Raw genomic sequence first — 57671 nt, forward strand, 5'->3', positions numbered from 1 at the left:
CACCTGCGCCGGGCAATTATCAAAACGTTACTGATGGGTGACGATCCGGGGTCGGTCGATCTCTATTCCGATGTTGATGATATTACGATATCAAAAGAACCTTTCCTTTATGGTCAGGTAGTAGACAACACCGGGCAGCCAATTCGTTGGGAAGGTCGCGCGAGCAATTTCGCGGATTATCTGCTGAAAAACCGCCTCAAAAGCCGCAGCAACGGGCTGCGTATTATCTACAGCGTAACCATTAATATGGTGCCGAACCACCTTGATAAACGTGCGCATAAATATCTCGGTATGGTTCGCCAGGCGTCACGAAAATATGGTGTCGATGAGTCATTAATTCTGGCGATTATGCAAACCGAATCCTCATTTAACCCGTATGCGGTCAGCCGTTCCGATGCGCTGGGATTAATGCAGGTAGTACAGCACACCGCCGGGAAAGACGTGTTCCGCTCACAGGGGAAATCCGGCATACCTGGCCGCAGTTTCTTGTTCGATCCTGCCAGCAACATTGATACCGGCACCGCATATCTGGCGATGCTGAATAATGTTTATCTCGGCGGCATTGATAACCCAACGTCGCGCCGTTATGCCGTCATCACCGCCTATAACGGCGGCGCAGGCAGCGTGTTACGTGTTTTCTCGAATGATAAAATTCAGGCAGCTAATATTATTAACACCATGACGCCAGGTGATGTTTATCAGACTTTGACGACCCGCCATCCTTCTGCGGAATCTCGCCGCTATCTCTATAAAGTGAACATGGCGCAGAAATCTTACCGCCGTCGATAATTTCACCTTTGCCTCTAACATTACTTCGAGGCAAAGTGTTACACACTTCACAATTTCGCCTTGCAAATTGATATTATTTGCAATTATTTGCTACGGATAACAAAAAAACAGTCAGCGAAGTTGATAGAATCGCATCATCTTGCACGGTCAAATGTGCTTTTTAAAACACTCATCCGCATCACGATGTGAGGAAATTAACATGAATCTTAAGCTGCAGCTGAAAATCCTCTCTTTTCTGCAGTTCTGCCTGTGGGGAAGTTGGCTAACGACCCTCGGCTCATATATGTTCGTTACCCTGAAGTTCGACGGTGCTTCTATTGGCGCAGTTTATAGTTCACTGGGTATCGCCGCGGTCTTTATGCCTGCTTTGCTGGGGATTGTGGCCGACAAATGGTTAAGTGCGAAATGGGTATATGCCATTTGTCACACCATCGGCGCAATTACTCTCTTCATGGCGGCGCAAGTTACCACGCCGGAGGCGATGTTCCTCGTTATCCTGATTAACTCGTTTGCCTATATGCCAACACTTGGGTTAATCAACACCATCTCTTACTATCGCCTGCAAAACGCGGGGCTGGATATCGTTACTGATTTCCCGCCAATCCGTATCTGGGGCACCATCGGTTTTATTATGGCGATGTGGGTGGTGAGCCTGTCAGGCTTCGAACTAAGCCACATGCAACTGTATATTGGCGCAGCCCTTTCCGCCGTTCTGGTGCTGTTTACCTTTACGCTGCCGTATATTCCGGTTGCTAAACAGCAAGCGAATCAGAGCTGGACGACTTTGCTGGGGCTTGATGCATTCGCGCTGTTTAAAAACAAGCGTATGGCGATTTTCTTCATCTTCTCGATGCTGCTGGGCGCGGAACTGCAGATTACCAACATGTTCGGTAATACCTTCCTGCACAGCTTCGACAAAGATCCGATGTTCGCCAGCAGCTTTATCGTGCAACATGCGTCAATCATCATGTCGATTTCGCAAATCTCTGAAACGCTGTTCATTCTGACTATCCCGTTCTTCTTAAGCCGCTACGGTATTAAGAACGTAATGATGATCAGTATTGTGGCGTGGATACTGCGTTTTGCGCTGTTTGCCTACGGCGACCCGACTCCGTTCGGTACTGTACTGCTGGTGCTGTCAATGATTGTCTACGGCTGCGCATTCGACTTCTTCAACATCTCTGGTTCGGTGTTTGTGGAAAAAGAAGTTAGCCCGGCAATTCGCGCCAGTGCGCAGGGGATGTTCCTGATGATGACCAACGGCTTCGGCTGTATCCTCGGCGGTATTGTGAGCGGTAAAGTGGTTGAGATGTATACCCAAAACGGCATTACCGACTGGCAGACCGTATGGCTGATTTTCGCAGGTTACTCCGTGGTTCTGGCCTTCGCGTTCATGGCGATGTTCAAATACAAACACGTTCGTGTCCCGGCGGGCACACAGACGGTTAACCACTAATTACGCCAAGAAAAACGGGCTACCATCTGGTAGCCCGTTTTTTTGTTCTCACTTCAACACATAACCGTATAAACGTTTCATGCCGTCGGCATCGGTTTCGCTATAGACACCTTGTAGCTCCGGCGAAAACCCCGGCAACAAATTCACGCCTTCTTCCAGTGCGAGAAAATAACGCTGTACCGCGCCTCCCCATACCTCCCCCGGCACCACGCAAAGCACGCCAGGTGGATACGGCAGCGCGCCTTCCGCCGCAATCCGCCCTTCGGCATCACGAATACGCACTAACTCCACTTCACCACGAATATAGGCGCTATGCGCATCCTGGGGATTCATCACTACAGGCGGGAAACTCTGTTGGCGGAACATCGCTTTTTGCAGGTCTTTGACGTCGAAACTGACATACAGATCGTGCATCTCCTGACACAACTGGCGCAGGGTATAGTCGCGATAGCGCACCGGATATTTGTTATAAACGCTCGGCAACACCTCAGCCAGTGGCGAGTCATCCTCAATATGCTGTTCAAACTGTGCCAACATTGCGACCAGTTGTGCCAGCTTCTCGTGGCTCTCCGCCGGGGTTAATAAGAACAGAATAGAGTTGAGATCGCACTTTTCCGGCACAATGCCATTCTCACGCAGATAGTGCGCCAGAATCGTCGCAGGAATACCAAAGTCGCTATATTCACCGGTTTCGGCATCGATACCGGGCGTGGTCAGTAGCAGCTTGCACGGATCAACAAAATACTGATCTGCGGCATATCCCTCAAAGCCGTGCCAATTCGCCCCCGGTTCAAAACTGAAGAAGCGACGGTCGCTGGCCAATACTGACGTCGGATAATCCTGCCACAATTTGCCACCAACAACGGGCGGGATAAACGGGCGAAACAGCTTACAGCGTGCAAGAATCGCCTTGCGCGCTTCAATGCCCAACTCAACACACTCCGCCCACAGTCGACGACCGCTCTCCCCTTCATGGATTTTGGCGTTAACGTCCAGCGCAGCAAACAGCGGATAGAACGGACTGGTGGAGGCGTGGAGCATAAAGGCATTATTCAACCGCTTATGCGGGCAAAAGCGCGCCTGCCCGCGAATATGGTTATCTTTTTTGTGGATCTGCGAAGTCTGCGAGAATCCCGCCTGCTGTTTGTGCACCGACTGGGTAACAAAGATCCCCGGATCGTTTTCGTTAAGTTCTAACAGTAACGGCGAGCTATCTGCCATCATCGGAATAAACTGCTCGTAACCGACCCACGCGGAATCAAACAGAATGTAATCGCACAAATGCCCAATGGTCTCGATCACCTGGCGAGCGTTATAGATAGTACCGTCATAAGTTCCTAACTGAATAATTGCCAGGCGAAACGGGCGCGGTAGTTCGGCTTTTTCTGGTGCCACTTCACGAATTTGCTGGCGCAAATAGTCTTCATTAAAACAATGCGCATCAATACCGCCGATAAAACCGAACGGGTTACGCGCGGCTTCCAGATACACCGGCGTCGCCCCAGCCTGAATCAATGCACCGTGATGATTCGACTTATGATTGTTACGATCGAACAGTACCAGATCGCCACGCGTTAACAGCGCATTGGTAACCACTTTGTTTGCTGCCGAAGTGCCGTTAAGCACAAAATAGGTTTTATCAGCATGAAACACTTTGGCCGCAAACTTCTGCGCATCCTTCGCTGAGCCTTCATGAATAAGCAGATCGCCCAGTTTCACATCGGCGTTGCACATATCGGCACGAAAAACGTTCTCACCGAAGAAATTGTAAAAATGACGCCCCGCAGGATGCTTTTTAAAGAACGCGCCATGTTGATGACCCGGGCAAGCAAAAGTGCTGTTGCCCATCTCAACATATTGCGTCAGCGTGTCATAAAACGGCGGCAACACGTTCTCTTCGTACTGGCAGGCTGCAGATTCCAGCTCCAGCCACTGCTGCTCGTTGCCATTGATTACCGCCGCGACGCCCGCAGGCAATTCAACAATCTGTTCGGAATACAAAAACACCGGTAGATGAAAACCAGTGCGTTTAAGTAACGCAAGAATGCCACTGCGGCTATCCGCAGCGGTAATGACGACTGCCGCGACGTCCGTAAAATCAGTATCTTCCAGCGCCACCACGCGACGATGGGTAGAAATTCGGGAAACCAGTTCACTACTGGCGGCAATACTCATTGATTTCATAAATGTAAAACCCGTTTCGGGGAGGTAAAAATACCGGGCAAGGTGTAAAAACCTGCCGCATGAGATGTGGGTCAAACTGGTCACCAGCTCCGACCGCCAGACATCAGTAAAAGCAGAATGGCTCTGATTTTACTGTTGTCCTACAGTGAGCGTGCGTTAACTTCACCGCATGAGCAGTAATATGGAAAGGGAAGCGTTTCGCGCAAAACGGCGATAAACAAGAGAATGTAAGGAGGTGGCGTGCATCGGGCAAACTCCGTACAACAAGGAGAAAATTCGCGCAATCATGGCACCTTTCACCAGAGCGTGCAAGCCAGGACTTTGCGGTCAGACAAGCAATCGGCGGGACAAAAAGTTCATAATAAAAACATCAAACAACACAATTAACAGGAACTCTTGTGGTCATCGGCCCTTTTATCAACGCTAGTGCAGTATTACTGGGTGGCGTCCTCGGCGCACTGCTTAGTCAACGCTTACCGGAACGGATCCGTGTCTCTATGACATCCATTTTTGGTCTGGCATCGTTGGGAATTGGTATTTTACTGGTGGTGAAATGCGCCAACCTTCCGGCGATGGTTTTAGCGACGCTACTCGGTGCATTAATTGGTGAAATTTGTTTGTTGGAAAAAGGTGTTAATACCGCAGTCGCTAAAGCGCAAAATTTGTTTCGTCACTCGCGTAAAAAGCCAGCGCATGAATCTTTTATTCAGAATTTTGTCGCGATTATTGTCCTGTTTTGTGCCAGCGGCACCGGGATCTTCGGCGCGATGAATGAAGGGATGACCGGCGATCCGAGCATTTTAATCGCCAAGTCATTTCTGGATTTCTTTACCGCGATGATCTTCGCCTGTTCACTTGGCATTGCGGTATCGGTGATTAGTATTCCATTGCTGATCATCCAGTTAACGCTGGCCTGGGCTGCTGCGCTGATATTACCGCTGACAACACCATCGATGATGGCAGACTTCAGCGCCGTAGGTGGTTTGCTGCTGCTAGCAACCGGCTTACGCATCTGCGGCATTAAACTATTTCCGGTGGTCAACATGCTTCCAGCACTACTTCTGGCAATGCCTCTTTCCGCCGCCTGGAGCACCTGGTTTGTCTGATGATGCGTGTAGTAACGGCAAAGTGATGATAGATTGTGCAGTCTGCTATAAATTGAAGAAATTTAATTGACGAGACGAGGCGAATCAGGTTTAATGCGCCCCGTTGCCCGGATAGCTCAGTCGGTAGAGCAGGGGATTGAAAATCCCCGTGTCCTTGGTTCGATTCCGAGTCCGGGCACCACTATTCATAAGGCCTCGCTGAAAAGCGGGGCTTTTTCTTTTTCTGGCTACGGTAAATTTCTGGCCGTTGCTACACGTAATTTGCGTGCTGTATTTCTCGCCATTTTCGACGATGTTTGTTGCTTTATACACACCAATACATGCAGGCGCTCACAGTGATATTCTGTTAATTATCACTCCCTGACGTTCCCCCTGATTGTGCGGCAATCGGCTCGCCACCAGCGGCATTCTCATTTTTTACAGACGTCAACATTTTCCTTATTAATCCATTAAATCGTCGTGACCGTTACGGCTGTTTAGGTGCCAAAGCTGAAAGTTCTGCTTTGAGTTCTGCACTTAATGCCGGGTCCAGCAAAATGTTTTCCAGTTCTTTACGGAACGTCTGGTTATCCAGAAGGTTCGCTTTTAAATCACGAAGTAAATTACGCATGGAAAGCATGGCTTTTAGCTGAGGTATTTGTCGGGATACCTGTTCAGGGGAGAAATCCTTTATGCTCTGAAATGTCAACCTGATGCTGTCTTCGCTACCGTCATCAGCAAGTGTGTTATTAACGATAAGATTTACTTTTGGGGAATAGTCTGAAAGGACTGCATCAAAATTATTTTTGTTAAGATTAACTTTTTTACGCTCAGATAATGGCGCGGATTCCTGACCATTACTAAAATCACCCGCAACCAGTAACTTCAGGGGTAATTCTGTTTTTTACTCGCCCCCCTGTATGCAGTTCTAATTTCAGATTAATACGGGCCTTTGGTATCTCCCGCTGGAAACTGTCACTCATAATCCCCTCACGTAATTCAGTTAAAGTCAAATTAATCATAATACTTATTTAACCGGATACTAAGGCAATGGCGAAATCAAAAAAACAATACAGATCAATACATTGAGAATAAAAACAATGGGAATGTTGCCAGACAATAAAAATAAGCACAGCGATATCAAGCAATTAAAAACGTCTTTATAAATATTCCTAATTGTATTTTTATTATGTGCTTTTATTTTTTCATTACCCGCACAACCTGTTAACAGACAGGCGGTACATCGTGCGAAACGTTGACTTACCTGGCTTCATACTACTGGCAAAGTTATTCTGATAGCCCCGCTTACTTTGCCTTACTGATTCATAAGCATTCACCGCCATCCTTATCCAACACTCAGACCATCCCAGTTTCTACAGGCCTCACCATTGGCGGAAGAGATTTTATTTTAGGTAAGCGCAAATTTGCATTACAGCATATTCAGGCCTACACCCGAATAGCCTGATTAACCATAAAATATTGACGCAGCGCAGCATATTGACTATTCCTTGAACTTATATTCATACATTGTAATAGCACAGTAAATGTAGGATCTTATGCATAACGGAGTATTTATGACTTTTAAGCGTTTGGTTGTTATTACCGCTATATCCTGTATGTATACCGGATTTGCATTTGCAACGAATGTCTCGTTGAATCCTGCCCAGGTAGAACATCTGAATAACGTCATTCATCGTGAGGTAAAAGGGAAGAATGACCGTAATTTTGCCTATACAAACTGGACTGAAGCTCAACGCGTAGCCGAATTTATTTGCCGACCGCTGGCACTGAAAGAACTACAGAAGCAGTACACCGACGTAGATAAGGTTATTCTCGATCAGGGAAAACATAATATGCAGCGCCTGGTCTCACCTGCGCTCCTGACGGGCAATGGTCAGTACCGTCGGGGGATTAACTGGACGACTTTTCACTACGCATGTGAACTGTCAGTGAAAACCGGAGAGGCTATAGGGTTCAGATTGTTGAACAACAAAACCCTGACCATGGCTCCGGGACCCGTTATTCGTCCCGGGAGGCTAAGCCAGTGAAAAATATTCTTACCGCATTTCTCATCATCACTCTCCCGGCGTTCTCTGCCACGGCGGCCAGTTTTGATTGTCGGCAGTCCCACAGTGCGGATGAAAAAGCAATTTGTTCATCACATAGCCTGAATGATTTGGACGTGGAGTTGAGTGTTAAATATCAATTCCTTCATGGACTTTACGCGATGGGAGCCGCCGGGGAACTGCATGACTCACAGGTACTGTGGCTGGCTGAACGACGCCGGTGTGGTAGCGATACAACCTGCCTGAGAAAAGCATACAAACAGCGATTAAAAACTTTAAACCATCTTTATGACGCGATTAATAAACCACTCTGAATCTGAAGTGGACTGTTGGTTGCCGGAGGTGCCTTTCTGCGAGGCACCTCCTTACCCGCGAGTATGGCCAAAAGGGCCTGATGCTTGTCTCTCCATCAGCCCTTTCACTGAGCAAAATGTACGCTACAAAAATGAAGGATGGCCGGACGGAAGTGCTCTCTGGCATATGTGCAACCGATTCATTACGTGATAATCCCAATAATTATTTTTTATTTGGTAATAGTTTCCTTGAAAATATATGTACCAATAAATGCAATCTGGTCTGTTTTAATTCCACAGCCACCTGCAGAAATAATCAACCAGAAAACAATCTTGATATTTAATAGTCACGAATAAAACTTTATCACTCCCTTCTGCTTTATATGGAAATTGTCAATTGGTTAACTATACATAGCTTAAATAGTTGAATGCGGAATATCACCACCATTACCGAGGTGTTTTATTTATAAATAACAGTGTTATGCATCTCTTTTTTTACAAGGAAACAATCAACCTATGAATTGTTTTTTGATTCAATAGTTAAGCGCGAAACATTTTAATCATTGATAAAAATCCTAAACTCCTTGTTCATAATGTAGGGCTGTGTTAAATAGGTGGGCAAAATTTGGTTCCCCCTTCTCGCCTGTAATATTGCAGTATCTTCGCACTTCCATGAGACATTGCGACTTAATAAGAGGGTGATAAGTCCTGGATAAGAGCATGGACTAACCATATTTTTATATTTATTAAATAATTTGTTATAACCCATTGATTTAATATCAATAATTTATTATGGGTTCGGGTTTGTTGTGACTGTGGCACTATTTCCGTGCAAAGGAGCTGATATGTCTGAAAGACATTTACCTGATGACCAGAGCAGTACTATCGATCCATATTTAATTACCTCTGTTCGCCAGACTCTGGCAGAACAAGGCGCAGCATTACAAAACTTGTCTAAGCAACTGGATCCCGTACAGTACCAACGAGTCCTTAATTTGATAATGAACTGTAAAGGACACGTTATTCTTTCGGGAATGGGTAAATCAGGGCATGTTGGTCGTAAAATGTCAGCGACACTGGCCTCTACTGGTACGCCGAGTTTCTTTATTCATCCGGCAGAGGCTTTCCATGGCGATCTCGGTATGATTACGCCTTATGATCTCCTGATCCTTATTTCCGCCAGCGGTGAAACTGATGAAATTCTGAAGCTAGTCCCTTCACTGAAGAATTTCGGCAACCGAATTATCGCCATTACTAATAATGGAAATTCCACGCTGGCGAAAAATGCTGATGCCGTGCTAGAACTTCACATGGAGAATGAAACCTGCCCGAATAACCTTGCACCAACAACGTCCACCACGCTGACCATGGCGATCGGAGACGCGCTGGCTATTGCCATGATCCACCAGCGTAAATTTATGCCGAATGACTTCGCGCGTTATCACCCGGGCGGTTCATTAGGTCGTCGCCTGCTGACCCGTGTTGCTGATGTTATGCAGCATGATGTTCCTGCGGTGCACCTGGATGCGTCGTTTAAAACCGTGATTCAACGTATCACCAGCGGTTGCCAGGGTATGGTGATGGTAGAAGACGCAGAAGGCGGGCTGGCGGGTATTATCACCGACGGTGACCTGCGTCGCTTTATGGAAAAAGAGGATTCTCTGACATCCGCCACGGCTGCGCAGATGATGACGCGTGAACCACTGACTCTACCGGAAGAAACCATGATCATCGAAGCGGAAGAAAAGATGCAAAAGCATCGAGTCTCAACGTTATTGGTGACCAACAAGGCGAACAAAGTCACTGGTCTTGTACGAATTTTCGACTAATGAAGCAACGGGAGGCGAGAGGCCAGCCCCCTCGCCTCCACTGAAACTCTGATAATCGTTACATGTTGATAAAATTGAAGTCTGCCGTATCCTGGATGCGTGCTCGTCTGTCTGCCATCTCACTGACAGATATCCAAAAACACCTGGCGAAAATCATCATTCTGGCACCGATGGCTGTGCTACTGATCTATCTGGCTATCTTCAGCCAGCCTCGTTATATGAGCGAGTCGAAAGTCGCCATTAAACGCTCGGATGATTTAAATAGCGGCAGCCTGAATTTTGGTCTGCTTCTGGGTGCCTCTAACCCCAGTTCCGCGGAAGATGCGTTGTATCTGAAAGAGTATATCAACTCGCCGGATATGCTGGCGGCGCTGGATAAGCAACTGAATTTTCGTGAAGCATTTAGCCACAGCGGGCTCGATTTTCTTAATCATCTTAGCAAGGATGAAACCGCAGAAGGCTTCCTGAAGTACTACAAGGACCGTATCAACGTTTCGTATGACGATAAAACCGGATTGCTGAATATTCAGACACAGGGCTTTAGCCCGGAGTTTGCGCTTAAATTTAACCAGACCGTGTTGAAAGAGTCAGAACGCTTTATCAATGAGATGTCGCATCGCATTGCGCGTGATCAACTTGCCTTTGCAGAAAGCGAGATGGAAAAAGCGCGCCAGCGTCTGGATGCCAGCAAAGCGGAACTGCTCTCTTATCAGGACAGCAATAACGTCCTGGATCCACAAGCCCAGGCTCAGGCGGCGAGCACGTTAGTAAATACGCTGATGGCTCAGAAGATCCAGATGGAAGCAGATCTGCGTAACTTGCTGACATATCTGCGTGAAGACGCCCCCCAAGTGGTGAGCGCGCGTAACGCGATTCAGTCATTGCAGGCACAAATCGATGAAGAAAAAAGCAAAATCACAGCGCCACAGGGTGACAAGCTAAACCGTATGGCGGTGGATTTTGAAGAAATCAAATCAAAAGTAGAGTTCAACACCGAGCTGTACAAACTGACCCTGACCTCCATTGAAAAGACCCGTGTAGAAGCGGCTCGTAAGCTCAAGGTGCTGTCTGTGATCAGTTCGCCACAGTTGCCGCAGGAATCGTCTTTTCCAAACATCCCTTATTTGATCGCCTGTTGGTTACTGGTGTGCTGCCTGCTGTTCGGCACCCTGAAACTGTTGCTGGCTGTTATTGAAGATCACCGAGATTAACGCTGTCGCTGAATGAGTTTGTGATGAAATTATTTAAATCAATTTTACTGATTGCCGCCTGTCACGCGGCGCAGGCCAGCGCGGCCATTGATATTAACGCTGACTCAAACCTTACGGGGGCAGCACCACTGCCCGGTATTCTGAGTGGGCAGCAATCGGATACACAAAACATGAGCGGCTTCGACAACACCCCACCGCCAGCACAGCCGGTGGTGATGAGTCGTATGTTTGGTGCTCAACTTTTCAACGGCACCAGCGCGGATAGCGGTGCAACGGTAGGATTCAATCCTGACTATATCCTTAATCCGGGCGATAGCGTTCAGGTTCGTTTATGGGGTGCGTTCACCTTTGATGGTGCGTTACAGATTGATCCCAAAGGCAATATTTTCCTGCCGAACGTTGGTCCGGTGAAAGTTGCTGGGGTTAGCAATAGCCAGTTGAACGCCCTGGTTACATCAAAAGTAAAGGAAGTGTACCAGTCCAACGTCAACGTCTACGCCTCCTTATTACAGGCGCAGCCAGTAAAAGTGTACGTTACCGGCTTTGTACGTAATCCTGGTCTGTACGGCGGCGTGACGTCCGACTCTTTACTGAATTATCTGATCAAGGCTGGCGGCGTAGATCCGGAACGCGGGAGCTACGTTGATATTGTGGTCAAGCGCGGCAACCGCGTGCGCTCCAACGTCAACCTGTATGACTTCCTGCTAAACGGAAAACTGGGGCTTTCGCAGTTCGCCGATGGTGACACCATCATCGTTGGGCCTCGTCAACATACGTTCAGCGTTCAGGGCGATGTCTTTAACAGCTACGACTTTGAGTTCCGCGAAAGCAGCATTCCTGTAACAGAAGCGTTGAGCTGGGCACGCCCTAAGCCTGGCGCAACTCACATTACGATTATGCGTAAACAGGGGCTGCAAAAACGTAGCGAATACTATCCGATCAGTTCTGCGCCAGGCCGTATGTTGCAGAACGGCGATACCTTAATCGTGAGCACTGACCGCTATGCCGGCACCATTCAGGTACGAGTTGAAGGCGCGCATTCCGGCGAACATGCCATGGTGCTGCCTTATGGTTCCACCATGCGTGCGGTTCTGGAAAAAATCCGTCCGAACAGCATGTCGCAGATGAACGCGGTTCAGCTTTATCGCCCATCAGTAGCTCAGCGTCAGAAAGAGATGCTGAATCTCTCGCTGCAAAAACTGGAGGAAGCGTCACTTTCTGCCCAGTCCTCCACCAAAGAAGAAGCCAGCCTGCGTATGCAGGAAGCGCAACTGATCAGCCGCTTTGTGGCAAAAGCACGTACTGTGGTCCCGAAAGGCGAAGTGATCCTCAACGAGTCCAATATTGATTCTGTTCTGCTTGAAGATGGCGACGTCATCAATATTCCAGAGAAAACGTCGCTGGTTATGGTTCATGGCGAGGTGCTGTTCCCGAACGCGGTGAGCTGGCAGAAGGGGATGACCACCGAGGATTACATCGAGAAATGTGGTGGCCTGACGCAGAAATCGGGTAACGCCAGAATTATCGTCATTCGTCAGAACGGCGCTGCCGTCAACGCGGAAGATGTGGATTCACTCAAGCCGGGCGATGAGATTATGGTTCTGCCGAAATATGAATCGAAAAACATTGAAGTTACTCGCGGTATTTCCACCATCCTTTACCAGTTGGCGGTGGGTGCAAAAGTGATTCTGTCTTTGTAAGGAGTTGAAATGAGCAAAGCAGTTATTGTCATTCCGGCTCGTTATGGTTCATCGCGCCTGCCGGGTAAGCCGCTACTCGATATTGTCGGCAAACCGATGATCCAGCATGTTTACGAGCGTGCGTTACAGGTGGCGGGCGTTGCAGAAGTTTGGGTGGCAACAGACGACCCGCGCGTTGAACAGGCCGTGCAGGCGTTCGGCGGGAAAGCCATCATGACGCGCAACGATCATGAATCCGGCACCGATCGGCTGGTCGAGGTGATGCATACGGTGGAAGCAGATATCTACATTAACTTGCAGGGCGATGAACCAATGATTCGTCCGCGGGATGTAGAAACACTGTTACAAGGAATGCGTGACGATCCCGCGTTGCCGGTGGCAACACTATGCCACGCGATTTCTGCCGAAGAAGCGACGGAGCCAAGCACAGTAAAAGTGGTTGTGAATACCCGCCAGGATGCGCTTTATTTCAGCCGCTCACCGATCCCGTATCCGCGTAATGCTGAAAAAGCGCGTTACCTGAAACACGTCGGTATTTACGCTTATCGTCGCGATGTGCTGCAAAACTACAGCCAGTTGCCGGAGTCCATGCTGGAGCAGGCGGAATCACTGGAGCAGCTACGGTTGATGAACGCAGGGATCAACATTCGCACGTTTGAAGTTGCCGCAACAGGTCCGGGCGTCGACACCCCTGCATGTCTTGAAAAAGTGCGCACCCTGATGGCACAGGAACTGGCTGAAAACGCATGATTGGCATTTTCTCGTCTGGCATCTGGCGTATTCCACATCTGGAGAAATTTCTGGCGCAACCGTGCCAGAAACTTTCTCTGCTGCGCCCTGTTCCACAAGAAGTTGATGCTATCGCCGTGTGGGGACATCGCCCCAGCGCGGCGAAACCAGTCGCCATCGCCAAAGCAGCGGGAAAACCGGTCATCCGTCTGGAAGATGGATTTGTGCGTTCGCTGGATCTTGGCGTCAATGGCGCACCGCCGCTTTCTTTGGTGGTAGATGATTGCGGCATTTACTACGATGCCAGCAAGCCTTCGGCGCTGGAGAAACTGGTACAGGATAAAGCCGGAAATGCGGCATTGGCTGATCAGGCCAGAGAAGCGATGCACACCATCGTGACCGATGATTTGTCGAAATATAATCTGGCGCCTGCGTTTGTGGCTGATGAGTCAGAACATTCAGACATCGTTCTGGTTGTCGATCAGACATTTAATGATATGTCAGTGACGTATGGTAATGCGGGTCAGAATGAATTTGCCGCCATGCTGGAGGCCGCGATTGCGGAAAATCCTCAAGCGACAATTTGGGTGAAGGTGCACCCAGATGTACTGGAAGGAAAGAAAACAGGTTATTTCGCTGATCTGCGCGCCACGCAACGAGTACGTTTAATTGCCGAGAATGTCAGCCCGCAGTCGCTGTTGCGACACGTTTCCCGAGTTTACGTCGTGACCTCCCAGTACGGCTTTGAAGCCTTGCTGGCAGGAAAACCGGTGACATGCTTCGGCCAGCCCTGGTATGCAGGCTGGGGCTTAACGGACGATCGTCATCCGCAGTCGGCGTTGTTATCTGCCCGACGCGGTTCAGCCACACTGGAAGAACTTTTTGCCGCTGCATACCTGCGTTACTGTCGCTATATCGATCCGCAAACGGGAGCAGTAAGCGATCTGTTTACCGTGCTGCAATGGCTGCAATTACAACGCCGACATCTGCAACAGCGTAATGGCTATTTATGGGCGCCAGGCTTAACGCTGTGGAAGTCAGCGATCCTGAAACCTTTCTTGCGTACCGCGACAAACCGGCTGAGTTTTTCACGTCGCAGCCCTACGGCGACCGCTTGCGTGGTATGGGGTGTAAAGGGAGAGCAGCAATGGCGAGCCGAAGCGCAGCGAAAATCACTGCCGTTATGGCGAATGGAAGATGGTTTTCTGCGTTCATCCGGACTTGGCTCTGACCTGCTGCCACCGCTATCGCTGGTGCTGGATAAACGCGGGATCTACTATGACACCACGCGCCCCAGCGACCTGGAAGTGCTGCTGAATCATAGCCAGCTAACGCTGGCGCAGCAGATGCGAGCTGAAAAATTACGCCAGCGACTGGTTGAAAGCAAACTGAGCAAGTACAACCTGGGAGCCGATTTCTCTCTACCAGACGAAGCTAAAGGTAAAAAAGTTATCCTGGTGCCGGGTCAAGTAGAGGACGATGCCTCTATTAAAACAGGCACTGTCTCGATTAAGAGCAACCTTGAGCTATTACGCACAGTACGCGAGCGTAATCCGCACGCCTACATTATTTATAAACCGCACCCGGATGTACTGGTGGGGAATCGCAAGGGCGATATTCCGGCAGAACTGGCTGCTGAACTAGCTGATTATCAGGCACTTGACGCAGATATTATTCAATGCATTCAGCGCGCAGATGAAGTGCACACCATGACGTCGCTGTCGGGATTTGAAGCGTTATTACATGGTAAGCACGTACATTGTTACGGCCTGCCCTTCTATGCCGGTTGGGGTTTAACCGTCGATGAACATCACTGCCCGCGCCGCGAGCGCAGATTAACGATAGCAGACTTGATCTATCAGGCGCTGATTGTTTATCCAACCTATATCCACCCAACACAGCTACAACCTATTACGGTTGAAGAAGCGGCGGAATATTTGATCCAGACGCCGCGCAAGCCGATGTTTATTACCCGAAAAAAAGCGGGGCGAGTAATACGCTATTACCGCAAATTAATTATGTTCTGCAAGGTCAGATTTGGCTAAACAATTTCATAGTTGACTATTACGCAAATCATTTATGCAAGGTAATGCACTAACCGTTTTATTATCCGGTAAAAAATATCTGCTATTGCAGGGACCGATGGGACCTTTTTTCAATGACGTCGCCGAATGGTTAGAGTCATTAGGCCGTAACGCTGTGAATGTTGTCTTCAACGGTGGGGATCGTTTTTACTGCCGCCATCGACAATACCTGGCTTACTACCAAACGCCGAAAGAGTTTCCCGGTTGGCTGCGAGATCTTCACCGACAATATGACTTTGATACCATTCTCTGTTTTGGTGACTGCCGCCCATTGCACAAAGAAGCAAAACGGTGGGCAAAATCGAAAGGGATCCGCTTTCTGGCATTTGAAGAAGGATACTTACGCCCGCAATTTATTACCGTTGAAGAAGGCGGAGTAAACGCATATTCATCGCTACCGCGCGATCCAGATTTTTATCGTAAGTTACCAGATATGCCTGCGCCGCACGTTGAGAACTTAAAACCTTCAACGATGAAACGTATAGGCCATGCGATGTGGTATTACCTGATGGGCTGGCACTACCGCCATGAGTTCCCTCGTTACCGCCACCACAAATCGTTTTCCCCCTGGTATGAGGCTCGTTGCTGGGTTCGTGCGTACTGGCGCAAACAACTTTACAAGGTAACACAGCGTAAGGTATTGCCGAGGTTAATGAACGAGCTGGATCAACGTTATTATCTTGCCGTTTTGCAGGTATATAACGATAGCCAGATTCGTAACCACAGCAATTATAACGATGTGCGTGACTATATTAATGAAGTCATGTACTCATTTTCGCGTAAAGCGCCGAAAGAAAGTTATTTGGTGATCAAACATCATCCGATGGATCGTGGCCACAGACTCTATCGACCATTAATTAAACGGTTGAGTAAGGAATATGGCTTAGGTGAGCGCGTCATTTATGTGCACGATCTCCCGATGCCGGAACTATTACGGCACGCAAAAGCTGTGGTGACGATTAATAGTACAGCAGGGATCTCTGCGCTGATTCATAACAAACCACTCAAAGTGATGGGCAATGCCCTGTACGACATCAAAGGATTAACGTATCAAGGGCATTTGCACCAGTTCTGGCAGGCTGATTTTAAACCGGATATGAAACTGTTTAAGAAGTTTCGGGGGTATTTATTGGTGAAGACGCAGGTTAATGGGGTTTATTATGGGGATAGATTTTTTATTACAAAGAAGGATTTTATAAAAGAAAAACATTATATGTATTAGCTCAGACCTGAGCTGACAGTTACCGGTTATTTATACAGGTATCTGCCAGATTACATCTGGCTTAAATTTTTCTCGGCCCAGATGCGCTTTCCATCAAGTAACGTTTCCATTGGCGTCCGCCCATTGCACATTTTTCCCTGATGGGTTCGCTCATTATTATAGTGAGCCAGCCATTCATCAAGATCCGACTGTAATGTATCAAGATCGCCGTACAGTTTTTTACGGAACGTTACCTGATAAAATTCGTTCAGGATTGTTTTATGGAACCGCTCGCAGATGCCGTTGGTCTGCGGGGACATCGCCTTTGTTTTCGTGTGTTCTATATCGTTTATTGCCAGATAAAGCTGATAATCATGCTGCTCTACTTTGCCACAGTACTCCGTGCCTCTGTCGGTCAGTATTCTCAGCATCGGCAGGCCCTGAGACGCATAAAACGGCAGTACACGATCATTCAGTAAGTCAGCCGCGGTAATCGGTGTTTTGGTGACGTAAAGCTTACAGTGAGCCACTTTCGAGTACATATCAACGAACGTCTGCTGATAAATACGCCCGACACCTTTCAGGTTGCCTACATAGAACGTGTCCTGCGAACCCAGATATCCCGGATGAGCCGTTTCGATTTCGCCACAGGCCTCGTCATCACTGGCTTTACGCTCCAGTGCTGCGATCTGGCTGTCAGTTAGCTCAATGCCATCACGGGCTACTTTTTCTTCCAGTGCTTTCAGACGTTTTTTGAAATTCTCAAGGTTATGGCGTAACCAGACAGAACGGACACCACTGCCGGAGATAAAAACGCCCTGTTTACGCAGCTCGTTGCTGGTCCGGTGCTGACCGTGTGCCGGGAAAGCGACGGCGTAATCAACAACAGCCTGTTCAGTTGCCTCATCGGTACGGTTCTTAAGGTTAGGAGCGCGGCGACTACGATTAATCAGCGCATCCACACCGCCTTCATCGGCCAGTTCGCGGTAACGATAAAACGTATCACGCGAAACGCCCATGATTTTACAGGCTTTTGATACGTTGCTGAGTTCTTCAGCCAGATTGAGCAAACCGGCTTTGTGTTTGATAACGGGATTGGTAGTATGAAGCATGAGAGTTACCTCGTGTTTTGTATAAGGATTCGACACCCATATCAAAACCGGTAACTCTCAACCTTTCAAGGCTCAGTGTCAGATCAAGTCGCGACTAATACACATTATAAAATAACCATGTGAGATAAAAAGGATTTTTGTTTTATAATTTTTTAAACATATCCAGTTGGATTCTTTTGTTGCCAGTTCCATGTATCAAAAACCATTTTTTGAATGTCATATTTTGCTTTCCACCCAAGATCTCTTTCCGCTGCCTTTGGGTTAGACCAACATTCCCCAATATCACCACATCTTCTTTCTGAATAATTACAAGCTATTTTAATACCAGAAACTTGTTCAAACGTATTGACTAATTCTAAAACAGAATACCCCTTGCCTGTACCTAGATTATAAATTCGAAAAGATGGAGTTGACCATTTTTTTCGCAATGCACATAAGTGTCCTTCCGCCAAATCCATTACATGAATATAATCTCTAATACCAGTACCATCAGGTGTATTGTAATCAGAACCATATATATTTAGCTGTTTATATTTTCCAATAGCAACACCAGAAATATATGGCATAATATTACTTGGGACTCCATTTGGATTTTCACCTATTTCTCCTGAGGGATGTGCTCCGACAGGATTGAAATACCTTAGGCAAGTAACATTAAAGTCATGAGAAGACTTCACCAAGTCTCTCAATATATTCTCCACTACTAATTTCGAATATCCGTAAGGATTTGTAGGTTTCTCTGTCTTACAGTCTTCAGTTAAAGGGATTATCTCTGGTTGACCATAAACTGTAGCAGAAGAGCTAAAAATAATATTGGTAACTTTATGTTTAACCATTTCACTTACCAAAGTTAAACTTCCTACAACATTATTTTTATAATATTTTATAGGATCGTTAATTGATTCACTAACAGATTTTAAACCGGCAAAATGAATCACATCGGTTATATTATTTTCACCAAAAATTCTATTTAAAAGTTCTGAATTTGAAATATCACCTGTATATTGTTTTATTTTTTTATTTGTCAGCCTTTCAACCCTTTTCAAAGATTCATTAGTTGAATTGCTAAGGTTATCTAATGTTATTACATCATAACCATTTTCTAACAATAATAAAGTTGTGTGAGAACCTATATATCCAGCGCCGCCTGTAACTAATACTGACATATTAATCCTTAAATTATGTTTCTCAAAACTTCTCGTGAGTAATTTAAATAACACTTATCAGTAAAATGATAAATATCCGAATGAGTTACTAAATCATGTATCGATATATCTCTTCTTGGTAATACATATAAATTTTTATGATTATTTTTAAGTTTGCAAATCTGCAAGTGTTGTGATGAACTTCTTTCTGTTAGATTTTTGTTGTTTTTTAAATTGATCGGGAATGGTATAAACACAATTTTACACAATGGGTTTTTACGTGTTAAAAAGTCAAACACATTATCATAACTGTTATATAATTTATCATCATCTATAAACTTATTTACAAATTGAAATTCAACAGCCTTATTTGTAAGGTAATTCTCATTTATAAACATAGGAGTGCCAAACTCTCTATGTTTATAAATCTTAAATAATAATTCAGCAAAATTATCAAATATAAAAAGATCTATTTTTCCAAAATTTATTGCGTCAAAGAAATTTATAAGCGGAAGTTTATCTTCTTTCTTCGGTAATGCTTTACCTAAACCTACATCATTTAACTGATTATCGATCGTGTTTACATAGCTATATTGTTTACTTAGCTCGAACTTTAGATCTGTTTTTTTTAACTCTGGATACTTTTTATTTATGTAAATATCACAGAATTGATCTATACGATTATGTTGAACACTGCTTAACCTATACCATTCTGAATATATTTTTGATAAATTTGTAGCTACATTTGCGGAGAGACAACTACCGAAAGAACATACAATTTTCATTATTTTGCAATATTCCTATTATTATCTTTAATATTTTTTATCAAATCTACAAAAAATAATTTTGGATTTCTTATTAATTTATTAGTTTTTCTCTTTATTGCTCCTCTATTATTTTTTACCTCATTATTTTTTGGCATCAATACTCTATTACCAAAGTTAGTTGATTCTTTTTGTGATTTTTGTTTATTAATCAAATGAGTGAAATCACAAATATAGTTTTCAGTTAAAGGTAATGATGCTGCCATAGAAGGAGTATTTCCAGCCCTAATATCTATTAAATTAATTTGCCTTTCCATAAGTGCGTTAACAATAGCATCTCTTTTCTGTCTACTTCCTTTCATTATATTGGTCCATACTGTATCTATAGAATCAGTAGAACAATCAATTGCCACGCCTTTATTATCCAAAATAGAACGACCAAATGAATAAATATTAACATTGAACTTGAGAGATTGTAATAATACAGTGGAGTTAATCCCAATTACTGAATGCGCATTTTTTAAAAGAGTATCGGTATCAATATCGGTAACGAGTTTCACATTTTGTGATTCAAATATTTTATATCTTTCAATATTTTTGTCTAATGGGTGTGGTTTTATTATTATATTAGTTTTGTTACCAATATTAGAAATGACATGATTAATGAAATTGATGTTATTTTTAAACCTTGGGGAATTAACAATAAGATTTGTATCATTTTCCAATTGAGTAATAATTAATGCGTAATCACCCTTGATTTGTAAAGTACTTTCATCTCCATCAAAATTTCTTTTGCATAGCTGCTCTGCTGTTAAACTTGCAATATATGATTGCCCATTAGTACCCCATTTATCGAAGTATACATGATCCTTTTGAGGAAACCACCCTAACTCTGAATATACAATTGGTATTTTCAGTTCCTTCACTTGTTCTAAAACTTTTCGGTAAATTGGATGCGATCCATTGTGAAAAAGAATAAAGTTAGGCCGATAATTTACTATTTGTTTTAATAGTCGATCATGATCTTTTATCCAATCAAACTGGCAAAACCAATTTTTATTTATTTGATATGGAGTGTGTTTAAAGACCGTATGATAACCTAATTTTTGACGGCATACATATCTGTATTCATACCCAAGTTTATCAATAACTGGCGCCCATATTTCTTCAATGTGTTCATTAGAAAAAGCTATTCCAAAAACACGAAGCTTTTTTATAGGCTTAGTATAAACCGCAACTGTTTCGTTGCTATATTTATGATATTTTTTGTTATTCAGCCCTCTATAAACTGAAGGTATTTCATTATTTATCTCATTGATGGTATTTTGTATACCATTTGAAAAATCTGTGTTTATATTAGCTATAGCTTCTTGAAAAAACTTTATTTTAGGAGGTGTTGAAATCAACTCATTTACTTTATAAGCGAAATCGTCATAATCTCCAAATTTTGCGCATTTTAATATATTTGGCTTAGCTATTTCAGCATTACCACCAACATCCCATGCGACTACAGGTACATGACATGCTAACGATTCAAGGATCACCATACTACAGTTTTCGAATTGGCTAGGCATAATTAAACACTTTGCTTTTTTTACTAATTCAAATCGTTTATCTCCAATAACCTCGCCTTTCTTCTCAACGGAGCATTTTACACTAGGGTCCAATTTAAATAAATTTGATTTTGGCCCAATAAGTAATACTTTGAAATTAGCTGGCAGTCTCTCAAGAATTTTATTAATATCTTTAGTACCTTTTAATTCTTGAAAGCGCCCCATAAATACAATGTCATATTCTTTATCATATGATTGATTGTGATTGGGTTTTTAAAATAACTTACATTATCTATTTTAATTTCGCTACTTAATTCTTCAGCCAATGCATATGACGGAGATGATACTATTTTTGCTTTATTGATTACTCTCAACTCATTGGAAAACTCTTGTTGATTTGGTTTTTGACCATCATATTTCTGAGCAATTGCAAGTGGACAATGCAATCGAATATGCACATTGTACCTTGAAGACAATAGTAATGTTGAAGCTTTAGCTTCAGGTGCTTCAATTATAACGTCATCATATCCAAAATTCTTAGTGACATAATCATACACCTCTTCACGAAATGCAATAGCATTCAAGTTTCTTTTATTTTCAAACGTTATTATTTCTACCCCAACCAACGCATTTTCAAGATTTTTTATATAGTTGGCAATTCCATGAGATGCATTATGATAAGGATTTATTATAAGATATTTCATATTATCCTCTCTATTTCTTTAAATTTTCTTCAGTTATATATGATGATATAGCTGTATCCAAGCAATCAAAGTAACTTACATATTTCCTATCTGATATGTAAATCGCCACATCACAAAACTCTTTCAATGAATTCAAACTATGTGACACCATTAAAAAACTAGATTCTTTATGCCTTTCTTTAAACAATTGAGCGCACTTCTCTTTAAACCTTGCATCACCGACTGCGGTTACTTCATCGACGATATAATAATCAAACTTAAATGCCATGCTTAAACCAAAGCCTAAACGCGACCGCATACCCGATGAATAAGTTTTGATCGGCATATCGAAGTACTTACCGAGTTCAGCAAATTCTTCGACAAACTCTATTTTCTCTTTCAGTTCTTCTTGCTTCGCGTATAACCGCGCAACAAATTTTACGTTCTCGCGTCCAGTTAAACTTCCCTGAAATCCACCGGCGAGGCCGACTGGCCATGATATTGTTTTATTGGTGATGATCTTTCCACTGTCGGGGCGGTCAATACCACCAATCATTCTTAGCAACGTTGATTTACCCGCACCGTTGCGACCAATAAAGGCAACGCTTTTTCCTGAAGGGATTTCGAGGTTTAAATCCTTAAACACATAGTGTCGCCCCGTTGGGGTACGATATGACTTTGTCAAATTCTCAATCTTAATCATGATGTCAGCATTGCCTCCTCACGAGTTCGGTATAAAGCCAGACCAATGAACAGAGTTATCAATGTGAACATTGCCAGGTAGTTCAGACTTACGCCTTCGCTGATATAGCCAGGCATAACAGCCTCGCGGCTTAGCTCCACCACATGTACTAATGGATTCCAGAGTAGATATGACCAGTATTGCTTCGGAATCGAGTGTAGAGGGAACATGATGCAGGAGATGAAATACAGCGGCTTAAGCAGTATCGGCAGGACCTTTTGCATTTCAGGGAAGGTTTTACCAACGACCATGAATATTAAGCCAACGCCACATGAAAGAATGATTAACAAACTCCAGGTAAGCACAAGTTGTAAAAAGTTTGTTATTTCGAAATATTCGCCTGCCATCCAGACGATAAGCATGAGCAATATATAAACAGCAACGTAAATCAGTGTCTCAAGCAGTGCGCGCGCAATGATCGTATCGATGGGTTTTACTGGTCGATAATTAAACAGCCCCAGGTTCGCTTCAATAGCACCTACAGAACGATTGCTGATACTGCTAAAGATAAAAAAGGGAATCAGGCCATTAAGTAAAAACACCGGGAACGAGATGTCTGGCATCGTGCGGTGCATAATGTAACCAAAAATGCCCAACAGTATCAGCAAATGCGCAGAGGGTTCGAGAATCGCCCACAGATATCCCAGACGAAACTTACCAAAGCGTGTTCGTATTTCTCGTAGAAATAATGCCTCTACGGTGACTTTCTGGACTTCAAATCCACTTCTTGCCATTTGATGATATGATCCTAATCTCTTCAGGTACGCTACCGCCCCTGGCTTAACAGCTACCAATACACTGGAGATAATACTTGTTTGTAACTGGATAAAATTCATTCAGACCAATCAGGTACTTTGTAGCACCCGCGACCAATTTCGCCGGAAATTATTTCGGCAGGGATAAATTGGTTTATTTCTGTCTCTTTTCTCTATCCTATTCTTCAGGCATGAATGTATTCGGTCTTCCTGGAATGTCAGGAAAACAAGCCATTTCAGAATGTAGAGTTAATTCCCATGAAAATTCCCCATCGTTATTTCTACCTCTTTGTGACTACTCTTTATGGCTAAAAAAACACAAAGCTTCATGCATCCTGGATTACACCGGAACACATATCTTCATAACGATTTATTAATTTCGCGGGAAATTATTATTTATTGCCAATATTAACTACTTGATTATAAATCCTCATAAGAATTTGGTGCGAAACAACACCTGCAATCTGCCTTATCTCAGAACGCACGCGATTTATTACCCTTAAATTGTTTTCTGCGAAACTATTTCCCTATTTAAAATTCACTCATTCACTGCTTGTTTATATCTCCTATATACCTGATACAGTAATATTTGTGATTAAGATCACACTGAAATAGTTTTATTTAGCTCACGCGAAGTAATACCTACAGAAACTATTTCTATCAATTAAAATATACAACATGATTATTTGCTGCGTGCATTTTGACCTGTATTATGACCAGCACTATCCTCAGATTGATATATCAAACGGGATAATGTTTAAAATTGATTAATAATTTCTGTGGAAATTGTTTTTTTATTTAAAATTTACTTCCTGATTGTCTCCAGGAATTTTATCAATTTCCAGGCTACACAAAATACAGATCAGTTAATAATTATCCTATATGTTTTGCCCTATCAATTACCACTCAATGATTTATGAAATCTATTAATACTGGTAATATATCACCACTCTTAAGCGTATTTGCAGTCAGGAAAAGTATTGATTAACGGGGGTTAAATAGTGAGAAACGGATTTCTGCAGTATTGTTGAACACTCCATGATGGTATGGAAGGAGGACTCATTCTTACGACATCAATACTCAGCCCGGTGAGCGGGTTTGACAGTTCCGCACTCACCATTGGGCTAAGGGTTATCAGGTGGAGTTAAGGGGATGACTATGACAAGGATGGCAACACCTACCCCCGCCCAAACTCCAGTCGCTGCACATTCACCATTCCTGGCTTCTCACCTGCACTGACATCAATTTGTGTCACCCGCAGCGCATACTTTTCATCCAGTGCGTTTAACCAGTTCAGCAGGTCATTAAACACCACAGGATCTATCCAGACCTGGATATTCTCCCCACGCTCGGCTATCCGCTTAATGACCACAGAATGCGCGGAAGCACTGTCACTGATGACCCGCGATACCTGTGCAGGCGTTGTCGTGGCGGATTTTCGCGCTGCGATAATATCCGGTGCGGCGCGTTTCAGTCGGGTGTTCATCACCTCCAGTTGCTGCAACATCGTCTCCTGTTGCTCTATCCGTTCGCTCAACGGCTGCCAGATGAGGACGTAATATCCGGCGCTAAACAGGAACGCCGCCGCGGCCAGTAACATGCCCTTTTCGCGCGGCGAACGCCCCGCCAGGTGTTGTGCCAGCCAGTATTCGCCACGGCTTAACTGGCGCTCACGCCATTGCTGAAAATAGTGAATCAATTTATCGCGTAACATGTTATTTCCTCCGCAACGTTACGCCGCCGGAAACCGCATCACCCTCTTTCTGTAACGCGTCCTGTTGCACAACATAATCTGCCGCCAGTGCGCTACGCAGTTTGTCGAAACTGGCAAAGCTCGCTGCCCGCAACTGAAGGTGGAGCGTCTGGCGTTTTTGATCAAAGGTGAAACCACGCATCTCAATGTCGGAAAGTGATGCCGATTTCAGGGTGCTGGCGATCGCTGACAACTCGGCAAGTAGCCTGGTATCGTCAGTCTGTGGGCGATATTTTTTCATCGCCATCGTCACCTGAGAGCGCAAATTCACAATCCGCTTCTGCTCCGGGAACAACGTTAAGAACTGTTTCTCTGCCTGGGCGCGGCTTTGCGCCACCTGTTCGCTGACGCTCCATAACGTCACGCCCCGTTCCACTGCCAGCGCAACCAGAATCAGCAATACAGGCAGAACCATCACCCGCCAGCGCGCCCACTGTTTTCGGTAGCTGACGCGAGGTTGCCACTGCCCTGTCAGCAGGTTCCCTTCTGGTTCACCGCAGGTGGTAATAGCGGGCAGAGACGTGATCGTCAGGCGTCCGGCGTCTGCGCCAGCCCATGCAGATAGCTCTTCCGGTGCAATGCCGACCACGGTTAACGAAAGCGGTGATTCCTGCTCATTGAGCTGTGCGCGGAACATGACCGGAGCCAGCGCCCACCCGGCACTCCATCCCCGACATTCATCGATGCGGCAGATAACCCGTTGCGCATCGCCAGCCATAGAGCCACAAGGAATGGACATCCAGTCCGGCGCGACGGTAGCGCGGGTGATGCCGTTTGCCTGCAACCACTGCGCAATGTTGCGCATATGCTGTTGGTGAATCACTGCTACGGTTGCCAGTTGCTGGTCGATTTTCAACGGCGCAAAATGCAGTTCATCAATATCCTGGTTCAGCTCTTCTTCCAGTAAGGCGGGCAGAATAGTCGGTATCTGCTTATGGGGAACATCAGGCAGTTCAACCTGCCAGATGCTGATCCATTCGCCGGGAATGTAGAGCCGAATCGTATCAGTTTGCAGCCATTGCTGAAGCTGTTCGTCGGCAATGTCAGGCCAGATGCCGTGCTCAGCATCGACGGTACAGCGCTGCCAACGAATGGAGTCAGAGGCGCAAAGCGGGAAAAAAATCTCAAGCATGGAACTCACTCACTTTCTCCTGTCTGATGCCAGAGAACCGAAAAGTGTTGTGGCCCCATGCGGACAATTAACGAATTCATCGTCAGTTCAATCTCATTCACGGTGATATCTGAACGCAGCCAGAAGTAGTTGCTGTCCACGCTCAGGACGGTTTTTAGCTGTTTTTTTGTACGCTCATCGACGTCAGCGAGTAGCGGCTGTGCAAGAAACTGATCGACATCTTCCCAGCCCTTCGCCGGACGTTGTTGTAATAATGCTCGCGCCTGAACAGGGCTTAACCACGGGTCGAACAGCGCCTCAAGAATCACGCTTTGCGCGACCTCTAAGGTGTTGATGTTAATTTGTTGGTGGGTCATCGGTAGCGCACAGACCAGCGGTTTGAGTTTTTGATAAAGTCCGGCGTCCATTCCCTGCACCACACGCATTTCGCTGATATCCGCCAGCGGTTGATTCGCGGCGTAGAACGGCACCGAGCGGGCGAGATACTCACTGTCTTCACGACCCAGCCGCGTTTGCACGCTGCGATCTTCGTCAATAAACTCCCACAGACTTTCGGCTATCAGCTCAGCCCGATAAGCAGGCACATCGAGACGCGTGATCAAGGCAATCAACTGTTGCACCGCAAGCGGACGCGTCGCCGTCGTCGACTGTGCGAGAGCATTCAGATTAAAGCAGGCCTGTGCGTCACGCAGGGTGACGGCGATTTGCCCCTGCGGCAGTGGGAAAAAACGGGGGCCGGAAGCCCACGGCTGTGCCAGATACACGCGTTGTTCATTTTTCAGGCTCAGGCTGAGCGCGCTCAGCGCCAGGCTTTCTGCACTGGCGCTGTACCACAGTGCCTGCTGGTACTCCTGCTGGCTGCGCGTTCGCCCAAGTTGTTGCTGCATCCGCCCGGAAAGTGTGATGGTTACCAGCATTATGACCGCCAGCAATACCAGCACCACGACCAGTGCCATTCCGCGTTTTGGTGGTGAGGTGATCATGATAATTGCGGCCCACGTAACAACCAGATGCGTTCAATCTCGCCCCATTGCGGCGAATGCAGAGTCATGCGCACCGCCACAGGGATCGCCTGTCCTGACGACCAACTCGCCTGCCAGCGCGTGCCGTCGTAGAACTGCAAACGGAGCGAATCCGCCGGAATTAATTTTTGCGTTGTTGGCTTCACGCTGCCCGCTGCATCGGTCAGCGGCCAGGCTAACCGTTCAAGGTAACCGTCATGAATGCGGTAACCGACAGTGAGCAGATTACTGCGCGGCAGGCGCATCAACGGATTAACCACGCCGCCACGCACAAAGCGCATCCCTTCACTCTCAGACGCCAGCACGCCTGCACCCGCCAGTAACGCCGGTTCTCTCTGGCCCTGCTCGCCTCTTACCAGGCGCGGCATCATTTGGGTCAGATCATGGGTCAGAAAACTCATCGTTTGCTGCATGAGGTTGAGTTTTTGATCGTGCTCCGCGACGGCGCTATTCACGCGCGTGACACCGTTTGTCACCTGCTGCGCCATCAGTGCCAGTGAGGCAAAAATGGCAATTGCCACCAGCATTTCCAATAACGTAAAACCAGGGCGAATCCTTTTCACTGTTGGCCTCCCACGGCGCTAAACCAGGCGCGCCGTGACTGAACCACCGGCGAAAAGCCTTCGTGAAGGCTGACTTCAATATCCACCGCCTGGAGCAACGCGTTGCCTGTATTCAGTGGGATCGTTCGCCAGTACCAGCGGTTTCCTGCCATATCGCTCTCGCCCTGATGCCTGACCGCCCGCTGTTCGCGGGTCATCAGGTAGAGCAGTGCGATCTGGTTTTCGGCCACCCAGCCAGCTACCGTTTTCTCCTCAAGAACCTGCTGATTGTTTAGCGCGCCGCTGGCGATCTGTAATACCGCCGTGGCAGCCAGCGCAAAAATCGCCAGTGCGATCATCACTTCCAGCAACGTAAATCCGCGCTTCATGGCATCCTCTCATCACATTGACTGAGAGATAACGCGCCATCGTGCGCCAGTTTCACCGCCTGGCATTCGTTTTGCGCCGCAGAATAAAAGCGCAGCGTAAACGGTGTGGCAGGTTCAAAAGGCGAGAAGCGGATTTGCGGTGTCTTCTTTTTCGCCTCTTTTTGCAGCTCCAGTTCAATATCATGCAGCGTCAGGCGACGACGTTGCAGCTCCAGCGCATACTCCTTCTGCCAGATATCACTTCCGGGTTGTAACAGCATCTGCACCTGTTTCGGCACCGTAACCTGTGCCGATAACCGGGGCGCGGAAACGGGCAACCACTGCCCCTGACGACGCTGCATAAACTGGTAGCCAGGCGGGTCGATTAGCACACCGAGTGTTTGCCCTTCGATCACTGCCTTGTCCTTAAACTGCGCAAAGCGAGTCAGAAAATCCTGCGCCGCTTTTTTCGCAGGCGATTCAGAATCGGTCGCAAAAGTCTGTACCACGCCTGTACTGGCAAGGCCGATCAGGAAAATCACCAGCATGATTTCCAGAAGAGTGAATCCGCGTCCAGGCACTGATTACTGAAACTCCTGTAAATTCCAGTTACCGATATCTGCGGCAGCCCCTTCTCCGTTTTCCTGACCATCCGCCCCTAAGGTGTAAACATCAAACATCCCTTTTTCACCCGGGCTGAGATACTGATAATCATTGCCCCACGGATCTTTTGGTAGCCGTTTAATGTACCCACCGGTACGGTAGTTGCGGGAATCTGCCATATTGGCCGGTTGCTGGATCAGCGCCTCAAGCCCCTGCTCGGTGGTTGGATAACGCCCGTTATCCAGCCGGTACATGTCCAGCGCGTTTTCCAGCGCCACGATATCGCTGATGGCTTTTTGCCTGTCCGCTTTCTCTTTGTTGCCCAGCAGGTTAGGCACCACCAGACTTGCCAGGACGCCAAGAATAACAATCACCACCATCACTTCCAGTAGGGTAAAACCTGCCCGTGGTTTTTGCGCGCGGGATAACGAATTCATGTGATAACTCCGTAAATTACATTCCAACCATATTGTTCAGTTGCAGCATCGGCTCGAGGATGGCGATGACGATAAACAGCACCACGCCCGCCATCATCACCACCAGCGCCGGTTCAAACAGCCCTAACGCCAGCCCCACCTGGGTATCAAACTCCCGTTCCTGGTTGACCGCGGCCTGTTCAAGCATGGTTTCCAGCTCGCCGCTCTGTTCACCAGAGGCGATCATGTACAACATCATCGGCGGGAACAGGCGCAGATCCGCCAGCGCGGCGCGCAGACTGCTTCCTTCGCGGACGCGATCTGCCGCCAGTAGCAGTTGCTGCTCGACATAGCGATTTGCCGACACGGCGGCAGCGGTCTGAATGCCTTCCAGCAGCGGAACACTGCTGGCGGTGAGGATGCTTAAAGTGCGGGAAAAACGCGCCGTATTCAGCCCGCGAGCAACCCGCCCCGTCACGGGCAAGCGCAGCAAAGTTTTATCCCAGCGCAGCCGCATAGTCGGCTTTTTGAGTAGCCGTTGCCCCAGCACCAGAAGCCCCAGCAATCCCGCCAGCCAATAAACGCCGCTGGCTTGTAAGGCGTCGCTCATGGCGATAAGGGTGCGGGTGGAGGCGGGCAGCGCGTGTCCGAGGTGATCGAACTGTTCGATAATTTTCGGCACCACCGCCGTCAGCAAAATAGTGACCACACCCGTTGCCACCACCAACAGCACCAGCGGGTAGAGCATGGCCTGCAGCAGTCGTGATTTCAGGCGCTGGCGCTGTTCGGTGTAATCCGCCAGTCGATTGAGCACCACATCGAGATGCCCGGATTTTTCTCCGGCAGCCACCATCGAACAAAACAGAGAATCAAAGACGCGGGGATGTTCGCGCAGGCTGTCCGACAGGGTGTACCCCTCCTGAATCCGGCTGCGCAGCGCCATTCCCAGACTATTCACATGCAGTTTTTCGCTTTGCTCACTGACCGCCTGTAAGCAGGTTTCCAGCGGCATTGCTGCCTGAACCAGCGTTGCCAGTTGGCGGGTGAACAGCGCCAGATCTGCCGCCGCCACACGACGATGTGCGTGCCGCCGACGCTGCAACATTCCCCCTGACGAAGCATTCAGCCGGGCTTCAATGTGCACGGGAATGAGGTCTTTAGCGCGTAACAACTGGCGGGCATGACGCGCGGAATCCGCCTCAATCATGCCTTTGGTTTTGCGGCCATTACGCTGTAGCGCCTGATAGTAAAACAGTGCCATTACGCCTCCATCGTTACCCGCAGCACTTCATCAAGAGAGGTTTCTCCGGCGAGTACTTTCTCAATGCCGTTGCTGCGGATACCCGCAGAGTGTTGCCGGACATAACGTTCCAGCTCCAGTTCCCCGGCCTGACGGTGGATCAAATCACGCAATGTGGCGTCCACCACGATCAGCTCATGGATGGCGGTACGCCCACGAAAACCTTTGTGATTACAGGCGGGGCAGCCCTGCGGATGGTACAGAGTGACGGTTCGCGCATCGGTAATCCCCAACAGGCGTTTTTCTTCGTCGGTAGCAGGTGCGGGCTGGCGGCAGTCGGGGCACAGCGTGCGAACCAGTCGCTGCGCCATCACGCCCGTCAGACTGGAAGAGAGCAGGAAAGGCTCCACGCCCATATCCTGCAAACGCGTGATTGCCCCCACCGCCGTGTTGGTATGCAACGTGGAAAGAACCAGGTGCCCCGTAAGCGACGCCTGAACGGCGATTTCTGCGGTTTCGGTATCGCGGATCTCACCGACCATCACTACATCCGGGTCCTGACGCAAAATCGCACGCAGGCCACGGGCGAAGGTCATGCCGACACGGGTGTTGACCTGCGTCTGACCGATCCCTTCAATCATGTATTCGATGGGGTCTTCAACCGTGAGAATGTTGCGCGAGTGGTTGTTCAGCTCCTGCAATCCGGCGTACAGCGTGGTGCTTTTGCCAGAACCCGTCGGCCCCGTCACCAGAAAGATGCCGTGCGGTTTGTGCAGTAGCTGGCGCAACTGCGCGGTCAGTTCATGACTCAGCCCCAGACGCTCCAGCGTCAGGCGGGCCTGGTTTTTGTCCAGCAGTCGCAGCACCACGCGCTCGCCCCAGGCAGAAGGCATGGTGGAGACGCGCACGTCAATCGCCCGGCCGCCCAGCAGCAGCGCAATACGTCCATCCTGCGGCACGCGCTTTTCGGCAATGTCCAGCCGCGCCATCACCTTGATACGCGACACCAGCAGCGAGGCCAGTTTGCGCCCGGGACGCAGCATTTCATGTAGCGTTCCGTCTACACGAAAACGGATCACCAGACTCTTTTCAAACGTCTCAATGTGGATATCCGAAGCGCCTTCTTTAATTGCCTCTGCCAGCATGGCGTTGATCAGTTTGATGATCGGCGCATCGTCGTCACTTTCCAGCAAATCTTCCGTTTCTGGCAGCTCTTCTGCGAGGGTAAAGAAGTCCTCGGCGGAACCGAGATCTTCCATCAACTGGCGAGCTTCGGAAGAGTCCCGCTGCCAGACCGCATTCAGCCGCTGTTCAAATTCGGCCTCGTCGATTTGCCGCAGCGTAAAGGGCGCGTTCAGCCCCCGTTGCAGCTCCTGCAAAACAGAGAGCGACAACGGATGAACATGGAGGATCTCCAGCGACGCTTCGCACCATGCCACCAGGCTAAACCGGCGGCTGAAACTGTAGGGCAGACGCACGGTGTTAGCGGAGGTTTCCTGTGCTACAGGCACCATTAACGCGTTCTCCCGGCATTGAGGAACGCGCGAACTTCCGGCGGTAAGGCCTGGTTTTGCGCTGGTAGTACCGGCTGCGCAGTGTTCGGCATCAGGCTTAAGCCTTGCTCATCGCGATAGATCTGCTCGGCGCGCATATAGTTATATTTGCGCTGCGAAACGCCGTCTGCCGCCATACCGTCACGCAGAATGGTCGGGCGGATAAACACCATCAGATTACGTTTTTCTTTTTTATCTGCCGTGGACTTAAACAGGTTGCCAATCAACGGGATATCGCCCAACAACGGCACTTTCGCCACGCTTTCTCCCGCCTGGTCGTCCATCAGACCGCCAAGCACAATCAGCTCACCATCGTTAGCCAGCACGGTAGTCTTCAGTTTGCGCTCGCCAAACACCACATCGAGGCTGGTCTGTCCTTCCACCTTCGACACTTCCTGCTCAATCACCATCTGTACCGCGTTACCTTCGTTAATCTGCGGCGTGACTTTCAGCATGATGCCGACTTTTTTCCTTTCTACCGTGTTGAAAGGATTGCTGTTATTGGAGCCAACGGTAGAACCGGTTAATACCGGAACGTCCTGCCCCACCATGAAGAAGGCTTCCTGGTTGTCCAGCGTGGTGATGCTCGGCGTAGAAAGGACGTTAGAGCTGGAGTCGTTTTTAACCGCCTGCACCAGCGCCATCCAGTCGCCTTTCACCACGCCAACCGCCGTACCGCTAAAGCCGGAAAGTAGCTGGGCGAGCGTGGAGAGGTCACCGTTGGTATCCGGGTTAATGGTGGTGGCACCGTTTTCGCTGATCACCGTGGAACCTTTCTGCGGCTTCGCCTGAGAAATCGCCGCCCCTAGCGTGCCGATAGGGATCTGCGTGCCGTTGGCAAACTGCATTAATCCGGCATCTTTCGACGCCCACTGCACGCCGAAGTTGATATTGCTGCCTTCGGCAACCTCCACGATCAACGCCTCGACATGCACCTGAGCACGGCGGATATCCAGTTGTTCAATCACGCTTTGCAGCGACTGCATGATGTCCTGCGGCGCGGTCACAATCAGGGCATTACTGTGTTTGCTGGCGGCAATAGAAACAACCTCACGTCCGCTACTGACCGTGCCTTCCGCCTCTTCTTTAGCGGCGGTGAGCGTGCCGCTGACCTGTTTCAGAACATCGACCAGATCTTCCGCTTTGCTGTATTTGAGATAGAACACCTGGCTGTTGCCGCTGCGTTCCATTTCTGAGTCCAGGCGACGGATCAGACGGCGCATTTTGTCTCGCGTAGCGGGATCGCCGCTGACAATGACGCTGTTAGTGCGTTCATCAGCAACAATCTGCGATTTCAGCGTTGCTGGTTGGTTCTCGCCGCTGTTTTTGGTCAAGCTTTCCAGCACGCGGGCAATTTCCGAGGCCGAGGCGTTATCCAGCGGGATCACCTCTTCGGTGCGGTTTCCCGCATGATCCACGCGCTGAATCACTTCCGTCAGCCGTTCCACAACCGAGGCGCGTCCGGTAAGCATAATCACGTTGGAGGGATCGTAATTAACGACGTTGCCAGAACCCGCGCTGTCGATCATCTGGCGCAGAATCGGTGCCAGTTCGCGTACAGACACATTACGTACCGGCACCACTTTAGTGACCATTTCATCGCCCGCGTAGTTATCGTTACCTTCACCGACCAGCGGCAACGGCTCGACTTTTGCGGCGCTGGATTTCACCACCTTCAGCACGTCGTTTTCCATCGGCACGACGGCATACCCCTGCGCTTCCAGCAGGTTAAGGAATAGCTGGTAATACTGGCGTTCATTGAGCGGGGTCATAGTACGAATACTCACTTTCCCCTGAACGCCCGGCCCCATAATGATGGTTTTATTGAGGTTAGCGCCGACGGTTTCGATAAACGATTTCAGATCGGTATCTTTAAAATTGGCGGTAAAAGTGGCTTCTTCCGCCCAAACTGGTGAACTGCATAATGCCGCTGCCAGCATCAGCGGCAGTAAACGCTTTTTTGTTTTGAGGCCAGTTGTCTTCTTACGCCAGATCGACAACGTAATATCACGCCAAAACACGATGAATGATTCTCCTGGATTAAATGCAGTTAGCGCAGCGCGATGGAAATGTCGTAGCGCGCACCCTTGCGTAAAACCGTGAGTTGAATGGAATCCATTGAAGGTAACTGCCGCATCAGAGCAATCATTGCTCGTGGATCAGTGAAATCCTGCTGATTTAACGCAATGGCGATATCGCCTTCCTTGAAACCGCTGGCATCGAACAGAGAACGATCTGCCCCCGGTTTCACTGCATAACCGACAATCCCCTCCTTACGCACAGGCGTAAGCTGGATATAGTTAAAAATTTTCTGCGGGTCTTTCGCCAGTGCCTGGCGCACGGCAGCCGGGATCTCAACTGGCGTGCTGGCGGCAGGTTCAGCGGCTGTTTGCTTTGCTTCGTCACTGACGGTTTTTTCATTGGTCACGGCAACGGTGGAACGCTCCTCTTCTGCCAGACTCAGGCGCTCCATTTTTCCCTGATAACGCAGCACCACATGATCGCGATAAATCTCTTCGATCACCGCGTTGTGAGAGTCAAGCCGTTCGCCCAGCAAATAGACCTGCTGTTTGCCGCCTTCTTCAATAACCGCGCCGGGTCTGGCACCAAAGGCGATCCCGCGCAGTACCACGTTAAGACGTGTTTCTGCCACCGGAGCCGGTTCGGGTTGTTTTACCAGTGCAGCAACGGGCTGATATTTGCCAAACCAGTTTTGCTGGCTGATTAATTGCACGTCTTTTTTATCGAACGTTTTTACATCCGCACGGGTCGATTTATTCACCGATGGGGAAATCGCCGTATATTCCGCAGAAAAGGAGATATAGCGCCAGAGTGAATGCGCCATTTTTGCAGAAATAATAAGCAACATCAGCCAGAACATCCCGCGTGCAATTTTGCGCAGATGCTCTTTGTCTGTATTAAGAGATTGTCCCTGGCTAAGAGTGTAACGAATTTTAGTCAGCCATTGATTGAGATAAATTCGTGCGTCACGAAAAACAACCCGCGCCAATTTATATATACCCGACGTTATGCTTTGACTATTCCACAGGTGGTACGATCCAGTTTCCGCTGATACTGGTTGCCTGTGCGTGTATCATTAATCGTTATGCTGTAATTAATCCCCTCAGTGATCATTAATTTCACCGTTGGGTCAGCGCACATTTGTCGTTGATAGCTGGTTAAAAACGCGTCCGGCGTTTGCGTGGTTTGAGCACCCGCTTCGCTGATAATGGTCATTTTTACCGTCGTGCCGCTACTTTGCGCCAGCACTAAGGTATATCCCGCAGATTTAATCGGCAGGTTTTGGCTGATATTTTGCGCCTGTTTTTTCGCCAGCAAACTGGCGTTTTCATTATGGCTTGCGCAGCCACTTAATAATCCTGTAACGCTTAACAATAGCGATATTAATACCCTCCCTGGCATTTGTTTTATCGACATAGTAAATAATCTCTAAGGTTATTAATGAGAGTAAAAATGTCACTTCGATAATGACGTGGTTATCATTAAAACAATGCCTGTAGATAAAGTGTTGCTATACCGCCCAGACTTAAACACGGTCCAAAAGGCAGCGTCGTTGATCCTTTTTTTGTAATAACGGCATATATCAGCCCGCAGCATGATGCAATTAAAGCAACATGGGGTAGCGACAATGCCCCCACCCAGCCACCTAAAGCGGCGAAGAGTAATACATCGCCCATGCCTAATGCTTCTTTACGCAGAATTATTCCGGCCAGCCAGCGAAGGGAGTAAAAAGTGACAAACCCCACCAGTACGCCGGTGACTGCGTCTTGTAACGTTAGCGGACTCTGCTGTGCCCATGCCGCAATCAGCCCCGTCCACAATACTCCCTGAGTAAAGACATCGGGCAGCCATTGATTATCGAGGTCGATGATACTCGCGGCAATCAGCCAGGCGGATAATATCATCACCGCCAGCCCCCATCCACTTTCCGGCCAGACCAGACTTGCCAACAAAAAAGCGAGTGCCGTCAATAACTCCACCAGCGGATAACGCTTGCTGATTTTCGTCTGACAATCACGGCAGCGCCCTTTGAGCATCAGCCAGGAGAGCAGCGGAATGTTGTCACGAACGCGGATGGTCTGCTGACAATGCGGACAATGCGAGCGTGGCAGCGCCAGGCTATTTTTAGCTGCGTGCTCGGCGTTTCACCGTGAAACTCCGCCATTTGTTGGCGAAGCATGATGGGGTAACGCCAGATCACCACATTCAAAAAACTGCCGATGATTAATCCTCCGACGGTTGCCAGGACAGGTATCGCAGCAGGATATTGCTGAAAAACATCAAAAAGCATGGTTAAAGGTTATTTGTTGTAACTTGCCGGATGCGGCGTGAACGCCTTATCCGGCCTACAGGTGTCTGCCAACGCAAATAATCGCGGCTTCTTCCCTCCAGGCCCGATAAGCTGGCGCATCGGGCATATATGTTGACCCGGTGCGCCTTATTTCATGCCGGATGCGGCGTGAACGCCTTATCCGGCCTACAGGCTTATTCGGCTGGCATCGAATACTCGGTAACCTTATTAATGGTTTCCGGCCCTTTTTCCGGTTTCGACAGGTGCATCGCCGCGAGCGTGTTGTAAGCCGACTGGCTCACTCCGCCTTCGAAGCTCATCTCACTTGCCCCCGGAAGCTGGTAAGCATTTGCGCCCGGATTCCATTTCTTAAAGAATTCCGAAAGATCCGCCTGAGCAACCCAGGATGCACACAGCATCAGCGTGTCAGCAGCGTTACCGTTTGACTCAGCACAGTAATTTCTTTCGCCAAACTTGGTTTTGCCTGCCTCATCGCCGCGCGCTTTACGGTGCATCAACTGGAACAGGTTCCAGCCCTTCATCCCTTTACGATCGCTGTAGAACTTAGGCAGGTCACCATCTGGATACCACTGTTTGATATCAAAGTTTTCCTCTGCCCACTCCTTCAACTGTGCGTACATCAGCAGACGGTCACCCGCACCGCCGCGCGCCCAGGCCTGACCGTTGCTCTCGTCCAGATATTCCGGCGCGACGGTAATGTCGTCAGCGACACGGTTCATCTTACCGAGATAGCGATCCTGCATGTACAGCGCCAGCACGTTGTTCGCCACTTCAGTTGCACCCGGTACGTTCAGCGGTGTTTCTGCAGCGTTATGACCGACTTCGTGCCAGATCAACCAGTCGTTCAGCGGCGTCGTCGGCAGCGTGGTGCTGTTCGTCGAGAAGCTGCTGTTCATTACCGGATAACCCGAGTGCGCATCACCGATGGAGATCTGCACATCGTTGGCGAAACGATGCTTGTGACCTGTCAATGCCTTATAGGTAAACATCCGGTGGTTACCACTTTCGCCATCACGACCGTAGAAGTCATTCATCGAGCTGGCAAAGGTATCCAGTTCCTCTGCGAATTGTTTCAGGTCACCCTTGTAATTGCTGGCGTTCAGGTTGTTCTTCGGTGCGGTGTAGACGAAAGAATCTGACTCCAACTCGCCCAACGGCGCAGGAGATTTCAGATCGTTTTTCCATGCGCCGTCTTTATAGAACGGTGCTTTTACCACACCAGTAAAGGTGAAGCTGGCAGATTTATTATTCTCCTTGCTGTCGCCCTTGATATAAATCAGACCACCATAAGGAGCCGTAAACTTCACCGTACCATTAGCCTCCAGAGTATACGTTTTAGTCACTCTCGGCGGACGGTTCAGCGCAACTTCATGCTTTTCACGTCCGGTCAGGTCGTCAGCCAGCGCCACGGTGACAGTCACAGGAACGTCCGCTGTAGACTCAATGGTGACCTCTTTCTGAGCCGGAGCCCACAGGCCGGTTGATTGCATGTTACCTGCAAACCATTTAGTCGGATTCGAGTACAGGCTGATGGTTTCCGTAACATTCTCACCCTCTGCCGATACTGCTCCAGGATACTTCTCAACATCAACTTTGATGTTCAGATCCCACCAGGAACGCCCCAGCATCAGACGCGTCAGCGGTTTTTCCATATAGTTGAGCGGATAGCTCGGGTTCATCATGCCCGCTTTGGTAGTATTATCTCCGTAGATCATGTTGTTATCGACCAGCGATTTCTTCAGTTCCGCGGAGCACTCGGTGCCACCCTCGTAAGCATTGTTGGCGTAGCAGTTCAGGAACTCGGTGAACGTTTTAAAGCCCAACTCGTCATTTTTGCCTTCTTCATAACGATAAGCCGTGTCGTTCCACAGCCAGACCGACATGTTCTGGTACAGACGTTCGAGATCGACGCTGTTCAGACGTTCGCCTTTACTGCCTTTAGTACGGAAATAAAGCTCATGTTGATACAGGCGCTGAATGTTGGTGCCTAAATCCGCAGCCTGCACCATCGCTTTCGCAGTGTCGGCGTCAAGATTCAGTTGCGTATACTGCGGAACATACATTGTCCCCGTCACAGGAACACCCGTACCAGGACGATATTCCAGGCAGTTGACCTCATAGTGATATGTCGAGTCCTTACACTCCTGTAATCCAGGAAACTTTTCAAAGATTTTTGCCTTTGCCGCCTCCAGAGACTCTTTTGTTTTAAACTCCGCCTCATCGATAAAGGCATAGCGCTTGACCTGTTCGCCATCGACATCTTCCAGCCAACTGGCCACTTCCAGTTTCGGCTTGTCATCAGGTTTGTTGTCTTGCTGGTATTTCCAGATAACTTCTTTCGTTGTTTCATCAATGGTATACGGCGGTTTTCCATCGACAAACGGATAACGTTCATAGACCCAGATACCTTTTTCGCGCTGTTGGCGTACGCGATCCGGATAACCCTGCGGATCGTTGTTCACCACCGATTTGTTCAGAGCCATTGACAGACCCGCGGCATCCAGCAGACGCACAAAGCCAGACGCGCTCTCTTCCTTAAGATTGCTCATCACGTTTTCCATGATCAGCACTGATCCGCCTTTGTTCAGATAGGCGATCAGATCGGTCACATCCTGCTGAGTCAGCTTCGGTTTGCTGGTATCTGCACGCAGAGGCACTGCATAGGGATCGCCAGACCACTGAGTCACATATTCAAAACCGTTGAGGATCAGCAACGGAACTTCTTCCGGATTCAGATCGCCATAGCTGGTCAAATGTTTAACAGAAATACCTGCAAAATCCGGATGGAAGCCAAATGGAGCACTGTTCCCAGTGACCTGGCCATGACGTTTGAAATAAACGTTTTCCAGGTTCGTACCCACGGTCATTGTGCTCTTGGTATTCGGCTGCCAGATGTCGTTTGACAGGTAGCGCAGTACGTTCTGCATGAAGTGCTTCATATCATCTGAATCACCGCTGAGCGTACACTCACCTTTATCATTGACACCACCGGCCCAACTGTAACCATTAGGGCAACGCAAAATGCTGTTGTAGTGCGGGTTACCGATAACCATCAGCTTGCCATCACCGACTTGCCCCAGCGAAATAAACGGCAGGTTGAAGGTCGCGGTATCGCGCGTCACGTTTTCCGGCACAACAAGAGAAGGCGCTTCAGTAATGTACGCCAGCTCGTTTTTATCCCAGGCGCGTTTTTCACCAAAGGCCAGCCAGTAGTTTTTATCATTACGCGCCATCAGAATCGGGAAGGCCGCGTTGGAGATATTCACCACCGCCTGACCGCGCGCATTACCGGTGCTGCCATAGAAGTTGGTGGAGTCATGGAATACATGGAACTTGCTGACAGATTGGTAGTTCGTATCCACACCCCACAGTTTGTTGATAACGCCCTGAATCTGACCGTCATTAACATTGCGTGTCGTCAGCGAGAACCAGCGAGCCTCGTTACAACCGGCGGTTTTCGTACAAATCGCGGTATCGATCTCTTTGGCCTGTCCCGTCTTAAACTGCTCGATAAATTCGTTTTGCAGCACAACGGTTTGATCGCCTTCATCCAGCGTCGCGCCATTGGATAACGAGAGATTGATAATCTCGTTAATCACGTTGGGATATTCAGCAAAGACCTTGCGTACATCGTCCGGAACAACACGGGTATTATTTTGCCCGGTCGTCGAATAGCGATGAATCAGTTGATCGACATTCGCGCCGCGAACTTCATCACCCAGTTCAGTCAGCGCAATGGTCGACTTGTTGCCGCGTACTGAGCCAAGTTCAAAGGTATCGATACCAAAGGAGATGGTTTCGCCCCAGCTAAAGGAAAATTCACCATTTTCCCCTGTCACACCACGGCCTGAATTGGTGTAGTAGTCAACACCAGCAACACCATATCCCTGGCTATCCACCAGGCGGCCTTCGGAGAGAATAATTTCAGTAGGTTGATACTGATAAAACTGTTCCGCATTAGCTGACACAAATTTGGCGTTCAGATCCGGCGTTGTTCCCTCTGTCGTGACGGGCACGACCGGTGAGGTATGGGTGGATGGCGCTTTATCGGTCGCGACATTGTTTTCCACTTCCTCATTTACCAGCTTTTTGAATTCTTCCGGTGCCAGATCGATTTGCTTATACAGTTTTTCAAAGCGTGCGCGATCGACCACTGACGAGAAGGTCAGACAAAGTTGTTCTGCATCCGCCGGGCAACTGTCGCTGGAAGTTAACAGAGAGATAGCATTGGTTTTCTCATTTTCAGAATCCGCCAGCTCCTGCGCGTCCTCGAGGCTAAACGACACTTTGTCAACCGCACGCAGGCTACGCGCAGCTTCTGACTGGGTGTTGAAAGTTGCAATGGTCGTACTACCAACCACACAACTCACGGTGTTGCCAGGTGTAAAAGTAAAGCCATCGCTGGATTCACCATTACAGGTAGCACCAGTTACCCGCTGGCTTCCGCCCAGGGTCAGATAACCCGTTTTCGTGGGAACAGGTTCTGGCTCTGGTTCTGGTGTCGGCTCAGGATCAGGTGTTGGATCCGGCGTAGGTTCTGGGTCCGGCGTCGGCTCAGGCGTCGGCTCCGGGTTTGGTGTTGGATCAGGTTTCACTTCCGGCAAAGACCCTGTTCCAGAATCTACAGGCGGAGTATCGGAGGACGAGCCTGAACCACCGCCATCACAACCGGCTAACAGGGTTGCGCTTAAAATAGCCGCTAAAAGCGATTTCTTATATTTAAATTTCTTATTCATTAATAACGCAAGTGACAAAACAAAGTTAAAAAATTCGTAACTGTGGAAATAGTTTTATGTTTTACCTTCTCTAAAAATGACCTCCATTCTTAAGAAATCTGCATTATTGATAACGAAATAGATAAAATTTATAGGAATATCCCCTATACGATGTCAGAGGGGTGATTTATAAAAATTTTTAACAAACAAAAAAGTAACAATTATTCACAATATTACTATCTCAAGTCATTGATAGTTTTAACGATTGCGATTGCAAAAGCAACAGATAGCACGCTACTTGCTCATCAAGCGAACACAATTAATACAGCTTGTTTTGCGTGGTAAAAAAACACAGATTTTCACGCCATTAATTATTTACCGGGTTATCTAATCATCAAACATTATTGATCTGATGATAATAAATAGAGAAATGATCTTGCTATTGTTTAGCCGGAATAACGAAACAGATATGAAAAAAGCCGGATGATATTTACAGCCATCCGGCTCTATTGAATTACGAAACCAACATTCCGGTAAACACATATGCCTGCAGCAGCGTGATAATGCCAATAACGCTGGCAAAGATCAGACTGTGCTTCACGGTGTAACGGAACAATTCAGATTCTCTGCCCACCATGCCCGTCGCGGCGCAGGCCACGGCGATAGATTGCGGGGAGATCATCTTGCCTGTCACGCCGCCGCTGGTATTTGCTGCCACCAGCAGAGTGTCCGAGACGTTGATTTGCTGCGCGGTGGTTGATTGCAGTGAACCAAACAGGGCGTTCGAGGATGTGTCAGAGCCGGTAAGAAATACCCCCAGCCAACCAAGGAACGGCGAGAAGAACGGGAACATCACGCCAGTACCCGCCAGTACCAGCGCCAGCGTAGTGGACATGCCGGAATAGTTGGTCACGAAGGCAAATGCCAGCACCATGCCAATCGACAATATCGGCCACTTCAGGCTAATTAGCGTTTCTGCGAAAACGCCAATACCTTTCTTGATCCCGACACCAAGAATGAAGATAGAGATAATTGCCGCGATAAAAATCGCAGTTCCGCCAGCGGAGAGTGGATCAAATTTAAACACCGCATCCATTGGCGTCGGTTGGGCGACAATGGGTGCCGCTTTCAGTACCTGTTGATGCAAATGGGGGATCTGGAAGTTAATCACCAGCGAATAAAACGCGCCGCCCGGAGCGAATAACGCTTTAAACGGCTTCATGGTCCAGATGGTGACCAGCACCGTTAAGATTAAAAACGGTGACCACGCACGAATGATTTGCCCAAGGCTGTATTCTGACGGTACTGGGCCGCCAGAAGACGGTTTATTCACCACCATCGCACCTGCGGATTGCCCCATGCTGATTGCCGTTTCGGTATTTTTCGGCCGCCAGACTTTGAGGAATAAAGAGAGTGAGACGATACTCACCAGCGCCGAAGTAATATCCGGCAGTTCCGGGCCAATGTAGTTAGAGGTAAAGAACTGGGTAACTGCGAAGCTACCACCCGCCACCAGCGCCGCTGGCCATGTCTCTTTCACCCCTTTCCAGCCGTCCATCATCGCCACCAGCCAGAACGGCACCAGTACCGACAGGAACGGCAACTGACGTCCCGCCATTGCGCCAATGTCGAACGGATCGATGCCAGTCACCTGACCGGCAACCAGAATAGGCACGCCCAACGCACCAAACGCCACCGGCGCGGTGTTGGCAATCAGACACAGCCCCGCCGCGTATAACGGTTTAAAGCCCAGTCCCACCAGCAGCGCGCCAGTAATCGCCACCGGCGCGCCAAAGCCCGCAGCTCCTTCTAACAGTGCGCCAAAAGAGAAGCCAATCAGCAACACCTGCAAACGTTGATCGTCGGTGATGGAGATAACCGAGCTGCGGATAATATCAAACTGGCCGCTGGCAACGGTTAATTTATAGAGGAATACCGCCGCGACAATAATCCAGGCGATTGGCCATAAACCATAAATAAAACCATATCCCGCAGCAGCAAATGCCATATCAATCGGCATTTTAAAGGCGAATATCGCAATCAATATCGATAATATAAGGGTTATTGCTCCGGCGACATGCCCTTTCAGACGTAATATCGCAAGCGCAACGAAGAAGAATATTATCGGGATCAGGGCAACCAGAGCGGATAGCCCCAGCCCTCCCATCGGCATATACATTTGGGTCCAGGTAACCATATTGTTCAGTCTCTTATTATCTTTATATGCTTGATATGCTTAAGGTTGTAATAAGCAAAAGAGGACTGAACTGTAAAATATAGGCGTTATACTTTACAGCAACAGCACGCCGCTAACGCAATTGCTACCTCAGGCATAACAAGTATATCGGGTAAGGGGTTCTGTTCCGCACCCACAGGCGCAGAGTATCGTTAAGATGTCCATATTGTTGTTTTAACCCGCTAATGATGCGCTACGGGTATTTAATTTTATTAAACCCTGATAATCGCTCCGGTTATTTCCGGGATAAATGAACTACCGCAGTAACTATAATAGCCCCAGCGGTAAAACTTGCCGGGGCTTTTGCTATTGCTATTAATGACTTTCTTTTTCGCGTAAACGCCAGGCATGTAATAACGGTTCGGTATAACCGTTTGGCTGTTTCACACCGAGGAAGATTAAATCGCTGGCGGCTTTAAACGCACACGAGTTAGCAAAATTCCCCACCATCGGACGATACGCCGGATCGCCAGCGTTTTGCTGATCAACCACTTTCGCCATATTCTCCAGCGACGCCTGCACCTGTTCTTTGGTCAGAATACCGTGACGTAACCAGTTGGCGATATGTTGGCTGGAGATGCGCAGCGTTGCACGGTCTTCCATCAGCGCCACGTTGTGGATATCCGGCACTTTTGAACAACCAATCCCCTGCTCTACCCAACGCACCACATAACCCAGAATCCCCTGCACGTTGTTATCCAGCTCTTGTTGGATCTCTTGTGCCGACCAGTTTGCGTTTTCAGCAACCGGAATGGTCAGCAGATCGTCCAGCAGAGGCTCAAATTCTGCATTGAACTCTGTGTTGGCAATGTTGGCTTGCACGCTCTGTACGTTGGTTTGGTGATAGTGCAACGCATGCAACGTGGCTGCGGTCGGTGACGGAACCCAGGCCGTGTTCGCCCCGGCACGTAACTGATCGCCCTTTTGGCTGTACATGTCTGCCATCAGATCTGGCATTGCCCACATCCCTTTACCGATTTGCGCTTTACCGCGCAGCCCACAAAACAGGCCGGAAAGCACGTTATTGCGCTCGTAGGCTTTGATCCACGGTGTCGATTTCATCTGGTTTTTACGCAACATCGGGCCCGCTTCCATCACCGAATGCATCTCATCACCAGTACGGTCGAGGAAGCCGGTGTTGATGAACGCCACGCGGTTGCGTGCCTGCGCGATACAACTACGCAAGTTCAGCGAGGTCCGGCGTTCTTCATCCATAATGCCCATTTTCAGGGTATTTGGTTCCATACCAAGCATGGTCTCAACGCGGGTAAACAGTTTGTTGGCAAACGCCACTTCCTGCGGACCGTGCATTTTCGGTTTCACAATATAGACGCTGCCAGTACGCGAGTTTTTCTGCACTTTTAAGTCGTAGAGGGCAATCGCGCCTGTCATGACGCCATCAAGAATACCTTCCGGAATTTCATTGCCTTCGCTGTCCCAAATTACGGGGATAGTCATCAAATGCCCCACGTTGCGGATAAACAGCAGCGAGCGCCCGTGCAAAGAAATTTCAGAACCATCGGCGGCGGTGTACTGACGATCGTCATTCAGTTTACGCACGATTTGCCGACCGTTTTTCTCCATTTTCTCTTGCAGAGTGCCCTGCATCAGCCCCAACAGATTGCGGTACAGCAGGATTTTATCTTCAGCATCAACCGCAGCGACCGAGTCTTCACAATCGAGAATGGTACTGATGGCGGCTTCGACGATAACGTCGTTGATATGCGCCGGATCGTCTTTGCCAATCCGTCCGTTGGCATCGATTTGCAGTTCGATATGCAGACCGTATTTTTCAGCAAAATGCAGGTCGGTGCAGCAGCATCGCCACGGTAGCCGACAAACTGCGCCGGGGTACGCAACGTGGTTTCTGAGCCATTTTTCAACAGAATACGTAATTGTTTGTCGACCACCTTAAACGCCGCCACATCCTGATAGCTGCCGTTTTCCAGCGGTAGTGATTCATCGAGGAAGCGGCGAACCCAGGCGATAACCTGCGCACCACGCTGCGGATCGTAGCCGCTGACCATCGCCCCTTCCTGCGGGATGATGTCGCTGCCGTATAGCGCATCGTACAGTGAACCCCAGCGAGCGTTCGCCGCATTCAACGCGTAGCGGGCGTTCATTGCCGGAACCACCAGTTGCGGCCCCGCCTGGCTGGTGATTTCGCTGTCGATGCCGGTGGTTTCCACCGTCACATGGCCCGGCTGCGGCACCAGGTAGCCCAGTTCACGCAGGAAAGATTTATAGGCTGCTTTATCTTTTACCGGCCCCGGATTGCGGCGATGCCATTCGTCGAGCGCCGCCTGAATGCGATCGCGCTCTGCCAGTAACTGACGATTCTCTGGCGACAGATCGTGAACAATATCATCAAAATTGTGCCAGAACGCCGCAGAGTCCAGCCCTGTTCCGGGTAAAACTTCTTCATCAACAAAACGTTTAAAGTTGGCGTCAATGCGTAAACGGCCCTGGGTTATGGTTTCACTCATTGTTAATCTCCTCGTTTTCGCTTATTTCGCCAATACCGCTGCTGCCGCTTTCGCGACCTGCGCATCCTGTGCCCCGGTTAAACCAGACACACCCACAGCGCCAATAATCTGCCCATCAACAACAACCGGTACGCCGCCTTCCAGCGACGTCAGTAACGGTGCCGTCACAAACGCCGTACGTCCGTTGTTCACCATCTCTTCATAGCCCTTAGTTTCGCGGCGCCCCAGCGCGGCGGTACGCGCTTTCTCCTGGGAGATGTAGGCCGCAATCGGCGCGCAATCATCCATACGACTTAACGCCAGCAGATGACCGCCGTCATCGGCAACAGCAATGGAAACGGACCAGTTATTTTTCTGCGCCTCTTCCTGACCTGCGGCAATAATTGCACTCGCCATTTGCTGGCTAAGAATGACTTTAGTTTTCATTTTGTTATTCCTTTTCAAGGGATTGTTCTACAATTTCAATCCAGTGACGCACAGAGGTACGACCGGCGCTCGCCAGATGCGTCTGGCAACCAATGTTGGCGGTAACGATCATTTCCGGTTTGCCGCTTTCCAGCGCATTCATTTTGTTATCCCGCAACTGGCGCGCCAGATCGGGATGCGTTAACGCATAAGTTCCCGCCGAACCGCAGCACAGATGGCTGTCGGGAACGTCGGTTAAGGTAAATCCCAGCCGCAGTAACACTTTTTCTACTTCGCCATTCAGTTTTTGCGCATGTTGCAGGGTACACGGACAGTGGAAGGCCAGTTTTTTATCGCCGCGAATCGCCAGCTTTTCCAGCGGCTCCTCACGCAAAAGCTCGACTAAATCAACCGCCAGTTCGCTGACCTGACGCGCTTTATCGGCATACAACGCATCGTTTTTCAGCATCTGCCCATACTCTTTGACGAACGCCCCACAGCCGCTGGCAGTCTGCAAAATTGCCTCTGCGCCTGCTTCAATCGCCGGCCACCAGGCATCAATATTATTTCGCGCGCGCGCTAACCCTTTCTCTTGCGCATTAAGATGATAGTCCACCGCGCCACAACAGCCTGCTTCGTTAGCTGGCATGACGCTGATCCCCAGACGATCCAGCACCCGCGCGGTTGCCGCGTTGGTGTTGGGCGAAAGCGTAGGCTGGACGCAACCTTCCAGCATTAAAACCCGACGCTTATGACGCAACGGCGGACGCGGTTTGGCTTTCACGATCCCGGCGGGGAGTTTTGCTCTAATCTGCTCTGGCAAAAACGGTCGTAGCACCAGGCCTACTTGCGTCAGCGCACGGAAGACCGCCGGACGCGGCACTACCTGACGCAGCCCTTCGCGTAGCATTCGATCCGGCAGTGGACGTTTCACTTTTTGCTCGACGATATCACGCCCGATATCCAACAGAGTGTGATAGCGCACACCAGAAGGACAGGTGGTTTCACAGTTGCGGCACGTGAGACAGCGATCGAGATGCTCCTGCGTTTTAAGTGTAACTTCGTTACCTTCCAGCACCTGTTTAATCAGATAGATGCGCCCACGCGGCCCGTCCAGTTCATCACCCAGGAGCTGATAGGTCGGGCAGGTTGCGGTACAAAATCCGCAGTGCACACAGGCGCGCAGAATGCTGTCAGCTTCCAGCGCCCGCGTATTCTGGCGCATCTCTTCGGTTAACCGGGTTTGCATAGTCTGCTCCTTAAAGTTCCGCGTACATGCGACCGGGGTTAAACACACCGCAAGGGTCGAGCTGCTGTTTAAGCTGCTGGTGATAGCGGAATAAAGGGGCAGGCAACGGAGCAAAACTGCCATCACCTGGACTAAAGCGAGTTGCGTGACCACCAGCGTTGCGGGCGATACGGTGGATTTGATTGTCATCGGCTGTCGATTTCAGCCAGCGTAACGCGCCCCCCCAGTCGATCAGTTGCTCGCCGGGTAAATCCATCATCGGTGCATCGGTGGGTAATGAAATGCGCCACAAAGTCCCTGGTAACGAGAAGAATGGCAGTTGTTGTTCACGCAATTGCTGCCAGAACTGACCCGCAACCTCTTCGCCCCCCAGCAGTTCACGCGCCGCTTTTACCGAGCCTTCACCGCCTTCAAGGCGGAGCCACAAGCCGTTGTCGAAGTAACATAAACCGCTAATGGGTAATGGCTGGAGTTGCCACTGGGCGATTTCGTTCATGGCTTCTTGCAGGCTGATTTCCCGACGCAGGCTGATAGTGGCGCGCGGTCGAGGCAACACTTTCATTGAGATTTCAGTAAGTACGCCAAGACAGCCATAGCTTCCGGCCATTAGCCGTGAGAGATCGTATCCGGCAACGTTTTTCATCACTTCGCCACCAAAACGCAGATGTTTTCCACTGCCGGTAATAATGCGCGTACCGAGGACAAAATCGCGTACCGAACCGCTCCACGGTCGACGCGGCCCCGCCAGACCGCAAGCGACCATGCCGCCCCAGGTGGCTTCTTCACCATAATACGGTGGCTCGCAGGGCAGCATTTGCCCCGCACTTTCCAGCGCCGCTTCAATCGCCATCAGCGGCGTTCCGGCACGAGCGGTGATCACCAACTCGGTCGGGTCGTAATTCACAATGCCGCGATGACAACGCACATCCAGCGTTTGCCCGGTGACAGGGCGACCTAAAAAGGCTTTGCTATTGCTTCCCTGAATCACCAGCGGCGTTTTATTACTAATCGCCTGATTCACCTGTTCCAGCAGCGCCTGGCTGTAATCACACTCACGTAGCATCAGAAACGCTCCAGTTCAGGGAAAGGTAAATGACCGTGGTGCACGTGCATGGCACCAAATTCAGCGCAGCGGTGTAGCGTGGGAATGTTTTTTCCAGGGTTCAGCAAACCATCGGGGTCAAATGCCGCCTTGACCGCATGAAAGGTCGTGATTTCATCGCTGTTGAACTGGGCGCACATTTGATTGATTTTTTCGCGCCCAATGCCATGCTCCCCACTGATGCTGCCGCCCACTTCCACGCAGAGTTCGAGGATCTTCCCACCCAGCGCTTCCGCGCGGGCAAATTCGCCGGGTTCATTGGCATCGAAAAGGATTAACGGGTGCATGTTACCGTCTCCGGCATGAAAGACGTTGGCGACGCGTAAATCATATTGCTGCGATAAACGAGCAATGCCTTCCAGTACGCCAGGCAGCGCGCGGCGTGGGATGGTGCCGTCCATGCAGTAGTAATCGGGAGAGATGCGCCCCACCGCCGGAAAGGCGTTTTTACGACCGGCCCAGAAACGCACACGCTCCGCTTCGTCCTGCGCCAGACGGACGTCAGTCGCGCCCGCTTTCCGTAAGATGTCGTTAACCCGTTCACAATCTTCCTGTACGTCAGACTCCACGCCGTCCAGCTCGCACAATAAAATCGCTTCGGCATCAACGGGATAACCGGCATGAATAAAATCTTCTGCCGCGCGAATCGACAGGTTATCCATCATCTCCAGCCCACCAGGGATAATGCCATTGGCGATGATGTCACCGACGGCGAGTCCGGCTTTTTCTACCGAGTCAAAGCTGGCTAACAGAACCCGTGCCACGGGGGGCTTCGGCAGCAGTTTTACCGTCACTTCGGTGGTCACGCCGAGCATACCTTCTGATCCAGTAAACAGCGCCAGCAGGTCAAAACCCGGCGAATCCAGCGCATCCGATCCCAGTGTCAGCGTCTCTCCGTCCAGCGTTTGCACTTCAATCTTCAGCAGGTTATGTACGGTAAGCCCATATTTCAGACAGTGAACGCCACCGGCATTTTCCGCCACATTGCCGCCAATGGAACAGGCGATTTGTGAAGAAGGGTCCGGCGCGTAATAGAGATTATGCGGCGCTACGGCCTGGGAGATAGCCAGATTACGCACGCCCGGCTGCACGCGCGCACGGCGACCGACGGGGTTTATATCGAGGATCTCTTTAAAGCGCGCCATCACTAACAACACGCCTTTTTCCAGCGGCAACGCGCCGCCAGAAAGCCCGGTGCCCGCGCCACGAGTCACCACCGGTACACGCAGACGGTGGCAGACAGCCAGAATCGCCGCCACCTGTTCTATCTGCTTAGGCAGAACAACCAGTAATGGACGCGTGCGATACGCGCTCAACCCGTCACACTCGTAAGGAGTGATCTCCTCATCGGTATGCAGGATCTCGAGTCCGGGGACATGCTCACGCAGTGCCATCAGTACCGATGTTTGGTCGACATCGGGTAAAGCGCCATCAAGACGCTCTTCGTACAAGATGCTCATGAGTAGGGTTCGCTTTGTTGTGTTGTGTGGTAGCTGATTTTTGCGTGCTGCTTCTGTGAACAGTTATTAAGCGGGCTTTTTGTTTTCGTCTATCTCTTTAGTTACCGGTCAGACCATTTTTTTTCCAGCTCTGTGACCACGCATAGGTTAATTCAATGTTAAATTGATGTAACATAATCACTTGCATGATGTGCGTGTTTCGCGAATTAAGAACAGAAAAATTGGTCCTACCTGTGCACGAGGTCCGGGAATGAAAGATGAACGTCGCCCTATTTGCGAAGTGGTTGCAGAGAGTATCGAACGGTTAATTATCGACGGTGTGTTGAAGGTCGGGCAGCCGCTTCCCTCGGAACGTCGACTGTGCGAAAAGCTCGGCTTCTCGCGTTCCGCACTGCGTGAAGGGCTGACGGTGCTGCGCGGGCGCGGGATTATTGAAACGGCGCAGGGGCGCGATTCTCGGGTCGCGCGACTTAATCGGGTACAGGACACCAGTCCGCTGATCCATCTGTTCAGCACGCAGCCGCGAACACTGTATGATCTGCTCGACGTCCGGGCATTACTGGAAGGCGAATCAGCAAGGTTGGCGGCAACGCTGGGAACCCAGGCTGATTTTGTATTGATAACTCGCTGTTATGAAAAAATGCTCGCCGCCAGTGAGAACAACAAAGAGATTTCACTGATCGAACATGCGCAGTTGGATCACGCTTTCCATCTCGCTATTTGTCAGGCTTCCCACAATCAGGTGCTGGTTTTCACTCTGCAATCATTGACCGATCTGATGTTTAATTCGGTGTTTGCCAGCGTGAATAATCTCTACCATCGCCCCCAGCAAAAAAAGCAGATCAATCGCCAACATGCGCGGATCTATAACGCGGTTTTGCAACGACTGCCGCATGTGGCCCAGCGCGCGGCCCGCGATCATGTGATGACCGTGAAAAAGAATCTCCACAATATCGAACTGGAAGGTCACCACTTGATTCGCTCGGCGGTGCCGCTGGAGATGAGCCAGAGTTAGCGGGCGTTAAATCTGCTTTTCATACAAGCGGTAACGCTTATATGGCTGTGCGCCAATACGTTCCAGCATGTTATTCATGCCCGTATTGGTTTCGAGGATCCATGACATCTCCAGCGCGTCGATCTTCCTGCGGGTAAAGGGATCGCGTAATGCTTCAATCAGCAACAGCGCGATTACCGGTCCGATACGACTAAACTGATATTCGTCGCGCACACCCATTAGCGGCACTCGCGCAGTGCGCATACCACTGACTTTTAAGCGCCACAGCAATTTTGCCCAGCCGAGGGGAAAGAGCGATCCATTCAGATCAGCAATCGCCTCGTTGATGTTCGGTAAGCCGACAACAAACGCGCAGGGTGCAGAGTCTATCTCAGCAATGTAGATCATATCGTCCGGCACCAGGTATTTAAGCTGATCGCCCATGATGGCAAATTCGCGTTCGGTAAACGGCACAAAGCCCCAGTTGTGCTGCCAGCCAGAGTTGAAAATCTCACGCAGGATCTGCATCTCTTCAGCAAACCGCTGGCGATTGATGCAGCGAATGGTCACCTTTTTGCGTACCTGATCCATCAGTTTTTTTAGCGCCGGAGAGAAAGTGAGATCGGTTCGCTGCATCCACCACGCCAGTAAATCAATGCCTTTCTGATAGCCCAATTGCTCGAGATGCGCGGCATACCACGGTTTGCCGTGCGGCATCATCGCGCAGGGCGGCGTATCAAACCCTTCAATCAGTAACCCACTCTCCTGATTGATATTCAGGCTGAAGGGGCCAGTGATGTTGCGTGCCCCTTGTGACTTCAGCCACCCTTCCGCTGCGTCAAATAAGACCGCAAATACCTGTGGATCATCAATGGCGTCAATCATGCCAAAATGCCCCGTATCTTCGCCGTATCGCTCGCGGTGCAAGGTATCGATTTGCGCCGTAATGCGCCCGACTATCTGCCCCTCTTTTTTTGCCACCCACGCCTGCCAGATAATATGGTCCGTTCCCGGATTCTTTTGTGACAGATGCTCACTGCGTTCAATGCATAAAGGGGGGATCCAGTTTGAATCATTGGAATAAAGTGACGACGGAAAAGCGATAAATGCCTTTAAGTCATTTTTATTTATTACTTTTTCAATTTTAATCATCAGCAGATCGCATTCCATATTTACGTGGATAACAAATAATTAACGGTGAAAAACAGGCTGCAACTGCAACGAACGGCACCTTCATAATCCACCCAATGAATACAAACGAAGATAAAATAATATTTATTAATAATTACGGTAAAACCAGAGCCTGCGTAAGACGGTTAATAATGCCTTTTATAGACTTAATGCGACCAGACAAGGCATTACTTAATACATTCATAAATTAAATATCATTCACAATAAGAAACAAAAAAACAGAACTTATTATTTTAATCAATGTTCAATATCGCACCAATGAAAATACTATCTCATTTATCTTTTATGCATATATAATCCACCGCATTATTGTCATTTTATTTTTGATATCCAATTTTCTTGTGGTGTATATGTCCAATAAAATCTTTACGCATTCCCTGCCTATGCGCTATGCCGATTTTCCAACGCTGGTTGATGCTTTGGACTATGCCGCTCTGGGTAACGCCGGAATGAATTTTTATGACAGGCGTAGCCAGCTTGAAGATGAACTGGAATATCACACTTTAAAAGCACGTGCGGAAACAGGAGCCAGGCGACTGTTATCGCTAAACCTGAAAAAAGGCGATCGCGTGGCGCTGATTGCGGAAACCAGTAGCGGGTTTGTCGAAGCGTTTTTTGCCTGCCAGTATGCCGGATTAGTCGCTGTCCCACTGGCGATTCCGATGGGCGTCGGTCAGCGGGATTCATGGAGCACAAAACTGCAAGGGTTGCTGGCAAGCTGCCAGCCTGCGGCGATTATCACTGGTGATGAGTGGTTGCCGCTGGTCAATGCCGCGACGCAGGGCAAACCCGAGTTACATGTTTTGAGCCACGCCTGGTTTAAAACCTTGCCAGAAGCCGATGTTACGCTCCCGTTGCCAGTGCCAGACGATATCGCCTATCTGCAGTACACCTCCGGCAGCACCCGTTTTCCCCGTGGCGTCATCATCACTCATCGCGAAGTGATGGCCAATCTACGTGCCATCAGCCACGATGGCATTAAATTACGCCCAGGCGATCGCTGTGTCTCCTGGCTACCTTTCTACCATGATATGGGGCTGGTCGGTTTTCTTCTGACACCTGTCGCCACGCAGCTTTCGGTGGATTATTTGCGCACCCAGGATTTTGCCATGCGCCCACTGCAATGGCTTAAATTGATCAGCAAAAATCGCGGCACCGTCTCCGTTGCGCCACCATTTGGCTATGAATTGTGCCAGCGCCGCGTGAATGAAAGAGATCTCGCTGAACTGGATCTCTCCTGCTGGCGCGTCGCCGGTATTGGCGCAGAGCCTATCTCCGCCGAACAACTCCATCAATTTGCTGAATGTTTCCGTCCAGTTAACTTTGACGATAAAACGTTTATGCCGTGCTACGGACTGGCAGAGAACGCGCTGGCTGTCAGCTTTTCCGATGAAGCCTCTGGGGTTGTGGTTAACGACGTGGATCGCGACATCCTCGAATATCAGGGGAAAGCCGTTACGCCGGGTGTTGAGACACGTGCCATATCAACTTTCGTCAACTGCGGTAAAGCGTTGCCGGAACATGGCATTGAAATCCGTAATGAAGCGGGGATACCGGTAGCGGAACGTGTGGTGGGCCATATTTGCATCTCTGGCCCCAGCCTGATGAGTGGCTACTTTGGCGACATGGCTTCACAAAACGAGATTGCCGCGACGGGTTGGTTAGATACTGGCGATCTCGGTTATCTGCTGGACGGTTATCTGTATGTCACCGGGCGCATTAAAGATCTGATTATTATTCGTGGCCGCAATATCTGGCCGCAGGATATTGAATATATTGCGGAACAGGAACCGGAAATTCACTCTGGCGATGCCATTGCTTTCGTTACCGCCCAGGAAAATATTATTTTGCAGATCCAGTGCCGGATCAGCGACGAAAAGCGCCGCACGCAGCTTATCCACACGCTGGCGGCGCGGATACAAAGCGAATTTGGCGTAACTGCGGCTATCGACCTGTTACCGCCCCACAGTATTCCCCGCACCTCTTCCGGCAAGCCCGCCCGCGCAGAAGCGAAAAAACGTTATCAGAAGGCCGTTGCCGCTAATCCTCATGTTCAGGGATCTCTCGTATGAATCAAACTGTCGCGGTGACGGGCGCTACCGGGTTTATCGGGAAATATATTATCGATAACCTGCTCGCCCGCGGCTTTCACGTTCGCGCTTTGACGCGTACTACCCGCGCTCACGTTAGCGATAATCTCATCTGGGTGCGCGGTTCGCTGGAAGATACGCATTCGCTTAGCGAACTGGTTGCCAGCGCCAGCGCGGTGGTCCATTGCGCCGGGCAAGTGCGCGGACACAAAGAAGATATCTTTACCCGTTGTAACGTCGACGGCAGCCTGCGCCTGATGCAGGCGGCAAAAGAGAGCGGCTGCTGCCAACGTTTCCTGTTTATCTCTTCACTGGCGGCGCGTCATCCCGAACTCTCCTGGTATGCAAAATCTAAATTCGTAGCCGAACAACGACTGGCAGCAATGGCTGGCGAAATCACGCTGGGCGTTTTTCGTCCAACTGCAGTGTATGGCCCCGGCGATAAAGAGCTAAAACCGCTGTTTGACTGGATGCTGCGCGGACTTCTGCCACGTACTGGCGCACCAGATACGCAGCTCTCTTTTCTGCACGTCACCGATTTCGCCCAGGCTGTGGGTCAGTGGTTAAGCGCCGATTCCGTACAGACGCAAACGTATGAATTATGCGATGGCATCGCCGGAGGTTATGACTGGCGACGTGTCCAACAGCTTGCCGCTGTAGCCCGTTGTGGTTCTGTGCGGATGGTCGGTATTCCTCTGCCGTTACTCACCTGCCTTGCGGATATCAGTACCGCGTTGAGTCGCCTCGCAGGTAAAGAACCCATGCTGACCCGCTCGAAAATCCGTGAATTAACCCATGCCGACTGGTCGGCAAGTAATAAATGTATTTCTGAAGATATTAATTGGTTTCCCGGGGTTAGCCTGGAACACGCATTACGCAACGGGCTATTTTGATTGTCTTGTTTAAAGGTGTGTTAACGTTTCTATGGTAAATCGTGAAATAGTAATGGATTACATCCTTTCCTGTTTACAGGAGTTGGTCGAAAACGGTGTGGAAATTAAGCCCGACAGCGATCTCGTCAACGATCTCGGCCTGGAGTCGATCAAAGTGATGGATCTCTTAATGATGCTGGAAGACAGATTCGATATTTCCATTCCTATTAATATTCTGCTGGATGTCAAAACCCCTGCGCAATTAATGGAAACTCTACTTCCATGGCTGGAGAATAAATAATGGGGCTTTATGATAAATATGCGCGCCTTGCTGGTGAGCGGCTGCAATTTAGTGATAACGGTTTAACGCCGTTTGGCACCTGTATTGATGAAGTGTATTCCGCCACCGAAGGCCGTATCGGCAATAAAAAAGTGATTCTGGCCGGGACCAATAATTATCTCGGATTAACCTTCAATCATGATGCCATTGCGGAAGGTCAGGCGGCGTTAGCGACCCAAGGCACCGGCACCACCGGTTCTCGTATGGCTAATGGCAGTTATGCGCCGCATCTGGCATTAGAGAAAGAAATTGCAGAGTTCTTCAATCGCCCTACCGCTATCGTTTTTTCAACCGGTTATACCGCGAATTTAGGTGTCATCAGCGCACTTGCCGACCATAACGCCGTGGTGTTACTCGATGCCGACAGCCACGCCAGTATTTATGACGCCTGTTCTCTCGGCGGTGCGGAAATTATTCGTTTCCGCCATAACGACGCCAACGATCTGGAGCGTCGCATGGTTCGCCTCGGTGAACGGGCAAAAGAGGCGATTATCATCGTTGAGGGCATCTACAGTATGCTCGGTGATGTGGCACCGCTGGCAGAAATCGTTGATATCAAACGTCGCCTCGGTGGTTATTTGATTGTCGATGAAGCGCATTCGTTTGGCGTATTAGGCGCAACGGGCCGCGGACTGGTTGAAGCCGTTGGCGTTGAAGACGATGTGGATATTATCGTCGGCACCTTCAGTAAAAGCCTGGCCTCCATTGGCGGTTTTGCCGTGGGTTCGGAAGCGATGGAAGTGCTGCGCTACGGCAGCCGCCCGTATATTTTTACCGCCTCTCCTTCCCCTTCCTGCATTGCGACCGTGCGCTCGTCGTTAAAAACCATTGCCACACAACCAGAGCTGCGGCAAAAGCTGATGGATAACGCCAACCATCTGTATGACGGGCTACAAAAGTTGGGTTATGAGTTAAGCTCGCATATCAGCCCGGTAGTGCCGGTGATAATCGGTTCGAAAGAGGAAGGGTTACGTATCTGGCGCGAGCTTATCTCGCTGGGCGTTTATGTGAATCTTATCCTGCCGCCTGCCGCACCTGCGGGTATTACGCTGCTGCGCTGTAGCGTTAACGCCGCTCACAGCCGCGAGCAAATCGATACCATCATTCAGGCATTTGCTACCCTGAAGTCGTAATATTGGCCCGCCGTGGTGTTACGCCACGGCTGGATTAATGTTGCCTGTCATACCAATACACCAGAATCAACGCTACCAACACAAACGCTACCGGTAAACCGAGCGCGGTAACGGGCGCGCTCAACGCAAATAGCAATCCCAGATTGACCATGATTTGATAGCTGATCCAGGTAAGCAAGCCAACGATGACGCCTACAGCAAGACGGCTGCCCATCCCCGGCGAGCGCGGAGTGCTAAAGGTAAAGGGCACAGCCAGTAAAATCATCGCCAGAGTTAAGATGGGTTGCCCCAGCTTTTCCCACAGTGCAAGGCGGTATTCGCTGCCCGGTTGTCCGGTTTCCTGCAAATAATGGATGTAATGGTTGAGTTGACGGACAGAAAAAGTATTCCCCGGCATCGATAACTCTTCGAGATTCATACTGGTGAATGCCGATTGCCAGGCAAGATTGGCTAATGCTTCCTGCGTTTCTTTACCGTTAAGCCATTTTTTGTGATTCACGCCGTGCAGGATCCACGTTTTGTCGTTTTCAATGGTGGCACTGCGTGCGTAAATGTAGGATTCGAGCGAGAGATCGTCGCGGTAATGAAATATCTCCACGCCCACAGGCTGACCCAGTTCGTTCAGCGATTTCACCGTCACAAATTCATTGCCGCGCCTGGCCCACAGCATATTGCCGGTAATATCATCCTCATCTCCCAACGCTACCGCGGTAGATTTGATTTGCAGTGCCTGTTGCTGCAATGGCGACGCAACCCACTCATCAATCGCGCCTAACGAAAAAGTCCACAGTATTCCGGCGACCAGCGCCACCAGTGCAATACGGAAAATAGAAAAACCCGTGCTACGAATGGCGGTAAGTTCGCTGTTTTTCGATAGTTGTCCCAGGCCGACAATCCCACCCAATAACGCGATAAATGGTGCAAGCTCGACCAGTGTGCGCGGTAAGGTCATCAGTACCACCAGCACCGCCTGAGTCCAGCGATAACCACCAGGGCTGACATCATCCAGTTCGTTAATCAGGTTGAAGGTGGTAAAAAGCGGCAACAGTAGCCCG

The 57671-nt window shown here is 49.2% G+C and carries 45 protein-coding genes, 1 tRNA gene and 3 pseudogenes (2 of these 49 running past the window's edge); 17 read left to right on the top strand and 32 right to left on the bottom strand.

The annotated features are described in order from the left end of the window. A protein-coding gene (gene mltC / locus ESM_RS0113425) for a membrane-bound lytic murein transglycosylase MltC (RefSeq protein ID WP_001517061.1) crosses the window boundary here: on the top strand, positions 1-789 show its 3' portion. It extends 291 nt beyond the left edge of the window; only the last 789 of its 1080 coding nucleotides appear in the window; its start codon lies beyond the left edge, outside the window; its stop codon occupies positions 787-789. A 199-nt stretch (positions 790-988) separates the two neighbouring features. Further along, the gene (gene nupG / locus ESM_RS0113430) at positions 989-2245 is read left to right on the top strand and encodes a nucleoside permease NupG (protein ID WP_001517062.1); all 1257 of its coding nucleotides are present in this window, start codon (positions 989-991) and stop codon (positions 2243-2245) included. A gap of 48 nt (positions 2246-2293) precedes the next feature. Here the strand turns inward: nupG and speC are convergent, their stop codons facing one another. Next, positions 2294-4429 carry an ornithine decarboxylase gene (gene speC, locus ESM_RS0113435; protein WP_000839918.1) on the bottom strand — a complete coding sequence of 712 codons (2136 nt, stop codon included), beginning with the start codon at positions 4427-4429 and terminating at the stop codon, positions 2294-2296. 162 nt (positions 4430-4591) lie between these two features. Next, complete coding sequence (locus tag ESM_RS1000000129130; RefSeq protein ID WP_212976457.1) at positions 4592-4675, bottom strand: hypothetical protein; 84 nt, start codon at positions 4673-4675, stop codon at positions 4592-4594. Between the two features lie 152 nt (positions 4676-4827). Here ESM_RS1000000129130 and ESM_RS0113440 point away from each other — a divergent pair, with 152 nt between their 5' ends. Together ESM_RS0113440 and ESM_RS0113445 are read left to right on the top strand one after the other, a co-directional pair. Beyond that, the gene (locus ESM_RS0113440; protein ID WP_000234507.1) at positions 4828-5535 is read left to right on the top strand and encodes a DUF554 domain-containing protein; all 708 of its coding nucleotides are present in this window, start codon (positions 4828-4830) and stop codon (positions 5533-5535) included. A 105-nt stretch (positions 5536-5640) separates the two neighbouring features. Then, positions 5641-5716 (top strand) — tRNA-Phe (locus ESM_RS0113445). A gap of 285 nt (positions 5717-6001) precedes the next feature. Here ESM_RS0113445 and tssB read toward each other — a convergent pair. Then, positions 6002-6497, bottom strand: a pseudogene (gene tssB / locus ESM_RS01000000124880) (type VI secretion system contractile sheath small subunit). Positions 6498-7088: 591 nt separating this feature from the next. Between tssB and ESM_RS0113455 the strand changes: the two are divergent. From ESM_RS0113455 to ESM_RS0113490, 8 genes are all read left to right on the top strand, one after another. Further along, positions 7089-7562 carry a hypothetical protein gene (locus tag ESM_RS0113455; RefSeq protein WP_000143249.1) on the top strand — a complete coding sequence of 158 codons (474 nt, stop codon included), beginning with the start codon at positions 7089-7091 and terminating at the stop codon, positions 7560-7562. Then, entirely contained in the window at positions 7559-7894 is a 336-nt protein-coding gene (locus tag ESM_RS0113460) for a lysozyme inhibitor LprI family protein (protein WP_000789899.1), read from the top strand. Before ESM_RS0113455 ends, ESM_RS0113460 begins: the two co-directional genes overlap by 4 nt. An 824-nt stretch (positions 7895-8718) precedes the next feature. After that, entirely contained in the window at positions 8719-9702 is a 984-nt protein-coding gene (locus ESM_RS0113465) for a KpsF/GutQ family sugar-phosphate isomerase (protein ID WP_016262528.1), read from the top strand. A gap of 62 nt (positions 9703-9764) precedes the next feature. Then, complete coding sequence (locus ESM_RS0113470) at positions 9765-10913, top strand: capsule polysaccharide transporter (protein ID WP_000905744.1); 1149 nt, start codon at positions 9765-9767, stop codon at positions 10911-10913. Positions 10914-10936: 23 nt separating this feature from the next. Beyond that, positions 10937-12613, top strand: coding sequence for a polysaccharide biosynthesis/export family protein (locus ESM_RS0113475; RefSeq protein ID WP_001325876.1), 1677 nt, complete (start codon positions 10937-10939; stop codon positions 12611-12613). Between the two features lie 9 nt (positions 12614-12622). Continuing rightward, entirely contained in the window at positions 12623-13363 is a 741-nt protein-coding gene (kdsB, locus tag ESM_RS0113480) for a 3-deoxy-manno-octulosonate cytidylyltransferase (RefSeq protein WP_000030753.1), read from the top strand. Beyond that, complete coding sequence (locus ESM_RS0113485) at positions 13360-15387, top strand: capsular polysaccharide biosynthesis protein (RefSeq protein WP_000579241.1); 2028 nt, start codon at positions 13360-13362, stop codon at positions 15385-15387. Before kdsB ends, ESM_RS0113485 begins: the two co-directional genes overlap by 4 nt. A 34-nt stretch (positions 15388-15421) precedes the next feature. Further along, positions 15422-16648, top strand: a complete 1227-nt coding sequence (locus ESM_RS0113490) for a capsule biosynthesis protein (protein WP_001161837.1) — start codon at positions 15422-15424, stop codon at positions 16646-16648. A gap of 50 nt (positions 16649-16698) precedes the next feature. On the opposite strand, the gene ESM_RS0113495 is transcribed toward ESM_RS0113490, so the two are convergent. From ESM_RS0113495 to glcD, 27 genes and pseudogenes are all read right to left on the bottom strand, one after another. Further along, on the bottom strand, positions 16699-17739 hold the full coding sequence (locus ESM_RS0113495; protein WP_000903437.1) for an IS481 family transposase: 1041 nt from the start codon (positions 17737-17739) through the stop codon (positions 16699-16701). Positions 17740-17891: 152 nt separating this feature from the next. Then, complete coding sequence (gene galE / locus ESM_RS0113500; RefSeq protein WP_000115194.1) at positions 17892-18905, bottom strand: UDP-glucose 4-epimerase GalE; 1014 nt, start codon at positions 18903-18905, stop codon at positions 17892-17894. Between the two features lie 8 nt (positions 18906-18913). After that, entirely contained in the window at positions 18914-19669 is a 756-nt protein-coding gene (locus ESM_RS0113505) for a hypothetical protein (RefSeq protein ID WP_000706159.1), read from the bottom strand. Beyond that, positions 19669-21426 carry a capsular polysaccharide export protein, LipB/KpsS family gene (locus tag ESM_RS0113510; RefSeq protein ID WP_010378739.1) on the bottom strand — a complete coding sequence of 586 codons (1758 nt, stop codon included), beginning with the start codon at positions 21424-21426 and terminating at the stop codon, positions 19669-19671. Before ESM_RS0113510 ends, ESM_RS0113505 begins: the two co-directional genes overlap by 1 nt. Next, entirely contained in the window at positions 21405-21905 is a 501-nt protein-coding gene (locus ESM_RS0113515) for a hypothetical protein (protein WP_000876196.1), read from the bottom strand. The genes ESM_RS0113510 and ESM_RS0113515 overlap by 22 nt, the downstream gene beginning before the upstream one ends. 10 nt (positions 21906-21915) lie before the next feature. Then, entirely contained in the window at positions 21916-22587 is a 672-nt protein-coding gene (locus ESM_RS0113520; protein ID WP_000590252.1) for an ABC transporter ATP-binding protein, read from the bottom strand. After that, entirely contained in the window at positions 22584-23360 is a 777-nt protein-coding gene (locus ESM_RS0113525) for an ABC transporter permease (RefSeq protein ID WP_000124285.1), read from the bottom strand. The genes ESM_RS0113520 and ESM_RS0113525 overlap by 4 nt, the downstream gene beginning before the upstream one ends. A gap of 1198 nt (positions 23361-24558) precedes the next feature. Beyond that, the gene (yghD, locus tag ESM_RS0113530) at positions 24559-25095 is read right to left on the bottom strand and encodes a GspM family type II secretion system protein YghD (protein WP_000942845.1); all 537 of its coding nucleotides are present in this window, start codon (positions 25093-25095) and stop codon (positions 24559-24561) included. A 1-nt stretch (position 25096) separates the two neighbouring features. Further along, complete coding sequence (gene gspL / locus ESM_RS0113535; RefSeq protein ID WP_000097225.1) at positions 25097-26275, bottom strand: type II secretion system protein GspL; 1179 nt, start codon at positions 26273-26275, stop codon at positions 25097-25099. Then, the gene (gene gspK, locus ESM_RS0113540) at positions 26272-27249 is read right to left on the bottom strand and encodes a type II secretion system minor pseudopilin GspK (RefSeq protein ID WP_000633185.1); all 978 of its coding nucleotides are present in this window, start codon (positions 27247-27249) and stop codon (positions 26272-26274) included. Before gspK ends, gspL begins: the two co-directional genes overlap by 4 nt. After that, on the bottom strand, positions 27246-27851 hold the full coding sequence (gene gspJ / locus ESM_RS0113545) for a type II secretion system minor pseudopilin GspJ (protein WP_000822464.1): 606 nt from the start codon (positions 27849-27851) through the stop codon (positions 27246-27248). The genes gspK and gspJ overlap by 4 nt, the downstream gene beginning before the upstream one ends. Continuing rightward, complete coding sequence (gene gspI, locus ESM_RS0113550) at positions 27848-28219, bottom strand: type II secretion system minor pseudopilin GspI (protein WP_000820076.1); 372 nt, start codon at positions 28217-28219, stop codon at positions 27848-27850. The genes gspJ and gspI overlap by 4 nt, the downstream gene beginning before the upstream one ends. Then, positions 28216-28779, bottom strand: a complete 564-nt coding sequence (gspH, locus tag ESM_RS0113555) for a type II secretion system minor pseudopilin GspH (protein ID WP_001119497.1) — start codon at positions 28777-28779, stop codon at positions 28216-28218. The genes gspI and gspH overlap by 4 nt, the downstream gene beginning before the upstream one ends. A 3-nt stretch (positions 28780-28782) precedes the next feature. Next, a complete protein-coding gene (gspG, locus tag ESM_RS0113560) occupies positions 28783-29238 on the bottom strand; it encodes a type II secretion system major pseudopilin GspG (protein WP_001087280.1) in 456 nt (151 codons plus the stop codon). Between the two features lie 16 nt (positions 29239-29254). Then, positions 29255-30478: a type II secretion system inner membrane protein GspF gene (gspF, locus tag ESM_RS0113565; protein WP_001173473.1), complete on the bottom strand. Its 1224-nt coding sequence runs from the start codon at positions 30476-30478 to the stop codon at positions 29255-29257. Further along, the gene (gspE, locus tag ESM_RS0113570; protein WP_000249315.1) at positions 30478-31971 is read right to left on the bottom strand and encodes a type II secretion system ATPase GspE; all 1494 of its coding nucleotides are present in this window, start codon (positions 31969-31971) and stop codon (positions 30478-30480) included. Before gspE ends, gspF begins: the two co-directional genes overlap by 1 nt. Then, positions 31971-34031, bottom strand: a complete 2061-nt coding sequence (gene gspD, locus ESM_RS0113575; protein ID WP_000498809.1) for a type II secretion system secretin GspD — start codon at positions 34029-34031, stop codon at positions 31971-31973. Before gspD ends, gspE begins: the two co-directional genes overlap by 1 nt. A gap of 29 nt (positions 34032-34060) precedes the next feature. Further along, positions 34061-35020, bottom strand: coding sequence for a type II secretion system protein GspC (gene gspC / locus ESM_RS0113580; RefSeq protein WP_000135106.1), 960 nt, complete (start codon positions 35018-35020; stop codon positions 34061-34063). A 17-nt stretch (positions 35021-35037) separates the two neighbouring features. Then, a complete protein-coding gene (gene gspS2 / locus ESM_RS0113585; protein ID WP_001309757.1) occupies positions 35038-35448 on the bottom strand; it encodes a type II secretion system pilot lipoprotein GspS-beta in 411 nt (136 codons plus the stop codon). Positions 35449-35513: 65 nt separating this feature from the next. Continuing rightward, positions 35514-36322: pseudogene (locus ESM_RS01000000124885) on the bottom strand (prepilin peptidase). A gap of 194 nt (positions 36323-36516) precedes the next feature. Then, positions 36517-41079, bottom strand: coding sequence for a lipoprotein metalloprotease SslE (sslE, locus tag ESM_RS0113595; protein ID WP_001034460.1), 4563 nt, complete (start codon positions 41077-41079; stop codon positions 36517-36519). Between the two features lie 493 nt (positions 41080-41572). Further along, positions 41573-43255, bottom strand: a complete 1683-nt coding sequence (glcA, locus tag ESM_RS0113600) for a glycolate permease GlcA (RefSeq protein ID WP_000259271.1) — start codon at positions 43253-43255, stop codon at positions 41573-41575. Between the two features lie 354 nt (positions 43256-43609). Beyond that, a pseudogene (gene glcB, locus ESM_RS01000000124895) lies at positions 43610-45780 on the bottom strand (malate synthase G). A 21-nt stretch (positions 45781-45801) separates the two neighbouring features. Continuing rightward, on the bottom strand, positions 45802-46206 hold the full coding sequence (locus ESM_RS0113610) for a GlcG family protein (RefSeq protein ID WP_000853256.1): 405 nt from the start codon (positions 46204-46206) through the stop codon (positions 45802-45804). A gap of 4 nt (positions 46207-46210) precedes the next feature. Continuing rightward, positions 46211-47434, bottom strand: a complete 1224-nt coding sequence (gene glcF, locus ESM_RS0113615; RefSeq protein ID WP_001194834.1) for a glycolate oxidase subunit GlcF — start codon at positions 47432-47434, stop codon at positions 46211-46213. Positions 47435-47444: 10 nt separating this feature from the next. Next, positions 47445-48497, bottom strand: a complete 1053-nt coding sequence (gene glcE, locus ESM_RS0113620) for a glycolate oxidase subunit GlcE (RefSeq protein WP_000943105.1) — start codon at positions 48495-48497, stop codon at positions 47445-47447. After that, positions 48497-49996: a glycolate oxidase subunit GlcD gene (gene glcD / locus ESM_RS0113625; protein WP_000026086.1), complete on the bottom strand. Its 1500-nt coding sequence runs from the start codon at positions 49994-49996 to the stop codon at positions 48497-48499. The genes glcE and glcD overlap by 1 nt, the downstream gene beginning before the upstream one ends. A 250-nt stretch (positions 49997-50246) precedes the next feature. Here glcD and glcC point away from each other — a divergent pair, with 250 nt between their 5' ends. Beyond that, positions 50247-51011 (top strand): transcriptional regulator GlcC, encoded by a 765-nt coding sequence (gene glcC / locus ESM_RS0113635; RefSeq protein WP_010378766.1) that lies wholly within the window; start codon positions 50247-50249, stop codon positions 51009-51011. A 6-nt stretch (positions 51012-51017) separates the two neighbouring features. On the opposite strand, the gene yghO is transcribed toward glcC, so the two are convergent. Next, positions 51018-52160 carry a protein YghO gene (gene yghO, locus ESM_RS0113640; protein WP_010378769.1) on the bottom strand — a complete coding sequence of 381 codons (1143 nt, stop codon included), beginning with the start codon at positions 52158-52160 and terminating at the stop codon, positions 51018-51020. A gap of 371 nt (positions 52161-52531) precedes the next feature. On the opposite strand from yghO, the gene ESM_RS0113645 reads away from it, so the two are divergent. The 4 genes from ESM_RS0113645 to spt are packed head-to-tail and all read left to right on the top strand — an operon-like array spanning position 52532 to position 56616. Then, positions 52532-54253, top strand: a complete 1722-nt coding sequence (locus ESM_RS0113645) for a fatty acyl-AMP ligase (RefSeq protein WP_024257686.1) — start codon at positions 52532-52534, stop codon at positions 54251-54253. Then, a complete protein-coding gene (locus ESM_RS0113650; protein WP_001077188.1) occupies positions 54250-55164 on the top strand; it encodes an NAD-dependent epimerase/dehydratase family protein in 915 nt (304 codons plus the stop codon). Before ESM_RS0113645 ends, ESM_RS0113650 begins: the two co-directional genes overlap by 4 nt. A gap of 31 nt (positions 55165-55195) precedes the next feature. Beyond that, on the top strand, positions 55196-55444 hold the full coding sequence (locus ESM_RS0113655) for an acyl carrier protein (RefSeq protein WP_000248105.1): 249 nt from the start codon (positions 55196-55198) through the stop codon (positions 55442-55444). Next, a complete protein-coding gene (spt, locus tag ESM_RS0113660; RefSeq protein WP_000524948.1) occupies positions 55444-56616 on the top strand; it encodes a serine palmitoyltransferase in 1173 nt (390 codons plus the stop codon). Before ESM_RS0113655 ends, spt begins: the two co-directional genes overlap by 1 nt. A 34-nt stretch (positions 56617-56650) precedes the next feature. Here the strand turns inward: spt and lptG are convergent, their stop codons facing one another. Then, positions 56651-57671 carry the 3' portion of an LPS export ABC transporter permease LptG gene (gene lptG, locus ESM_RS0113665; RefSeq protein WP_010378780.1) on the bottom strand. It continues 59 nt past the right edge of the window, so the window shows 1021 of its 1080 coding nt (coding positions 60-1080); its start codon lies off the right edge, out of view; it ends in the stop codon at positions 56651-56653.

The sequence above is a fragment of the Escherichia sp. TW09308 genome (genome assembly GCF_000208565.1).
Classification (GTDB): domain Bacteria; phylum Pseudomonadota; class Gammaproteobacteria; order Enterobacterales; family Enterobacteriaceae; genus Escherichia; species Escherichia marmotae.

Bases quoted from the DNA above. Each gene is read 5' to 3' on its own strand.
- nupG (WP_001517062.1), top strand. From the start codon at position 989: ATGAATCTTAAGCTGCAGCTGAAAATCCTCTCTTTTCTGCAGTTCTGC.
- speC (WP_000839918.1), bottom strand. From the start codon at position 4,429: ATGAAATCAATGAGTATTGCCGCCAGTAGTGAACTGGTTTCCCGAATT.
- ESM_RS1000000129130 (WP_212976457.1), bottom strand. From the start codon at position 4,675: ATGCACGCCACCTCCTTACATTCTCTTGTTTATCGCCGTTTTGCGCGA.
- ESM_RS0113455 (WP_000143249.1), top strand. From the start codon at position 7,089: ATGACTTTTAAGCGTTTGGTTGTTATTACCGCTATATCCTGTATGTAT.
- ESM_RS0113465 (WP_016262528.1), top strand. From the start codon at position 8,719: ATGTCTGAAAGACATTTACCTGATGACCAGAGCAGTACTATCGATCCA.
- ESM_RS0113470 (WP_000905744.1), top strand. From the start codon at position 9,765: ATGTTGATAAAATTGAAGTCTGCCGTATCCTGGATGCGTGCTCGTCTG.
- ESM_RS0113475 (WP_001325876.1), top strand. From the start codon at position 10,937: ATGAAATTATTTAAATCAATTTTACTGATTGCCGCCTGTCACGCGGCG.
- kdsB (WP_000030753.1), top strand. From the start codon at position 12,623: ATGAGCAAAGCAGTTATTGTCATTCCGGCTCGTTATGGTTCATCGCGC.
- ESM_RS0113485 (WP_000579241.1), top strand. From the start codon at position 13,360: ATGATTGGCATTTTCTCGTCTGGCATCTGGCGTATTCCACATCTGGAG.
- ESM_RS0113490 (WP_001161837.1), top strand. From the start codon at position 15,422: ATGCAAGGTAATGCACTAACCGTTTTATTATCCGGTAAAAAATATCTG.
- ESM_RS0113495 (WP_000903437.1), bottom strand. From the start codon at position 17,739: ATGCTTCATACTACCAATCCCGTTATCAAACACAAAGCCGGTTTGCTC.
- galE (WP_000115194.1), bottom strand. From the start codon at position 18,905: ATGTCAGTATTAGTTACAGGCGGCGCTGGATATATAGGTTCTCACACA.
- ESM_RS0113505 (WP_000706159.1), bottom strand. From the start codon at position 19,669: ATGAAAATTGTATGTTCTTTCGGTAGTTGTCTCTCCGCAAATGTAGCT.
- ESM_RS0113510 (WP_010378739.1), bottom strand. From the start codon at position 21,426: ATGGGGCGCTTTCAAGAATTAAAAGGTACTAAAGATATTAATAAAATT.
- ESM_RS0113515 (WP_000876196.1), bottom strand. From the start codon at position 21,905: ATGAAATATCTTATAATAAATCCTTATCATAATGCATCTCATGGAATT.
- ESM_RS0113520 (WP_000590252.1), bottom strand. From the start codon at position 22,587: ATGATTAAGATTGAGAATTTGACAAAGTCATATCGTACCCCAACGGGG.
- ESM_RS0113525 (WP_000124285.1), bottom strand. From the start codon at position 23,360: ATGGCAAGAAGTGGATTTGAAGTCCAGAAAGTCACCGTAGAGGCATTA.
- yghD (WP_000942845.1), bottom strand. From the start codon at position 25,095: ATGTTACGCGATAAATTGATTCACTATTTTCAGCAATGGCGTGAGCGC.
- gspK (WP_000633185.1), bottom strand. From the start codon at position 27,249: ATGATCACCTCACCACCAAAACGCGGAATGGCACTGGTCGTGGTGCTG.
- gspI (WP_000820076.1), bottom strand. From the start codon at position 28,219: ATGAAGCGCGGATTTACGTTGCTGGAAGTGATGATCGCACTGGCGATT.
- gspG (WP_001087280.1), bottom strand. From the start codon at position 29,238: ATGAATTCGTTATCCCGCGCGCAAAAACCACGGGCAGGTTTTACCCTA.
- gspF (WP_001173473.1), bottom strand. From the start codon at position 30,478: ATGGCACTGTTTTACTATCAGGCGCTACAGCGTAATGGCCGCAAAACC.
- gspE (WP_000249315.1), bottom strand. From the start codon at position 31,971: ATGGTGCCTGTAGCACAGGAAACCTCCGCTAACACCGTGCGTCTGCCC.
- gspS2 (WP_001309757.1), bottom strand. From the start codon at position 35,448: ATGTCGATAAAACAAATGCCAGGGAGGGTATTAATATCGCTATTGTTA.
- sslE (WP_001034460.1), bottom strand. From the start codon at position 41,079: ATGAATAAGAAATTTAAATATAAGAAATCGCTTTTAGCGGCTATTTTA.
- glcA (WP_000259271.1), bottom strand. From the start codon at position 43,255: ATGGTTACCTGGACCCAAATGTATATGCCGATGGGAGGGCTGGGGCTA.
- ESM_RS0113610 (WP_000853256.1), bottom strand. From the start codon at position 46,206: ATGAAAACTAAAGTCATTCTTAGCCAGCAAATGGCGAGTGCAATTATT.
- glcF (WP_001194834.1), bottom strand. From the start codon at position 47,434: ATGCAAACCCGGTTAACCGAAGAGATGCGCCAGAATACGCGGGCGCTG.
- glcE (WP_000943105.1), bottom strand. From the start codon at position 48,497: ATGCTACGTGAGTGTGATTACAGCCAGGCGCTGCTGGAACAGGTGAAT.
- glcD (WP_000026086.1), bottom strand. From the start codon at position 49,996: ATGAGCATCTTGTACGAAGAGCGTCTTGATGGCGCTTTACCCGATGTC.
- glcC (WP_010378766.1), top strand. From the start codon at position 50,247: ATGAAAGATGAACGTCGCCCTATTTGCGAAGTGGTTGCAGAGAGTATC.
- yghO (WP_010378769.1), bottom strand. From the start codon at position 52,160: ATGGAATGCGATCTGCTGATGATTAAAATTGAAAAAGTAATAAATAAA.
- ESM_RS0113645 (WP_024257686.1), top strand. From the start codon at position 52,532: ATGTCCAATAAAATCTTTACGCATTCCCTGCCTATGCGCTATGCCGAT.
- ESM_RS0113650 (WP_001077188.1), top strand. From the start codon at position 54,250: ATGAATCAAACTGTCGCGGTGACGGGCGCTACCGGGTTTATCGGGAAA.
- ESM_RS0113655 (WP_000248105.1), top strand. From the start codon at position 55,196: ATGGTAAATCGTGAAATAGTAATGGATTACATCCTTTCCTGTTTACAG.
- spt (WP_000524948.1), top strand. From the start codon at position 55,444: ATGGGGCTTTATGATAAATATGCGCGCCTTGCTGGTGAGCGGCTGCAA.